The sequence below is a fragment of the Terrimonas ferruginea DSM 30193 genome, assembly GCF_000425585.1.
Taxonomy (GTDB): Bacteria; Bacteroidota; Bacteroidia; order Chitinophagales; family Chitinophagaceae; genus Terrimonas; species Terrimonas ferruginea.
In genome coordinates, this window is sequence record NZ_KE384401.1 from 230,686 (window position 1) to 276,050 (window position 45,365).

At 48.2% G+C, this 45,365-nt stretch carries 43 protein-coding genes (1 of these 43 running past the window's edge); 25 read left to right on the forward strand and 18 right to left on the reverse strand.

Annotated elements, in window-relative coordinates:
* Together H608_RS0118875 and H608_RS0118880 are read right to left on the reverse strand one after the other, a co-directional pair.
* Positions 1-1,929 carry the 5' portion of a glycoside hydrolase family 97 protein gene (locus H608_RS0118875; protein ID WP_051268488.1) on the reverse strand. 210 nt of this gene lie to the left of the window's left edge, so 1,929 of the gene's 2,139 nt are visible here — the first part of the coding sequence; its start codon is at positions 1,927-1,929; the stop codon falls past the left edge of the window.
* Positions 1,930-2,019: 90 nt separating this feature from the next.
* Positions 2,020-2,751, reverse strand: a complete 732-nt coding sequence (locus tag H608_RS0118880) for an LOG family protein (RefSeq protein ID WP_028789051.1) — start codon at positions 2,749-2,751, stop codon at positions 2,020-2,022.
* Between the two features lie 122 nt (positions 2,752-2,873).
* On the opposite strand from H608_RS0118880, the gene H608_RS0118890 reads away from it, so the two are divergent.
* The 4 genes from H608_RS0118890 (at position 2,874) to H608_RS24180 (ending at position 4,744) form a co-directional block, all read left to right on the forward strand.
* On the forward strand, positions 2,874-3,641 hold the full coding sequence (locus H608_RS0118890; RefSeq protein ID WP_028789052.1) for an exodeoxyribonuclease III: 768 nt from the start codon (positions 2,874-2,876) through the stop codon (positions 3,639-3,641).
* Between the two features lie 4 nt (positions 3,642-3,645).
* Positions 3,646-3,960, forward strand: a complete 315-nt coding sequence (locus tag H608_RS0118895; RefSeq protein WP_028789053.1) for a DUF4286 family protein — start codon at positions 3,646-3,648, stop codon at positions 3,958-3,960.
* Between the two features lie 296 nt (positions 3,961-4,256).
* On the forward strand, positions 4,257-4,526 hold the full coding sequence (locus H608_RS0118900; RefSeq protein ID WP_028789054.1) for an HU family DNA-binding protein: 270 nt from the start codon (positions 4,257-4,259) through the stop codon (positions 4,524-4,526).
* A gap of 92 nt (positions 4,527-4,618) precedes the next feature.
* The gene (locus H608_RS24180; protein ID WP_071836982.1) at positions 4,619-4,744 is read left to right on the forward strand and encodes a 30S ribosomal protein THX; all 126 of its coding nucleotides are present in this window, start codon (positions 4,619-4,621) and stop codon (positions 4,742-4,744) included.
* A gap of 78 nt (positions 4,745-4,822) precedes the next feature.
* Here the strand turns inward: H608_RS24180 and pdxH are convergent, their stop codons facing one another.
* The gene (pdxH, locus tag H608_RS0118910; RefSeq protein ID WP_028789055.1) at positions 4,823-5,473 is read right to left on the reverse strand and encodes a pyridoxamine 5'-phosphate oxidase; all 651 of its coding nucleotides are present in this window, start codon (positions 5,471-5,473) and stop codon (positions 4,823-4,825) included.
* 65 nt (positions 5,474-5,538) lie between these two features.
* Complete coding sequence (locus H608_RS0118915; RefSeq protein WP_028789056.1) at positions 5,539-6,600, reverse strand: coiled-coil domain-containing protein; 1,062 nt, start codon at positions 6,598-6,600, stop codon at positions 5,539-5,541.
* A gap of 121 nt (positions 6,601-6,721) precedes the next feature.
* Between H608_RS0118915 and H608_RS0118920 the strand changes: the two genes are divergently transcribed.
* On the forward strand, positions 6,722-7,816 hold the full coding sequence (locus tag H608_RS0118920) for a DUF3298 and DUF4163 domain-containing protein (protein ID WP_028789057.1): 1,095 nt from the start codon (positions 6,722-6,724) through the stop codon (positions 7,814-7,816).
* A gap of 167 nt (positions 7,817-7,983) precedes the next feature.
* On the opposite strand, the gene pyrH is transcribed toward H608_RS0118920, so the two are convergent.
* Positions 7,984-8,694, reverse strand: a complete 711-nt coding sequence (gene pyrH / locus H608_RS0118925; RefSeq protein ID WP_028789058.1) for a UMP kinase — start codon at positions 8,692-8,694, stop codon at positions 7,984-7,986.
* Between the two features lie 273 nt (positions 8,695-8,967).
* Between pyrH and H608_RS24475 the strand changes: the two genes are divergently transcribed.
* Both H608_RS24475 and H608_RS23895 read left to right on the forward strand, forming a co-directional pair.
* A complete protein-coding gene (locus H608_RS24475; RefSeq protein ID WP_038009119.1) occupies positions 8,968-10,794 on the forward strand; it encodes a hypothetical protein in 1,827 nt (608 codons plus the stop codon).
* A 3-nt stretch (positions 10,795-10,797) separates the two neighbouring features.
* A complete protein-coding gene (locus H608_RS23895; RefSeq protein ID WP_051268490.1) occupies positions 10,798-11,880 on the forward strand; it encodes a lytic transglycosylase domain-containing protein in 1,083 nt (360 codons plus the stop codon).
* Positions 11,881-12,046: 166 nt separating this feature from the next.
* Here H608_RS23895 and H608_RS0118940 read toward each other — a convergent pair whose 3' ends face one another.
* From H608_RS0118940 to tssD (H608_RS0118980), 9 genes are all read right to left on the reverse strand, one after another.
* A complete protein-coding gene (locus H608_RS0118940) occupies positions 12,047-13,429 on the reverse strand; it encodes a DUF5458 family protein (protein ID WP_028789059.1) in 1,383 nt (460 codons plus the stop codon).
* A 37-nt stretch (positions 13,430-13,466) separates the two neighbouring features.
* Complete coding sequence (gene tssD / locus H608_RS0118945) at positions 13,467-13,952, reverse strand: type VI secretion system tube protein TssD (RefSeq protein WP_155990257.1); 486 nt, start codon at positions 13,950-13,952, stop codon at positions 13,467-13,469.
* Positions 13,953-13,979: 27 nt separating this feature from the next.
* On the reverse strand, positions 13,980-14,432 hold the full coding sequence (locus tag H608_RS0118950; protein ID WP_038009122.1) for a hypothetical protein: 453 nt from the start codon (positions 14,430-14,432) through the stop codon (positions 13,980-13,982).
* Positions 14,433-14,527: 95 nt separating this feature from the next.
* Positions 14,528-17,008: an ATP-dependent Clp protease ATP-binding subunit gene (locus H608_RS0118955; protein ID WP_051268492.1), complete on the reverse strand. Its 2,481-nt coding sequence runs from the start codon at positions 17,006-17,008 to the stop codon at positions 14,528-14,530.
* A 42-nt stretch (positions 17,009-17,050) separates the two neighbouring features.
* Complete coding sequence (locus H608_RS0118960; RefSeq protein ID WP_028789063.1) at positions 17,051-18,988, reverse strand: hypothetical protein; 1,938 nt, start codon at positions 18,986-18,988, stop codon at positions 17,051-17,053.
* Between the two features lie 14 nt (positions 18,989-19,002).
* On the reverse strand, positions 19,003-19,629 hold the full coding sequence (locus tag H608_RS24195; RefSeq protein WP_081658955.1) for a PAAR domain-containing protein: 627 nt from the start codon (positions 19,627-19,629) through the stop codon (positions 19,003-19,005).
* Between the two features lie 26 nt (positions 19,630-19,655).
* Positions 19,656-20,246, reverse strand: coding sequence for a DUF4123 domain-containing protein (locus tag H608_RS0118970; RefSeq protein WP_028789064.1), 591 nt, complete (start codon positions 20,244-20,246; stop codon positions 19,656-19,658).
* 7 nt (positions 20,247-20,253) lie between these two features.
* The gene (locus H608_RS0118975) at positions 20,254-22,203 is read right to left on the reverse strand and encodes a type VI secretion system Vgr family protein (protein ID WP_028789065.1); all 1,950 of its coding nucleotides are present in this window, start codon (positions 22,201-22,203) and stop codon (positions 20,254-20,256) included.
* Positions 22,204-22,418: 215 nt separating this feature from the next.
* Positions 22,419-22,805, reverse strand: coding sequence for a type VI secretion system tube protein TssD (gene tssD / locus H608_RS0118980; protein WP_028789066.1), 387 nt, complete (start codon positions 22,803-22,805; stop codon positions 22,419-22,421).
* Positions 22,806-23,013: 208 nt separating this feature from the next.
* Between tssD (H608_RS0118980) and H608_RS0118985 the strand changes: the two genes are divergently transcribed.
* From H608_RS0118985 to H608_RS0119015, 7 genes are all read left to right on the forward strand, one after another.
* Positions 23,014-23,913, forward strand: coding sequence for a hypothetical protein (locus H608_RS0118985; protein WP_028789067.1), 900 nt, complete (start codon positions 23,014-23,016; stop codon positions 23,911-23,913).
* A 15-nt stretch (positions 23,914-23,928) separates the two neighbouring features.
* The gene (locus H608_RS23900) at positions 23,929-24,795 is read left to right on the forward strand and encodes a TssN family type VI secretion system protein (RefSeq protein ID WP_155990258.1); all 867 of its coding nucleotides are present in this window, start codon (positions 23,929-23,931) and stop codon (positions 24,793-24,795) included.
* Positions 24,796-24,833: 38 nt separating this feature from the next.
* Positions 24,834-25,976, forward strand: a complete 1,143-nt coding sequence (gene tssK, locus H608_RS0118995) for a type VI secretion system baseplate subunit TssK (RefSeq protein WP_028789068.1) — start codon at positions 24,834-24,836, stop codon at positions 25,974-25,976.
* A 21-nt stretch (positions 25,977-25,997) separates the two neighbouring features.
* Entirely contained in the window at positions 25,998-26,519 is a 522-nt protein-coding gene (gene tssO / locus H608_RS0119000; protein ID WP_155990259.1) for a type VI secretion system TssO, read from the forward strand.
* A 164-nt stretch (positions 26,520-26,683) separates the two neighbouring features.
* Complete coding sequence (locus tag H608_RS0119005) at positions 26,684-27,781, forward strand: PKD domain-containing protein (RefSeq protein WP_028789070.1); 1,098 nt, start codon at positions 26,684-26,686, stop codon at positions 27,779-27,781.
* A gap of 14 nt (positions 27,782-27,795) precedes the next feature.
* The gene (locus H608_RS0119010; protein ID WP_028789071.1) at positions 27,796-28,224 is read left to right on the forward strand and encodes a GPW/gp25 family protein; all 429 of its coding nucleotides are present in this window, start codon (positions 27,796-27,798) and stop codon (positions 28,222-28,224) included.
* Between the two features lie 193 nt (positions 28,225-28,417).
* The gene (locus H608_RS0119015) at positions 28,418-30,262 is read left to right on the forward strand and encodes a type VI secretion system baseplate subunit TssF (protein WP_028789072.1); all 1,845 of its coding nucleotides are present in this window, start codon (positions 28,418-28,420) and stop codon (positions 30,260-30,262) included.
* Here the strand turns inward: H608_RS0119015 and H608_RS0119020 are convergent.
* Positions 30,252-31,061, reverse strand: coding sequence for a class I SAM-dependent methyltransferase (locus H608_RS0119020; protein ID WP_028789073.1), 810 nt, complete (start codon positions 31,059-31,061; stop codon positions 30,252-30,254). The two genes, H608_RS0119015 and H608_RS0119020, sit on opposite strands and share 11 nt — an antisense overlap.
* A gap of 150 nt (positions 31,062-31,211) precedes the next feature.
* Between H608_RS0119020 and purH the strand changes: the two genes are divergently transcribed.
* Positions 31,212-32,723, forward strand: coding sequence for a bifunctional phosphoribosylaminoimidazolecarboxamide formyltransferase/IMP cyclohydrolase (purH, locus tag H608_RS0119025; RefSeq protein ID WP_028789074.1), 1,512 nt, complete (start codon positions 31,212-31,214; stop codon positions 32,721-32,723).
* On the opposite strand, the gene H608_RS0119030 is transcribed toward purH, so the two are convergent.
* The 3 genes from H608_RS0119030 to H608_RS0119040 form a co-directional block, all read right to left on the reverse strand.
* The gene (locus H608_RS0119030; protein WP_028789075.1) at positions 32,717-33,961 is read right to left on the reverse strand and encodes a DUF7033 domain-containing protein; all 1,245 of its coding nucleotides are present in this window, start codon (positions 33,959-33,961) and stop codon (positions 32,717-32,719) included. The genes purH and H608_RS0119030 overlap by 7 nt on opposite strands.
* Positions 33,962-34,028: 67 nt before the next feature.
* Positions 34,029-35,405 carry a LutB/LldF family L-lactate oxidation iron-sulfur protein gene (locus H608_RS0119035; RefSeq protein WP_028789076.1) on the reverse strand — a complete coding sequence of 459 codons (1,377 nt, stop codon included), beginning with the start codon at positions 35,403-35,405 and terminating at the stop codon, positions 34,029-34,031.
* 73 nt (positions 35,406-35,478) lie between these two features.
* Positions 35,479-36,090 (reverse strand): DUF3109 family protein, encoded by a 612-nt coding sequence (locus H608_RS0119040; RefSeq protein ID WP_028789077.1) that lies wholly within the window; start codon positions 36,088-36,090, stop codon positions 35,479-35,481.
* A gap of 320 nt (positions 36,091-36,410) precedes the next feature.
* Between H608_RS0119040 and rplM the strand changes: the two genes are divergently transcribed.
* The 10 genes from rplM to H608_RS0119090 all read left to right on the forward strand — a co-directional run bounded on the left by rplM (position 36,411) and on the right by H608_RS0119090 (position 45,251).
* Complete coding sequence (rplM, locus tag H608_RS0119045; protein WP_028789078.1) at positions 36,411-36,854, forward strand: 50S ribosomal protein L13; 444 nt, start codon at positions 36,411-36,413, stop codon at positions 36,852-36,854.
* A gap of 22 nt (positions 36,855-36,876) precedes the next feature.
* Positions 36,877-37,266 carry a 30S ribosomal protein S9 gene (rpsI, locus tag H608_RS0119050; RefSeq protein WP_028789079.1) on the forward strand — a complete coding sequence of 130 codons (390 nt, stop codon included), beginning with the start codon at positions 36,877-36,879 and terminating at the stop codon, positions 37,264-37,266.
* Positions 37,267-37,317: 51 nt separating this feature from the next.
* Positions 37,318-38,229 (forward strand): 30S ribosomal protein S2, encoded by a 912-nt coding sequence (rpsB, locus tag H608_RS0119055; RefSeq protein ID WP_028789080.1) that lies wholly within the window; start codon positions 37,318-37,320, stop codon positions 38,227-38,229.
* Between the two features lie 93 nt (positions 38,230-38,322).
* Complete coding sequence (gene tsf, locus H608_RS0119060; RefSeq protein WP_028789081.1) at positions 38,323-39,159, forward strand: translation elongation factor Ts; 837 nt, start codon at positions 38,323-38,325, stop codon at positions 39,157-39,159.
* Between the two features lie 503 nt (positions 39,160-39,662).
* Positions 39,663-41,195, forward strand: a complete 1,533-nt coding sequence (locus H608_RS0119065; RefSeq protein ID WP_028789082.1) for a hypothetical protein — start codon at positions 39,663-39,665, stop codon at positions 41,193-41,195.
* 42 nt (positions 41,196-41,237) lie between these two features.
* A complete protein-coding gene (locus tag H608_RS0119070; protein WP_028789083.1) occupies positions 41,238-41,708 on the forward strand; it encodes a DinB family protein in 471 nt (156 codons plus the stop codon).
* 82 nt (positions 41,709-41,790) lie between these two features.
* A complete protein-coding gene (locus tag H608_RS0119075; protein ID WP_051268496.1) occupies positions 41,791-42,321 on the forward strand; it encodes an RNA polymerase sigma-70 factor in 531 nt (176 codons plus the stop codon).
* 30 nt (positions 42,322-42,351) lie between these two features.
* A complete protein-coding gene (locus H608_RS0119080) occupies positions 42,352-43,320 on the forward strand; it encodes a FecR family protein (RefSeq protein WP_028789085.1) in 969 nt (322 codons plus the stop codon).
* 17 nt (positions 43,321-43,337) lie between these two features.
* Positions 43,338-44,420, forward strand: a complete 1,083-nt coding sequence (locus H608_RS0119085) for an STN domain-containing protein (RefSeq protein WP_028789086.1) — start codon at positions 43,338-43,340, stop codon at positions 44,418-44,420.
* Between the two features lie 54 nt (positions 44,421-44,474).
* Positions 44,475-45,251, forward strand: a complete 777-nt coding sequence (locus tag H608_RS0119090) for a class I SAM-dependent methyltransferase (protein WP_051268498.1) — start codon at positions 44,475-44,477, stop codon at positions 45,249-45,251.
* Positions 45,252-45,365: the final 114 nt, after the last annotated feature.

Below are 45,365 nucleotides of genomic sequence, written 5' to 3' on the forward strand. Positions count from 1 at the left end.
GAAATTCAACGGCGTGGTGAACTGACGCGCGTTTTCATCCGTGATAGCGCCGATGAACCAGCTATCCCTGCCGCGTGCTTTGCGTGCCGTGATGATGTAATCACCCGGCTCTGCGTCGAGAATGCGTGTTTCTTCCCAATCTGCCGCCACGTCTTTGATGAATTGGAAGGCAGGAAGATTGGCTTCATAGTTTTCCGGTAAGTCTGCCGCCATCTGCAAAGGGCTGTACATGGTTACATACAAAGCCAGTTGCTTGGTGAGCGTGGTATGTACCTGCTCTTTTTTTGTGGAGTCGTAGTAACTCATTTTTATTTTGAAAATGCCGGGCGTATAATCCATCGGACCACCCATCAGGCGGGTGAAAGGCAGAATGGTTTCATGTTCCGGAGGATTACCGGAACTCCAGGCATTGAATTCATTTCCTCTTGCTGCTTCACTGGCGATCCAGTTGGGGAAGGTGCGGTGTAAGCCGGTCAGACGAACAGACTCGTGCATGTTTACCATAATCTTATAACCGGCCGTCTTGCGTGCCACGCGTTCGAAATGACGGACCATCCATTGACCATCGTGGTGCTCGCCGCGCGGAATGATGCGGCCGACATAACCTGTTTTTACCGCATCATAATTATACCGTTTCATGAAACGGTAAGCCGTGTCCATCCAACGCTCGTAGTTGGTAACGGAACCGGATGTTTCGTGGTGCATAATGATTTTTACCTTCTTCGATTTAGCATAATCGGAGAGTTCCTGCACATTGAAATCGGGATAAGGCGTTACGAAGTCGAACACATCTTCTTTCCATTGTCCAAACCAATCTTCCCATCCGGTATTCCATCCTTCCACCAATACGCCGTCAAAACCGTGGCGTGCGGCGAAATCGATATAACGTTTCACGTTAGCAGTGTTGGCACCGTGCGGTACACGTGTGGCCTGTTGCGATCCTACCTGGCTGCCGCTGTAATCCCAACTGCTTTTGCCCACATGCATTTCCCACCAGATGCCGACATATTTCTGCGGATGAATCCAACTGCTGTCGCCGATTACGGAAGGATCGTTGAGGTTGAGGATGGTTCTGGATGAAAGAATATCAGGTGCCTTATCACTTACCAATACAGTGCGCCAGGGTGTTTTGGCCGGTGTTTGCAGATAAGCTTTATTACCTACCGCATCGGGCACCAGTTGTGTATGGAATTTAAGGGTTGCCTTGTCCAGCACCAGGTTCATTGCCGGATAATTCAGCAGTGCTGCTTCGTGAATATTAAGGTACAGGCCATCGGCTGATTTCATCATCAGCGGCGTTTGCACGGCATTTTTATCAAAGAAGGTTTTAGCATGAATCTCCTGCGCAGAGCCGCCACCCGATGCGTCGATCTTTGACAGCGGGCTCGTATAATACGCGTACTCGTTGGTATCGTAATCGCCGGGAATCCAGAAAGTCTTGTGATCGCCGGTCATGGCAAAGCCGGTGAGTTCGTCTGCTACCACGAAATGATGCAGGGCATCCTGCTGCGGAAATTCGTAGCGGAAGCCGACACCGTCATTGAATACACGAAACACGATCCGCAGTTTAACAGGTGTACCGCTTTTGTTTTGCAACAGGTAAGCAATCTCACGGTAATTATTGCGGATGCGGTGGTCTTCGCCCCAAACGGTTTCCCATGTTTCGTCTTTGCTGGTGGAGTCGATGCTTACGACGCTGAAACGATTGAGTTCGATCGCCGGCGTGGAAAGACGCAGGCCCAGGGATGAAAGGCCGACCGCTTCTTTGTTTTTAAATAACAACCGGTATTGCAGTTCTCCGGTATTGTTGAGAACCGTTTCCAGTTGTATGTAACCCGACGGGGAAAATGTTTTGAGGGATTGCTGGGCATAAAGCACAGCACTGGCAGTAAGGGCCAGCAGTAAAGCAAGCAATGTTTTCAGGCGCATCGTCAATAATTTGCGTGAAGATAATTAATATGTATAAAATACACATTAAAAAGCGGCAGATTGTTTATTGCCTCTCGGGAAGCTTGTCGCTCAGCGTTTTTCGAGGAAGATCCACTTACGTTTGCGTGGCTTCACTTTGTAGTTGGAGGTGATGTAGTGGCGGATATGGCTCATGGCCTCATCGTAATCGTCAGTGATGAGCACCAGGTCCATGTCCTCTTTGGAAATGGTACCCTTCTCGGCCATGTCTTCGATGGCAACCAGCAGATCTTTGTAATATTCTTTTCCAAACAACACAATCGGAAACTGCGTGATGGTTTTGGTTTGTACCAGGGTAAGTGTTTCGAAAAATTCATCCATGGTGCCGAATCCGCCGGGCATGATGATGAAAGCGTAGGAATATTTAATGAGCAATACTTTCCGGACAAAGAAATGTTCGAAGGTCACGGACTTGTGCAGGTAAGGGTTTTCGTGTTGCTCGAATGGCAATTGAATATTGCAGCCGATGGACTGTCCGCCATTTTCAAAAGCGCCCCGGTTGGCGGCTTCCATGATACCCGGGCCGCCGCCCGTCATGGTAGTAAATCCCAATTGTGCAATGCGTTTACCAAATTCACGTGCCTGCACATAATAGGGATGATCTTCTTTGAACCGCGCAGAACCGAATACGGTAATGCAGGGGCCGACAAAGTGCAGGGTCCTGAATCCTTTTATGAATTGTTTGAATACACGCCAGGCAAAACCCAGCTCATAACCGCGGCTCTTGGGTCCGTCGAGAAATACGTGTTCTTTGGCCGGTATGATACTTTCCTCATCACTCATGTACGGGTATTTTGAAATCGGTAAAACTAAGCAAAACTGTGCAGGACAAAAAGCTAAATCGCAGGAATACGTGCACTTGAAAAGCAAATTATCTGGTACATTTGGTGCCTAAATTCACGATCATGCGCATCATCAGTTATAATGTCAACGGTATCCGTGCGGCTATGAACAAAGGCCTCATGGACTGGCTGAAAACAGAACCCGCCGATATCATTTGTATACAGGAAACCAAAGCTCATCGTGACAATGTGAACTACCAGTTGTTTACGGACCTGGGATACGATGATTACTGGTTCAGCGCGCAGAAGAAAGGATACAGTGGCGTTGCCGTTTTTACCAAAATAAAACCCGATCATGTAGAGTACGGTACGGGTCACAAAGTGAGTGACGATGAAGGGCGCGTGATACAGCTCGATTTTGGCGATATCCGCCTGATCAATGCTTATTTTCCTTCGGGAACGAGTGGCGACGAACGGCAGACATTCAAATACGGATGGCTCAGTGAATTTCAGACCTATGTAGATAATCTGCGTAAGCAAAAACCAAAACTCATCCTTTGCGGTGATTACAATATTGCACACAACGAAATCGATATTCATGACCCGAAGGGCAATAAAAAATCATCCGGTTTTCTTCCCGAGGAGCGCGAATGGATGACGAAATTCCTGGAGTCGGGATGGGTGGATACTTTCCGTACATTTCACCAGGAGCCGCATCGGTACAGTTGGTGGAGTCAGCGTTTTCCGACTGTGCGGCTTAATAACAAAGGCTGGCGCATCGATTATATTTCGGTGACGGAAGCCCTGCGCGCCAATCTCGTGGCTGCGGATATTTATCCCGATGTGAAACACAGTGACCACTGCCCTGTTTACCTGGAATTAAAACCCTGATCCTATGGCTACGCAGATAATTTATAATGTAACCTCGCAGGTGAGTCATGCTATTGCCGATGCCTGGCTGCAATGGATGCGCAGCGAGCACATTCCCCGTATAGTGGCCACCGGTTGTTTTACGCATGCGGCCATTCTACGGCTGACGGAAGTAGACGACACGGAGGGGATCACTTATGCAGTGCAATATCATTCAGAGAGCAGGGAATTGTATAATCAATATGTGACCGTATTTGCCGTGGATCACCGGCAACTCGCAACAGATAAGTGGGGAGAAAGTTTTATCGCTTTCAATACGGTATTGCAGGTTGTGAATTGAGTGTGTAAAAGAATAAATCTTAATTTGGGTGAATGGAATTCGTTTGTATATTCCGCGGGAACCCTTGTCCAGTCTGCATTTGAACAGATTCCTCTGAAACCCGCTACCAGCAAGGCTTTCGTAGGCCAACGTTAAATCGGTGTTACATAATCTTTAACACTTCATCGGCTGGAATGCTTGCGGGGAGCGGGTTGTAGCCAATTTTACCAGGATAAAAAAAAGATATTTTTTTTTGATGGGTTAAAAAACGGGCTAATTTTGTCGCCGTTACTAATCATCTCAAAAAAATAAAGATCATGAACAAAGCTGAATTAATCGCCAAAATCTCGGATGACGCCGGTGTAACAAAGACCCAGGCTAATGCTGCCCTGGACTCTTTCATCGAAGCGGTTACCAAAACCCTGAAAGGTGGTGGTAAAGTTACCCTGGTTGGTTTTGGTACTTTCTCTGTTTCAAAGAGAGCTGCCCGTAATGGCCGTAACCCCCAGACTGGCGCTGTGATCAAGATCAAAGCTCGTAAAGTGGCTAAGTTCAAGGCTGGTAAAGAACTGTCTGCTAAAATCTAACGGATCCTACATCGCATTAAAAGCTCCTGTGCCGCTGTACCGGAGCTTTTTTCATTAACTTCGCACTTTAAACAAACTTTAAACAACACACAATGGGAAGAGGAGATAAAAAGACGGCAAAAGGAAAACGCTTCAAAGGTTCCTTTGGCAAAAGCCGCCCCGCCAATGCAACGAAGCCTGTAGCAGAGAAGAAAGCTGCAGAAAAGAAAAAAGACTAACCAATGATTTCCGCTTGATTAGTTGATAGGAAAATGCCTGTCAGCTAATCAACGGCGTGGTTCTATGGCTCCCGACTGTCAGGGAGCAAGCCGGTGAAGATCCCATTCACCGTTTTCTTTTAGTGTATATTCCAACCGGTCATGCAGGCGCGAGGGGCGTCCCTGCCAGAATTCCATCACTACCGGCCGCACCAGGTATCCGCCCCAGTGTGCAGGTCGTTCGATATTTTTAGCGGATTCGCTGACTTCTTTTTCCGCGGCAGCATATTTTTCCTCCAGCCATTCCCGGCTGCTGATCACCTTGCTTTGCGGCGATACCGCAGCGCCCAGCCTGCTTCCGGCCGGCCTTGATTGAAAATATTCCTCACTTTCTTCTTCACTTACCTTTTGCACCAATCCTGTTATGCGTACCTGCCGCTCCAGTTCTTTCCAGAAAAATACAAGACATGCTTTCGGATTTTCCGCAAGCTGTTTGCCCTTGAAACTTTCATAGTTGGTAAAGAACACAAATCCTTTCGGTGAAAAGCCTTTCAGTAATACGATACGGGCTGAAGGCACGCCATCGGCCGATGCCGTGGCCAGTGTCATCGCATTCACCTCCAGCAATTCCGATTGCCTGGCTTCCTGCCACCATTGGCCGAATTGTTCAAGGGGATCGGCCGCCACCTCGTTTTCGGAAAGCGAGCGGAGCGAATAGTTGATGCGGATATCTGCGATACGTTGATCCATGGCGGAGCATTTTTGATACCGCAAAGTTAAAGGCTGTAATGGATTTGAGGCTGATCGTTATCAGCTCATCCGTTTCTCCTGATCAGTTGATCGCGTTGTTCGGATACCATGTTGAGCATGCTTTCCAGCTCACCGATCCTGCGTAGTTGTGTTTCCAGTTTTTTATTGGCATCGGCTACCACCTGCAGGTCTTTATTGAGGTCTTCGAGGGAAGAAACTTTTTTCTGTAACTGCTGGCGTTGAAATTGCGCATCTTTCAGTTGCGCATCCATTTCCTGCAGTTCTTCCTGCAGGTGCTGGTAGTCGTTTTGCGCCACTCTCAGTTTGGTGCGGTGTTCTTCCAGTTCCTGCTGCGAACGCCGGTAGGCTTCCTGTAAATCTTCGTGATCCACATGTGCGGCACGTGAGGCGGAGAGTTGCGCTTCGAGATGGCTGAGTTTTTCCTGCAACAGGTTGAATTCGGAGTAAGCACTGTCGAGCATCGCTGTCATTTCCCTGGATAAATGCTCGCGTGTGCGGATGGAATTGATCTCGCTGTCTTTGTTGTCGAGTTCGGCCTTCAGTTCTTCCACTTCCATCGACAGGGCTTCGTTGCTGCGGAGTATTTCGCGTTGTTTTTCTTCCGTTTCCCGGATCACATCGATATTACCGAGGAGGCGGTTGATTTTTTCATTTTGTTCCAGCAGCCCGGCCTGCGCTTCTTGTAGTTGTGAGAGATAATCGGGAGGAGCAGCATTGGAAGGGCTGATGGGCGGCAAAGGATTTTTGCGCAGCAGCTCCAGTTCGGTAGTCAGTTGCTGGTTTTGCATCCGCAGCAATTCCACCTGTTGCTGTGCCTGTTTTTTCATCGACGATTGTTCCTCTGCTTCGATGGAATAGATGTTTACATTTTCTTCGGCTTCCGTTACCTGCTCGCGCAAACGCACCACTTCTTTTTCGCGCAGCGCCATATCATGCTCATAGCGGTGTTTCCATTCTTCGACAAGATGGTTCAGTTCATCCGACTGTTGCTCCTCCTGCGACACTTTCAGGCGTGCAGAAAGGAAATGATAAACTGTGGCACCCAATACAATGGCGCCAAACAGCAGAACAGCAATTTCCAGTAAACTCAACGATAACGTGCCCATAAACACCAATTTGCTTGTTTCTGAAACTATTAAAAATTAAGATAAAAACAGGGTAATAGTTTTTCACAGAGGGGCCAAGGCGCAAGATAATCCCTATTTTTAGTTTCTAAAAACCCTTTCTATGGGTAAAAAAATGAGTCTTCTTGCCCTTTCGGGTCTTTTTTGTCTCTATGCCTGCTCTCAGCAATACATTCGCCTGGAAGGTACGATCGGCAAATATCCTATCGCTATGCACCTGCATCAGCTTGCGAATGGTCAATATATCGGCTTTTACAACTATAAGTCTGCTGCCCAGCCGGTTTATTTGGCGGGTGTGGACAGTGTGAAGGGAGGGAATAAACAAATTCATCTTTATGGAATGATACCGGGTGATACGGCTGCCGAGCGATTTGTACTGAAGCGTAATGGCACAGATTATTCCGGCTCCTGGGAAAGCGGGCGCAAAGGCGTGGCAGGGTTGCCGGTAAAAACGATGGTGCGTAAACAGGAGATGTTTGCTACGCAAATGATCCACACGGCGAAAGAAGAGCCTTTGCACAAAGGAAAAGAAAACTCTCCGCGGGCGTCTTATGAAGTATTTGCCGTCAACCCCGTTGCAAAAACAATGCAACGGAAAGTATGTGCCTTGCTCGGCGACAGCACGGCAGGCGATATTGCCGCACTCGCAAAAGAGCAGCAGCAAACATTTTTCGCCAGCTACTATGCCGAAAACCAGGGTGTGGCAGACAGCGAGTGGATGGATCATCCGTATGCGTATAATAATGATGAAGTAACACAGGTGCTGGTGGCCTATGACGACGGGTATGTGGTGAACATGGCCACGACCTATTACGCGTACATGGGTGGCGCGCACGGAATGTATTCAACACGCTTTACGCCGGTGGATGTACATACCGGGAAAGAAATAAAACTGGACGAGGTATTGCTGCCGTCAGGAAAAGCAAAACTGAATAAGCTACTGGCGCGCCAGATAAGACTACAGGCGAAGCTGAAACCTAATGAACCTTTGACGGAAGCGGGTTTGTTTGAAGATAAAATAGAAGCGAACGATAATTTCTTCGTAACGGCAACAGGCATTGGATTTAACTATACGCCTTACGAAATAGCGCCCTACGCTGCGGGAGAGTTGCAGTATTTTATTTCTTTTAAAGACCTGGAGAAAGATCTTCAACCCATTTTTTTGAAAAAATGGGTTGAATTCAAAAATAAAAAGTAAAAATTCAAAAAACATTCCGGCTCCCGGAACGCGTGCAAACAAGCATGGTTCGTGTATACACGAACCATGGGAAAAATTTATAACCTATGCCCGAATTATCAGACGGCTGTTAACCTTACGCCTTCAGCCTTTCGCCTTTGAAATTTTCAAATCATCAAATTTTCAAACTATCTCACTAAGGTTCCCACCTTCTCACCTGTTACCACACGGCGCAAATTGCCTTCCTTATTCATATTGAATACGATGATCGGCAGGTTGTTTTCCATGCAAAGGGTAAAGGCGGTCATGTCCATCACACGCAGGTTGTTAGTCAGGCATTCCTGGAAGGTGATGGTATTGAATTTTGTAGCGGTAGGATCTTTTTCAGGATCGGCAGAATAAATGCCGTCAACGCGGGTGCCTTTGAGGATCACATCGGCGCTGATTTCGATAGCGCGGAGAGAACCTGCGGTATCGGTGGTGAAATAAGGGTTGCCGGTGCCGGCACCAAAAATAACCACACGTCCTTTTTCCACGTGACGGATAGCGCGGCGGCGGATATAGGGCTCAGCGATCTGTTCCATTTTAATGGCGCTCTGCAGACGGGTGTAAACGCCTACTTTTTCGAGGCCGGCCTGCAATGCCATGCCATTGATCACGGTGGCCAGCATTCCCATATAGTCGCCATGCGCACGTTCGATACCAGTTTCGGCTTCGTTCATTCCACGGTAAATATTACCGCCTCCGATCACGATGGCCACCTGCACACCCAGCTCTGTAATGGATTTTACGTCGCGGGCATATTGGGCAATCACATCGGAATCAAGGCCAAAGCTCTTGTCGCCCATCAGGGATTCACCGGATAATTTGAGAAGAATTCGCTTGTACTTTGGAAGCATACCGTGGATGATATTTAGGTTAACGAAATGAGGGCGAAGATAAGGTAAACAGCCGTTATAAGTTTTAAGTAATAAGTTTTAAGTTAAGTGAACAGCCCCCTGAAACTCAGGGGTGAATACGTCAAGATGTACCTCCGCTAGTTGAAGACGTGTTTTGAAAACTTACTACTTAAAACTTACTACTTATAACCGCTGTTTCTTTTCACCAGAATAAGTGAGGTTCATTTACTGGTCATTTTTGTACCTTTAGAATCAATTAACCATTGATCCATTATGTCATTTAGCAGGTCCGGGCCTTTTGGCTGGTTATTTTTTTTGCTGTTTGCCTCGCTGCCTGCGGCGGCACAGAACCTGAATGGTCAGCGCATAACCGTTGGCGCCGACGCTCCTGCCTTTCTTATTTTCAACGACGAAGTGGTCAATGCCGAATTCAGCACACCCGAAGGAACACGGCTCTACAGTTGCAAAGTGCGCAACAATAAGTCGATGTCGCTTACGTACAAGGGAGATGGAAAACAAGTGCCGGATAATATCGGCCTCACCGTGCAGGAAGGCAAACGCAACCACTATTTCATCATTTCCTTCAATAAAGATTACGATATCAATCGCGATCCTTCACTCTGGTACGATTACTCCAACCTGAAAGACTTAAAAAAGATCGCACAGAAATTAAGTACGACCAATAAAGACGATCTCGCCAAAATCGAAGAGGAAGAAAAAGAACAGGCGAAGAAAGAAGAAGAAAAACGCCAGTCGGATGTAGCCAAAGCTCAGCAAACGCGTGAACAGGAAGCCGAACGCATACGCAAGGAACTGAAGGAAATGGAGAAAAAAGATTCCAGGGCGCAACAGGAACTGGAAACGAAACTGACCAAAGCCAAAGAAGACGAACAGAAAAGAAACGAGGAAAAGAAAAAAGCGGCGGACGATGCCAAACAGAAAGAAGCCGAGCGGCTGAAAATAGAAGCATTGCTGAAACAGGAAACGGATCAGCATAAAAAAGACGATGAAACCGCCCGCAAGAAAGAGGAAGAAGAGCGCAGGAAAGCCGACCTGAAAGCAGCCGAAGAGAAAAAAGCCGCAGAACTGGCCGCGAAGAAAAAAGCAGAAGAGGATAAAAAACGTGCAGAAGAAATTGCGCGACTCAAAGAGGCGGACAGAATAAAAGCGGAAGCCGAACAAAAACGCCGGCAGGAAGAAGAACGCAAAAAAGCCGACCTGCAGGCACAGGCTGATGCCAAACGCAAAGCAGAGGAAGAGAAGAAACAACAGGAGATCGCCCGCAAGAAACAGGAAGAAGATACGCGCCGCGCACAGGCGGAAGCCAAGCGTAAAGAAGAAGAACGCATACTGCGGGAAGCCGCCGAGAAAGCAAAAGTGGAAGAAGAACGCCGCAAAAAAGAACACGAAGAAGCAGTGGCCCGCCTGAAAGCACTCGAAGAAGAAAAGGAACGCCAGCGCCAGGAGAAAGCCTACACACGCGCTGGTCTTTGGGAACGCTATGGCAGTAAAGGCATTAATATTTTCGATATACCTGACAAACAACCGCAATACGTCAATTCCGATTTTTACCTGACGGCGGATACACTGCGTAATTATCAATATTCCATGGAATTGCTGAAGGTGCCGGCCAACCTGGCTATCGCTTCGCAGGAAACCGTGAATGGCGGCGTATCGATGACACTGGAAAATATTGCCTTCAGCGGCCCCAATGCCTATTTTAAATTGAACATCAGCAACAAAAGCAAGGAAGACTTCCTGATGGGCGCCGCGTTGGTGCGCTGGTATAATGCCGATGAAACATACCGCAAACCTCTGCGTTGCAGCTACGTTACATTTATTCAAAGCTTCCCGATCGTCCGCCCCGGACAGGATACCCGTATTGTGGTAGTGATCCGCGATGCCAATATACAGGACGGCGATATGCTCAACATCAATATCGGCGAGCGCCGCGCAGACCGTAAAAACATGGACATTGTATTCGACGGAAAAGTATACAACAAGGAACGGATGAAGATTGAGAAGAAGCTGACACCCGATGATGCCGCTCCCGCAGCAACGGATTCCAAAGAAAAAAAAGGAAAGAAGAAGAAAAAGTGAGTTATGAAAAAACTGCGGCTGTCTTTTGTTTGCCTGCTGATTGCGTTTACACCGCTAACCGCCATAGCACAGGATCACAGCGTTTATTTTTGCGGCGAACGCATTCCGGTAGAGCGGAGTTTTGTAGCGGACAAACTGATGAACATCATCCGCAAACAGGTGCCGCTTGTGAACCTTCCCGCATTGCGCAAACGCGCACAACTCTATTTTCCCATTGCAGAAAAATACCTCCGCTTATTCGGCATTCCGGAAGACCTGAAATATTTACCGATCGTTGAGAGTGGTTTCATGGCCACGGTTCGTTCGGCGGCCGGCGCACATGGCTTCTGGCAGATCATGCCCGCCACCGCACGGCAGTACGGAATGGTGATGAATGAAGTGATAGATGAACGTGAAGACATCAACAAAGCAAGTGAAGTCGGATGCAAACTGCTGAAGTTTCATTATGACTTTTATAAAAAAAGGTACGGCGTGGCTTCGTGGACATTGTCCGCTGCTGCCTACAACAATGGCATCGGCAATATCGATAAAGCCATCCGCAAACAGGGCACCGATTATTTTTCCATGCAGCTCAACCCGGAAACGGCGGCTTATGTTTATAAGATCATTGCTGTAAAAGAGTTGTTTGAATACCCGGAGATTTACATGAAGAGTTTTGGGTACAATGTGTTCTCCACCACGGCTCCCAAGAAAATCAAAAAAGGTGGTGATGAAAATGATGAGGCGTTCAGGCAGATCGATCTGCAGGTGAGCAGCCAGGAGAATAAATCATTGGAGGAAAAGCCCAAGCCTCCGCGTTACGTGGTGGCGCATATTTCCGGTTCCCATAAAAAGTTCAAAGATGGTGATCTGATTAAGATCGTCGTGGATCAGGATATGACAACCAACCTCGGTTATTCCCGCAAAGGGTATACGTTCAGTGTTCCCGGCTGGATCATCGACGACCGCGTGTTCATGGACCTCGGCTACGGCCACAGCCTCACCTTATTCGACACCGATTTGAAGAAAGGCATAGCGCTCGAAGATCTGAAAAAGAAGAATGTGAATGTGATGCTGAAAAATACAGGATATCAGGAGGAGGAATAATTTGGTGATTTGAAAATTTGAAGATTAGGCAATGCTTATTGGTTCCCCATCAACCAATAAAAAACAGGCCCTTCTGAACGAAAGACCTGTACGAAAGTTTAATTATCAAATTTTCAAATCATCAAATTAAAAAAGCCCCTCGCCTCTGGCGGGGGCTTTTTTAAGATTATTTCTGCTGATCATACTCTGTTTCCCACTGCGTGCCGTCATCGCCTTTCTGACCATCCATTTTGATCATAAAGTTTTTGGCGGGGAAGTAAGGTTTCATGTGTATGTCCAGGTGAATGCGGTCTTTCTGAACAGGATCCTGCTCGAAGCGGCGGATCGTGAAGTCTTCGATGAGTTTGTCCGGACCGGTGATGCTGTCGAGGAAGCGCACGATCTGGCTCATGAGGTCTTTCCGTGTGTTGGCATTGAAGTTCTCAAATGCGCGACGGTTCAGGAAGTCCATCAATACTTTGGTTACGTAGTCGAATACGCGTACAACCGAATAGGTCTGCAGACCGAGGTTGTCGCCGTTGAAGAGAGTTTTGGCAGAGAAGGCCATTACTTTTCCGTATTCCTTAACCATGGGCACGAGTCCCATTTTTTCGAGGTTGGCGATCTCGCTTTTCTTGAGATCGAATTTAACACCGTCCACTTCGTTCATGCTGCCGAATTTCTTACCGGCAGTTACCTGGCTCATGAGTGTCTTGTAAATTTTACCAGCCAATGCACCGGAAGGCGGAACATAGAGGTCTTCGTCTTCACCCAGCTCTTCAAAGCGACCACGGCCCACGAGCCAGTTACAGGTCATCATCACGTTACTGCGGTACTTATCGCCGCCGGTGAGGTTGGCGATCTCGAACATTTCCATTACGTCATCGGGAGCGTCGAGGTGTTCGAAGTCGGTTACCAGCATTACTTTATTCTCATGCGCCATTTTAGCCCATTTTTCCACAACCTTATTGGAGCCGAGATAACCGGGAACGATGAGAATGCTGTAGTTGCTGCGCAGATCCAGGCGGTCGTAGTTCTGTTTCAGCTCTGCGTTGATGAAATCGATGAAACGGGTATTGTCGAGGTCCTTCAACTGATCGGGTTCACAGTTGATGAAGGAAACGTTTTTAAGTTTATCGCTTTCGGAGTTTTTGAAGAACAGCGCCACGTTGCGGTAGGACCGCTCGAGTTCGCGTGTTTCTTCTACCGCTTTGGCGAGGTTCTTCTCAAGCACTTTCTGGCATTGTTCGGCTTTCTCTTCGCTGAGGTTCACCATGTCAGAAATCTCGCTGTTGGACTCCAACACTTCTGCCCAGATGGAAAGGGCGCGTTTGAGTGCTTCGCGTTCGCTTTTCTTTTGATTTTCCGTCAGGAAGATATTCCGGCGTGCTTTACGGTCCGGGTTGAGGTTGGCGGCGCCCTCGATGGAAGATTCAATCAGATCAAACCCGCCGAATTTGGCCAGTTTTTCTGTACCGCGCTTCAAGAGTTCCAGCGGGTTTCCCACCGGCTGGCGTTCCTTTACCTGCTCTGGCTGGGGTGCCGACTGTTGTTGCAACTCTTCACTCATAGTATCGTGTTTTGTTTAATGTTGGGGATGGGGTTAGTTAGTCGGCAATAAAGCTGGCGATAGGCGCGTTGGCCGTCTCGGTGCTGCCGGATGATGATGATGATCCGGAACTTCCTCCTTTGCTGCCATTGGTATATACCGGTGTTTTAACTACATACTTGTCATTGATCTTTACACACATGGCTGATAACATGATCTTCAGCGTCATAGGTACTCCTTCGTTATCAGAATAATCAGTGTTGTATCCTATGCAGTAAGCATCTTCAAAAGCAATGGTTTTGCCGATGGCAGATGCATCACGCTTGAAGAAAGTAACCTGTCCGTTCTTTTTCATTTTCGGACTGGTTGCCCATTCTGATATCTCATCGTCTTTGCCAGATGACTCGATCACAATGCTCAGTACATCGCAGCTTACACGATCCCTGGGTACACCATACTGATCGGTTTGCTGATGAATGTTCATACTAAAGGACAACACATTGTATGAGTTGTTCCCAAGTACGAGTGTTGATTTAAATGACATGTCGCAGGTTTAATGATTAAGGGTCGGTTACTGGTGATTGTCCAGGTCGGCTACCATTCCATTGATCGCATCGAGCAGGGCCTGCTTTGCTTCAGGATCGGCCAATGCGGTTTTCAGGATCTTGTTCGATTTCAGTTGTTTGATGATCTTCAGGTATTCTTCTTTTTTGGCCGCATTGTCTTTCAGAAAAGCACTCTGCGCCGTAATACCTTTTGTACCGAAGTCGCCAAGCGTATTGAAAGAAAGTGATTCTTTCCTTGTCTGTCCGCTTGCATCTTCGAAGTCAACACCGATCTCCGGTTTGAAATGTTCGAATACCTGTTCAATGGTCTGGAGTCCATGCACCACTTCGGGTTTTACCGGAGCATCCTTGGTGAGTTTTTCTGCCATCAGTGTGCGGTTCTGCGGAATGTCCACAAACGCCTCACTGGCATCGGTTTTCACCTCGGTGCCGCCAATACCGTAGTTACTGTCCATCATGGTTGTTGCATTTAAGTTTTGATATTGAAAAATTACGATTTTTTCCCGGTAAGTTTCACTACTTCAAAATTCAGGCCTGCTTTATGTTTGCGACCTTATTTTACGCTCCATATCAGTTCTTTATGGCCATTTTTTTCTTCCACGTCCACCGTTACCTCGCTGCCTTTACTGATTTCTGCATTGATGATCATACGGCTGAGCGGTTTGCGCAGCCAGGTTCTGATCGCACCTTTCAACGGACGCACACCGTATTTAGGGGTAAACCCTAGATTAGCCAGGTGTTCTTCCGCTTCCGGCGTTACATGAAGGGCTATTCCCTGTTGCTCCAGTTGTTTGACCAGCGGTTTCAGGTGAATATTGAAGATGCGCACCACATTCTCTTTGCTCACGGGCGCAAAAGGAACGATCTCCGTCACCCGCGCGAGGAACTCCGGCCGGAAATAACGCGCCATGATCTCCAGCAGTTCGTCCGAGCGCGGGATCGTGCCTTCCCCGAATTGCTGAATGATGTGTTCCGCACCAATGTTGGAAGTAAAAAGGATAACCGCATTGGAGAAATCACCTTCCTTGCCTAACCGGTCGTGCATGCGGCCTTCGTCGAGTATTTGCAGGAAAATATCGAATACCGACGGATGCGCTTTTTCAATTTCATCGAACAATACGATCGCATAAGGTTGCTGCCGTATTTTATTTACCAGCATGCCGCCTTCTTCATAGCCCACATAACCCGGAGGGGCACCATATAACAAAGCGGCAGAATGCTCTTCTTTAAATTCCGACATGTCAAACCGGATGATCGAGTTTTCATCCTGGAAAAGGAATTCAGCCAGCGACTTGGCCAGTTCTGTTTTACCGGTACCTGTTGGTCCGAGGAAGAAGAACGAAGCGATAGGCTGGCCCGCTTTGTTCAGTCCCGATCTTGATTCAAGGATGGCATCGGAAACCGTTTTCAAAGCATGGTCCTGGCCGATCACACGCTGACGCAAATGATCTTCCATGCTTACGAGGCGCTGCTGTTCTTTTGTTTGTATTTTACCAATGGGAATACCGGTTACATTCGCTACCACCGCGCTGATATCCATCGCGTCGATGCTTTTTTTCTCTTCGGCGGCTACACCGGCAAGACTGGTAAACAGATCTTCGAGGTAGGCTTTCATTTCTGCCGGCTCGAGTATTTTCTTGAATTCTTTTTCTTCGTTATAACGCGCCAATAACACGGGACTCAATCCTGTTTGTGCTTCGTGATACAACCAGCGCAGGTCTTCCTCTTTGGCATCTTCAAATTCGGTCAGGCGTTTTTGCAATTGCTCCACATCCGAACGCGACGTGTCGGTCATCATGCGGGTAACGGCAAGCGTACGGTCGAGCAGATCGAGTGCGGAATCGGGCAGCTTGCGTTCCTTGATGAAACGCCGCGCCAGGCGAATGGCTTCTGCAAATACCGCATCTTCAATTTCGAGGCTGTGGTGTGTGGCAAAATGAGGGGCCTGGTTGCGCAACATTTTTTCAGCAATGGTACTGTCCGGCTCCTGCACTTTCACTACTTCAAAACGGCGGCTGAATGTTTCATCTTTTTCAATGCTCTTACGGTATTCATCGAGTGTGGTCGTGCCGATCACCGTCAGAAAACCTTTGGCAAGTTCTGCTTTTAAAATACTTGTGGCGCCGCCGTTGGGATTGTTGCGGTCGATCAGGGTATGAATTTCATCGATGAACAAAACGGGTTTTTCGAGTGATGATAATTCACGGATGATTTTGCGCAGGCGGTCTTCTATTTCGCCTTTGTAGGAGGCACCTGCGAGCAACGCGCCATTGTCCAGTTCATAAATAGAAATATTCCGGAGATGAAGCGGTACGTGTCCGTTAGCAACGGCCAGTGCAAAACCGTTGAGCAGTGCCGTTTTGCCCACGCCTGCTTCTCCGGTGATGATGACGTTTGATTTACTTTTGCGGCTGATGATCTCGCAGATCTGGCGGATTTCTTTATCGCGTCCGATCACTTCGTGCAGCGTGCCGCCTGCCGCTTCCGCCAGTTTATCGATACAATATTTTTCAATGGCATCTGTGCCGGCCTGCGGCATCGCCGGTGCATAACCATTTGCAGGCTTGCCGTTACCGGCAGCTTTGGGTGCTTTGGCCGTGCTTTCAAACCACTGAAGCACCTGCGCCGAACTTATCGGGAATGTTTTTAATTGTTCATACGCAAAAGCAACACCTGGTGTGGCGAGTGCAATGAAAAGACATTGTGGTTCCAATGCCGCGTAGCCCAATTTCGTTTGCAAATGGTCTGCTTCGGTGAACATGGGTCCCATGTCTTCATCAGCATCGGGTTCGTCAGACACACGGGAAGAGCGCGGGTATTCTTCGATGCGGATCTCGGCCCATTCCTCGATATAATACACATCCACGCCTTTTGATTCGAGGAACTTCAATAACGGGAGGTCTTTGTGCAATAAGGCTTTCAGTAAATGTCCGGCCGCATAATGGTCGTGCATGTTTTCGCGTGCGATGCGTGCCGCGATATGCAGGGCCTGTTGCGCCTGTGCAGAGAAACTGTATTGAGTAAGCAGGGACATACGCTGGGTTTAATTGATTGTATAGTTCATCTTATCCGGTGCTTATGCAGCGGCTGGTTCTTTTTCTTCTATAGGTTGTACAGCTTTTACATTTTCTTTTTCCTGTGCTGTTTTGCGCACCCAGTTGTTGTTGGCAACGTCAAATTCATAGCCGCGCCCCTGCATAAAAATATCCAGGCCGGTCTGCTGATCGATCAGTTGTCTTACGGTGGGGTGCATTTGTTTCAGCACCAGGTTATGACTGTTATAAATAAAATATAAACTGTTCAATGAATCGTCGATAGGAAACTGTTTGCTATCGAGGTATCCTTTTACTCTTGAAAAGGCTCCGTCAAATCTTGTGATAGCTGTGCCCAATCCGATTTTTTCGGGATCGGGGTCATCCGTTTTGTCGAAATCAAAACCTGCGCGCACATTGCTCATAAGCGATTTGAGCGGACCGGCGGCTTTTTCACCGGTGAGTGTTTCCAGAAATTTATTGGCGCCGGACAAGGGCAGATAACTCAGCAGCTTGGCGTACAGCGCTTTTTTCGTGGGCAGCATCGGCAATGTCATGGCACCGATGGCGCCGGCAAGTGCGGCTTTCGATTCGGCATCGAGCTGACCGATATCCTGCTGTTGTTTTTTTGTACCGGATTGAATTTGTTTGTGCGCATCACCGACCAGCACGGCGGCCTGTTCCGGTTTTTTCTCGGCGGCTTTCTGCTGAAGGATTTTTATATAATCTTCATCTACATCCAATGGTTGTACGGCCACACCGGCGGGTGCATATACTTTGGTAACGCCGGCTTTTTCCAACACCTGTTTGGACAAAGCTTCGGCTGCCGGTGTTTTTGGCTGGAACACATTCAGCGAATCGGTAAGTGCATTGAAAACGGGAACGATGCAATTGAAAAACTTTTCGATGGGGAGTTTGTCGGTACTGATGCCGAATCCGTCTTTCATTTTTTTCAAATCCTCCTTTACAAAACGGCTGATGCGGTCGGCTGCTTTACCGGGTACGGCGTCATAACCTTTTACCACATTGGCAAACTCGGGGATATCGTCGAGGCTGATCATTCCCGGTGCTTCGTCGATCAGTTTTTTAACGAGGCCGAGCATTTCTTCGATCATCGAAGTAATCTCATTCTTAGCGCTGTCGAATGCGTCCAATACTTTTTTATTGTCCTCACCGGTGCCCATTTTGTGATCTCCCAGTACAAAGGCGAGCGCTTTGATGAGGTGGAGCATAATGTTGCCGGTGAAATAAGAGAACAAATCGGCATTGCTGGTTTCGATGTATTTGCGGAGTTTATCGGCCGGTTCAAAATATTGAACGGCCTGCTGCGTAAGATCATAACGGCTGCCGTAGTTGACGCGTTTGGCGCCATCCGCCACAGCGGGATCGACAGTATGAATATCGCGGTACAAAGGTGTGCCGATATAGATGAGTGACCTGACGGTCCATTTTCCTTTTTTAAGATCGTCGGCATCTTTTAATAAGGATGCGGCTTCGTTGGCAATGTTGCCTCCTTGTCCGAGGCCTACAAAATGAAAAGCGGAACTATAACCGCTCCATCCGGCGATTTCGGAGTTTATCTTATTGTAAAGTTTTTGTCCTTCGCTCTTGCGCTTGTCGGCGGTGCTGTCGTCTTCATAGTCGTAGATGAGCACTTTGTTTTCTTCGTTCATCAGCGCCATGTCTTTGTCCATGGCGTCGAGGATTTTGTCCCAGCCTTTTCCGTATTCTTTGTAGTAGGTGTAATCTTTATCGGATTTTTTTTCCGCTCCTTTTTCTTCTTTGATGAAGCCGGGCACGTAGGAGGTAACGCTGTCAACGGCGGAAGAGGCTGCGGAGGCGGCTCCGGCTACGCCGCCAAGCATACTTTCGGCGCCGCCCATTCCGGCGGCATTGCCGGGTTTATAGCGCACGATCACCAGCAGTTGTCGCAGGTGAATATCCTGGAAGTCCTGGGAGGTATTTTTTTCGTTTCCTGCCATAGCCAGCGGCTTGCTTATTCATTAAAAAAGGTGGTGCTGCAATCGGCAACAGTATACCCGGAAAGTTGCTCAGTCTTGCCGGAGCTGTCGGTCTTGCCGGAATGTACTTGTCCGTCACTGGTTCTTATCTCGTATTTCTGTCCGGCTTTCGCCTTTCCGGCTTCGTCTACCAGCGAAAACTGGGCCGTAAAATCTTTTTTATCAGTTCTTTCGGCGGTGTCGTCGCCGTTTTTAGCGGCATTTTTCAGTGCATCGCTGTTGCTGATGTCGGTTGCCTGTCCCGCACCGGTGTTTTTGCCCGTACCATTTCCTCCTGCTCCGTTCGCTCCGCCGGACCCGCTGCCACTTTCGCCGATGAGTACGGTGGCAGCGCCTTTAGTGATAGTGCCTCCGTGTGCGGTCATGTCTCCCATGCGCGCTGCCGGCTGGCCGCCAATATAAACCCCCGAGCTGCCCATCATGATCGTATCGGGAGGGCCAGCACATTGGCATACCGTTCCCATCACTGCAGCGGGTACTCCTTCGATAAGCACGGTACTAATGGCGCCCAATGGCATTACGGGGCCACCCACATGTGGCTTTACGCCATCCACCATTGGACAGACATGAAGATCACCGACTCGTGCTGCGGGCTTACTCATTTTACAATTTTATTATATGACCGCACTTAATCCAGGAAAAACCTGCGGCGCGGCGTTTTTGTTGCTTCTGTTTGCTCTTCCTGCGGTGGCGGTTCTGTTGCGGGCTGTTCAGGATGCTGGTCCGGTTGCCCGTTAAATAATTCGGCGGCGGTAATTGTTTTGTTTACCGTGCGGTGCTGTTTATTAAGCGTCCGGCAGGTAAACGAAGTGGCATCATCGCCGGCAGTACAGATACTGGTCAGGCTATCGCCAAAAAGGCGGAAAAGTTCTTCGCCTGAGGCGTTGTTCAGGTAGCGGTTCATTACCCGGGCATCCCATATCCGGAAAAAATGTTCTTTGCCGTCGATGGTTTTGTAAATGAATGCCTGCAGGTGAGCGGCCAGCAATTCGGGTGGGTCCGGCGACTCGAGAAACAGGCAATGATCCAATGAGATCAGCGGCTGCTGCTGAAGACGTTGAAACGGGTTGTCGTTTATGACAAACAACCAAGGTGCGGCGTCCCACAATTTCTCATCTTTTGTTCCTTCCAATAAGAAGCGATGTACGGGGTAGGCCTGCTGCAATTGCAGCAGTGTGTACTCGTTATTAATGGCCGGATCAAAGCAGCAGTAGCGCATCCTGAAATTAATTTATTTTAACCAATCCGCCTTTTATTTCGGTGATGGCACCTGCTTCGAGACTGCCCTGCGCACCGGCTGTGAGTTTCAGGTTTTGACCGGCGGTAACGTTGGCGCTGCCACCTGCTGCAACGTCCAACCCGGAACCTGCGGTCACTGATGTTGCTGCACCGGATGAAACAGAAAGATCCTTGCTGAACGTCAGCGATCCGTTTTTCTGTGCAGTCATTTCAATATTTTCTCTGGCCGTCATTTTTATATTCTGTGCAGTCATATTAAGATCACCGTCTGCCTCGAGGTTGATCGTTCCTTTTGACTGAATGGTGATCTTTTTGCCATCTTTTGCCAATTCAATGCTGGCGATATTTTCACCACCGCTGAACAGCGACATTTTGATCTGTTCGCCATGCGTCAGTTGCAGGTACGACCAGTTGTCTTCATCCTGGTTGGATGACAATGACAGGTAGGGTTTTGAGTCGCCGCCGCCCGCCAATGCGATATCGTTGTGCGGGTCTTTTGTCTGTTCGAAATTGAACTCGTCTTTTTCAAAAACGTTGTCGACGATCAGCACCATTTTATTTTTATCATCGAAAATGATCCGTCGTCCGCTGCGGGTGCCGATAAACTTTACGTCGTTGCCGCCTTCGGGCACACCGGATTTATTTTTCTCCGTATAAACGGCACCCATGACGAAGGGACGTTCTGCATTGTTGTCGATAAAATTCACCAGCACTTCATCGTCCACTTCCGGGAGGAAGCGGAAACCCTTGCCATTGCCGGCGTGTGGTACCACCACATTGAGCCAGGGAGTGGAGTCGCCTTCTTTCTGCCAGGCCATTCTTACTTTGATGCGCGCCAGTCCGTCTTTGTCTTCATTATCGGTCACCAATGCGGGTTGTGGTTTGCTTACGGGAAAAAGATGCGGGTTAGTGTAAGGGGGAACGGCTGATTCTGCGGGTACGGCCACAAAATGGTTCTGGTAACTCACGGAATTGTCGCAATTGTGTTGTAACTCGGTAATAATATAATCACCGGCATTATTGCCTTTTTCGTCGATCACGCGGATGGTACCGCCGAGTTTCAGACCGCTGAGATAAGTACGCCCACTTATATAAATGGAAGAAGAAGCGCCCGACTGCTGGCTCAGCACACTTGCCGATTCGAGCAGTTCTTTTTTAACGGCATGCGTGAAGTGGGCGCTTTCGTAACTGCTGCCATAATATTGTTTCGATGCATCGACTGCTGCTGCGATCATGCCGCTGCCGCCGGGTTTATCGGCTTCTTTTGTGGACGCTATATGCTCGCCTTTGTACGTATCGAAACCGGCGATCTTGCTGGGCGATTGCTGGATGCGTGCGCTCAGGGCAAAATCATACACCTGTCCTTCTTCGAGTTTTAATTCGTAAGGCGTTTTATCCGGAGGGCCGAGCACCAGTTGTTCTCCGTCGTAATACAGCCATTCGCCGTGCCGGGCGGCCAGCATGCTGAGAAACGCAAACGTTGTCTGGTTATACTGTACGGTATAAAACAACTGTTCCGTATAAGCGGGGTTCAGTTTTGCCGCGAGGTCGCCTTTCAGGTCGTTGAAAATATCCTTGATCGTTTTTTTGATAAAAGACCGGCACTGTGGCACTTCGTCGAGCCGCATGAACAATCCTTTTCCGGTAACCTGGTATTCTACGTTGTGTGCAAACTGGTTGCAGCAGGTGATCAGTTGAATGATCCCTTTGAAAACCATGTTGTCGTTAACGGAAAAAGAGATTTCCTTACCGAGGTGTTTTTTGTAGAAGTCTACATGATCGGAAATGCTGACTTCTTCTTTTTCCACACGCCAGATAAAGGAAAAGGAATGCGTGTCGGCCAGGCGCTGATTGATGGTAAGTGCGGAGAACAGGACGGGGTCCTGCTCATCCTGCACCTGGATAGCCACTTCGGCCAACTCTGTTACTTCGGCCATATGTTACTGATTAAAGGTTGCGTCAATGGTGATCCCGAAGTCTCGGGAGTGAATCGTCAATCGTGAATAAGGGGTTGTCAGGCGTTTGAGCTTTGGCTATAACGTTGCTTTACGTGAAAGTGATTTTCTTTTCCACGCAGAGGCGAAAAGTATTACTTAAATCTTATAACCTATTACTTATTAACTAAGCCCTACGCCTTCAGCCTTATACCTTACTACACCCACTCATTTTTATGGGTGCCATTGCCCATGCTGATTTCTTTTGCGGAAATGCCAAACGTGATGATCATCGGCTGATCGTTGTCGGCCGCAAAACGTTCTTCAAAATTTACCACATAACCCTCTTTGAAGTTAAGCTCTTTCATGCGGGCATCGCTGTCTCTTTTGAAAAAAGTAATAGTGCCGTCCTTGCGTTCGAAATTGTTACACATCCATTCAAACAATTCGGTGCCGCTGTTGCTTTCAACCGTAACTGATATTTTACCGCCGCGGGTGATGGAGGAAGGGCGGCCGGTGGAATCGACTTCCTGGTGGAGAGAATACTGACAATTAAGTACAACGTAGTCCTTGCCGGCTACGGTGAGTTTCGCCTTGAAGCTCATGATTGTAGGTTTTTTGGTTTTAAAATGGTTGAGTCAAAGTTAATGAACCTGCGGTCAGACAACAATAACACGATTGTGGTACTTACAGGTTTTTTTCAATAAATAAAGTAACCAATAATTCACGGACTTAGAAATCACGCAATTGAGTGTTATTTTTAGTTGTTGAATTGTGTAAATTTGTTTTCCTTCGATTTCCGCGCTATTAACCATGAAACCCGGCACGGGAACATATAAACCTTCGCAGTACGCTTCCCTGCGTGCTGAAGCTTTTTGTGCAGCCCTGCTGGACAATGGTGGCTTTTTTGACGATATTACCGTAGAACACACCGGAGCTTTCCGCCGCAATTACCGCAACGATATAAACCAGGTTGATCAACTTAATAATGGCATAAATCTTCAGCTTAACCGCGACGGCCTCTATGATAAATTGCCGGAAGGCTTGTTTCATCAGTCGCTCGGATCGGGCCGTACGTCGGCGCTGCAGGACATGGTAAGCGAGCACCGCCGCTACCGGGAGGAAGAAAAAGCCGCCCGCCGGTTCTTTCAACCCGTGGAGCAGGAAATATTCCGCTATGCCGTGATGGCGGAGTCCGAAGAACGTGCACTTTTGTTCAGCACGCTCAACGGTGAAGTGTCGCCCGCGTTCTTTGGTTTCTGGGATATTGCTGCGGATTTGCCCAAAGCTGCCGCTGAAATGATGATCCGGCTGATGCCGCTGCAACGCCGCATCAAAGGAAAACCGGAGGTCACCGCCCATGCGCTGGCGCTTTTACTCGACCGGCCGGTTACCATCCGGGTTTCACATCCGTCCGGCCAACAGGCAGAAGCAGCAGCTTTTCGTCCGGGAGCAGATTGCCTGCTGGGCATCGATACCATTACGGGCAGCCGGTTTGCAGAAACCGCGGTTTGCTGGACGGCGCTGATTGAAAATGTGTCCCCGTCCGAATTGATGCAATTCACGCCGGAAGAACCGTTCGGACGTTTTCTTACCCGCTTTGCGGAAATATTCATTCCGCTCGATGTGGAATGGAAAACGGAACTTGTCCGGTCGGAAGCAAAGAAAGAAGAAGAACAGACCTATATCATGGGGTATGGATTTTATATATAATATGAATGGAACTGTATGGCTCTAAAGACTTTTATACTTTATTTCGCCCCCTTCCTTGCCGGAGCTATCGCTTTATTTGCGATGGTCAAGCAAATGGTCAGTGCCGTTGCCAACCAGGGCAAGCGCCCGTTTTGGTATGGATTGGTGACGTCCGTGGTTTCGTCAGGGGTAGCATTCCTGGCATCTTATATAGCCACTAATCTTTTTCAGCTTTTCTGGATACTCGCCGCACTTTACCTCTTATTCGGTATCGTGCATGTCTGGCTCACGCATCGCCGTTATTTCAACCATCCCCGTGAGTCGCGCAACAAACAACTGGCGGCAGAATTTTTATTTGCCTTGTCCATTGTTGCCTTCAGCGTGGCCGCATTTGCTGCGCTGCAATATTTCCTGCGGGATAAAGATTTTCTTTATTATCCGCTGCTGATGAGTTTGCTTTTCTTCTTCGTACCGTTGCTGGTTTATCATACATTCAAAGCCGTCTATGCTATTCCCTTGCCTGTTTATACGGTATGGAATTATCCCACGGAGGAAATTGAATTACCGGATGAGAAAGAGAATGAACGCTTATATGTGATCGGTTTCGAACTCACCAAAAAAGGAACGGACAGGGAAATGACTTACTTCCGGGCAAAGGCCCCGGCAGAAATGGTACTCGGAGAGCTGTTCTATCATTTCATCAATGATTACAACGAAGTGCAGAGCGAAACACCGATTGAGTTCCATTACAACCGCGAAGAACAGGATCAAACGCATGCGTGGTATTTCCGCACAAAACCAAAGTGGTATACTTTTTCGCGGATACTCGATCCGTTCCAGACAGTCGACAACAACAAAATCAAAGAAAACACAGTGATCATCTGCGAAAGAGCCGCGGTTTAACGATGGCCGCAGATCAGTAACTGTAAATTTTATACACCATGAGCAGGCTGCATTATTTCCCCGTCAACTGGGTTGACGGAATGAAAATAAACAAGGATCATTTTATAGCGCAGGACAAGGCCGCAGCGGATTTGCTGTACCAGTCAGTCCAGGGCAACCTTTCGCCGCTTCGCTATGGCGTGCTGGCGGACGATGCGGCAACCGATTCATTCCAGGTGTCACTGACCGCCGACAACCAGCACACACTCAAAGCAACGGTGCTGCAATGCAGAGCGCTTACACGCGGCGGCATTTATATTGAAATTCCTTCGCGCACGAGCGATACACTTTCTGCTACGTTCACTTTGTCGCCACAAACACGCACCTTGTTTTACCTAGTGCTTGTTGTCAATCCATTTGACCGCCAGCCCGCAGGTGATGCCGATCCGGAAGAAACGCCCCCCCGTTATCCGTTTACCCAGCCTTTGTATCAGATAGAACTTGCGGATGAAGCACGTTACCGCCAGTTTGCCGGCAATCCTTTCGCATTGACCATCGGACGCGTACAGGCAGAAGCGCATGGCATCACAGTCGATGAAGAATATATTCCGCCCTGTATGAGCCTGCATGCACATGCCGATTTGCTGCAACTGCACAGCGAACTGGACCAGTTTCTTGGCGGATTGGAATTGCGTTGTTCGCAAATCGTTCAGAAGATCTTCCGCAAGAGTCAGCAAAATGATTTGTCTGAACTCGCGCTTTTTCTTTGCGACCGCATCATGTTGCAGCTCGGACAGTCGCTCACCGAAATGCGCAGAACCATACTTTACGAATCACCCGCCGGGTTGTTTGTAACGATATCGTCGCTGGCACGCGTGATGAAGAATACCATTGATCTGCGTATCGGTTCGGGTAAAGATGAATTGATGAACTACCTGAGCGAATGGTGTGAACTGAACCAGGGAGAACTCGAAACATTGCTTACCTCCGTGGCCAATCTTCCTTACGATCACAACAATATCAATGACAGCATTGCACCGGTAATCCGGTTTGCGCGTGTGATATCGAGACTGTTTGAGACCCTGAGCAATCTTGAATTCATCGGTAAGCGCAAAGAGAGCGGCATATTCGTAAAAGAAGAAATCAAACAAACCGCTGTGGACACAACACCTGTTAAAACAAAAAGAAGATTTTTCGGATAAAACATTCCCAATCAAATGACCATGAAACCTCAGAATAACGCAGAAAGAAAAAAAGCCTTTATCCGGTTTCTGTTACTATATGTCGTAACAACCACTGTTGTCGTGCTGGCCTTGTTTTTCGGCTTACAGGTTCCCTTCCGGGAAAATGACCAGCTTCAGGGCCAACTGAATGCAGTGCAAAAGGAGCGTGATTTCAACACGCGCTTCACCGACCTGGTAAAACAAACCAAGCTGCTCATCGATACGGTCAACAGTGCCGGACCTAATACGGATGTGGTGGATAAGGAAATCGCCGATAAGATTGTGGAGATGAAAAAGATATTGTCTGAGGACAGTACTTCGGCCAAGCAACTGTATACGCAGGTGGTATTGGCGCTCACCGATGCCAAGAATGATAAAAAGGCCATACGGGCAGGCGACAAAACCGGCGTACTCGCCGAATACGAAAGAACCAAAGTTGATCTCGAAAAAAAGCTGACGGATTACGAAAGCCGCTACCGCGAGCTGAATATGTATTATCAGCAGTGTTGCGGCGCGAAGTGAGGCAATGGAATGTGTAAATGTGAAAATATGCAAATGTGTAAATGAAACAGCCATTCACTATTGACCATTCACTATTCACCATTCACCATTCACTCCCGAGACTTCGGGATTGAATTTTGACCCTTCGATAAACTCAGGGTAACACTTTTGAATTTTTAATTAAAATGGCATCCTATTCATTCTATAGCAGAAGTTTCCTCGGCCTCGACAAACGAGTGTGGTTTGCGATGGGCGGCACCCTGCTGGCGGCTTTATTGCTGCTGGCATTCAAAGTAGCTACGCACGTACGGTGCACCGGCGTAAATCTTTCTGCGAAAGGAACGGTGCCCCATAGCACCACGAATGTTTTTTATATCAATGAAAATGTAAAGTTCACCGCTTCGATGACGCATGCATCGGAGATCAACTGGAACTTCGGTGATCAGACGCCAGGTGCCATGGGGCCCACGGCAGAACATAAGTTTGCATCCGAGGGTACATTCCTGGTAACGGTTGAAGTAAATGGAAAATGCCGCGAGTCCATGCGCGTGCAGATCCGCAAGATGGCCGTAGAAACAACCGGCGAAACTGCCAACCCGATCAATGGCAATACCACCTTGTATGCCGGCACGCCCGAAGTGTTCAGTTCTGCTAAATCCGGGAAGGCTTATGTATGGTATATTGAAGAAGATGCATCGATGGGCCGCAAGACGGATAGCGCTGCTGCCTTTACATTTAACACAACAGGAGATTATACCCTGGTGCTGCAGTTAGACGGTGATTCGAATAAAATATTCCGCAAAACAATAACCGTGTTACAGCCAGGCTCGGTAACGGCAAAAACAGACGTATCAAAGTTTGAGCTGCCGGAATTGCCAACACCGCCTGTTCCGAAAAAACCACAACCCGATATGTCTTCCGGAAAAGACAATCCGCCGCCAACGCCGGGTCCCTCACCGGATCCGAAACCAGCGCCGCCATCTCCCGGAGGCAAAAAATATATCCGCGTGGGCGACGAAGCGCTCAAGATGATGCTCAATGAAGTGATCGATAAAAAACTGGATGCAAACGGATTTGACCAGATCCTTTGCAACGGCGCACAATCGCAGGTGATTGCCAATGGTAAGTTCACCACATTCACTGAATTGGTTAAATCATTACAGGTCCGCCGCGGATTACTGAAAAAAATAAAAGCGAAGATCCGCTCGGTTAAACAAGTACCGGATCCCGACAAAGAAAATAAATGCCTCCTGTCGATCAAGGTCGATTATGACTGGGATTAAATAAACAAGGTGTAATGCAGGACTATCTGAAATTGCCGCTTCGGTTCAGTGGTTTCTTTGAAAAAAAGAAAATGCCGGTCTGTACGATCCGGGATTCCATTGCGCGCAACCTGCACTTACTTATTACTACCGCCACCGACGAAAACAAGCTCGACGACAGATATGGGTCGCGCTTCTGGGAAAATGATTACGATATTCATTTATCCAACGACGGCCGCCGCGAATTGATCATCGACAGCCTTCAACAACAGATTACTTTATATGAAAAGCGGTTGATCAATGCCGTTGTAGAGGTAAATGTGAAACAGGCCACTCTCGGTGCAGGACAAAATCCGCAGTTGAGAAGACGTATCGAAATCCGCATCAGCGGCAACATAGCGAGGAGCAATGAACCCTTTCAGTTTCAGACAGGATTTTTTATCGGCCCGATGGCGTTTGACTGAGAGGGGATAGAATGTGAAAATGTGCAAATATGTAAATGAAGCCGGACGTGAGCCCAATAACTGCAGTCCCCGAGGCCGAAGTATCGGCCTTCCGAAGAAGGTCCCTGAGGTTCTCGAAGGGCCGGCCAAACTTCGGGCACCTAAGGCAGCCATTCACCTTTTTGATTTTTTACTTTTGAATTTTGACTTATTAATGATTCAGGCATATAACAAAGAACAAATAAAAGACCGGATGGTCAAAACTGCCGCCCGCCTGTGGGGTATGGCAGAAAGTGACATCGAAACCAACTTCGATCCGCTGATCATGCTCCTGCTGGACGCCAGCGCCTCCGAACTCGAACGCACCAACCAACAAATCAACGCCACCCAGTACCGTTTGCTGGAACGGTTGTCTGAAGTATTGCTGCCCGATTCCGTCATGAGCGTACAGCCGGCTTCCGCTGTTATTCAGGCTACTCCTTCCGAATCTGCATTGGAAATAACGGCTGCCACTTCGCTGTCACTCGTGCAAACGATTCATCCGACGGGCGGCAAACCTTATACTACCGATATCGCTTTTACGCCCACCGGCAGTTTTCGACTGTTCAATGTATCGGCCGAATACCTCTGGTGCGGAAGTGAGTTGTCGAAGATCGGGGCCAACGGACAACGCGAAAAATTTTACAGCGAGCCCGCGGTTAACAACAACCGGTTAGTCAATGAATGCTGGATCGCATTAAAAGCGGATAGCGGCGTGCAATCACTAAATGGCCTGCAATTGTTCTTCGATCTGCGCGGACATTCACATGCGGGTTTGTTTTATGATGGTTTGCGTACGATCAGTGGCTGGCTGAATGGTCAGCCTGTTGCATTGCAACAAGGGTATGCCGGCGCTGAACAATTTGAAATAGGCCTCGCCGACAGTCTGGGTGAAGAAGGCAATAATTATTCGCGCAAGATTTGCCGGAAGGTTGCGGGTATTTATCAGCGGCAGTTTCTGCACATCGCCGAAGATGTTACATTGAACGAATCCGGTCAGGTGCCCGCGGAATGGGCAACTGCCTTGCCTGCCGATCTGCTGCAGAAAATGGAATTGGGAAAAATGCATTTTCTCCGGATCCGTTTTGGCCGGCCAATGGAGCAGCATGTGCTGGATCGCCTGGTATGTGGTGTAAACGCGTTTCCCGCGATCAACAGAAAATTTCATTCGGTTCAATTGCGGGCCGACAGTCGTTTGAATATTATTCCGCTACCGGTGGAAGGAGAATTCTTCGACATCAGCTCCGTGTATGGTCCGGGTGGACAATCGTATAAACTACGTCCTTCTGCACTCGCTACCGATACCGAAGAAGGTGAAGCGATCGTGCGGACCGGTGGTGTGGGAAAAATGAGTTCGAGCGAACTGCGTGGGCTTATTACAGGTCTTATAGAAACCATCCGCGATGAGAGTGCTTACTTCAGCCGCATGAGCAATGAATTTGTGCTGACCCGTCTCAAAGAGATCAGCCGTATCCTGATCAGGCTGGAAGACCGCATGCAACTGGCGAAAGACAACAAAGAAACCCTGCATTATCTTTTGCTGAAGCCCAGACAACCCGAAGAAATCGTAACGGCAGAATACTGGACCATCAACAAACCGGAAGATATACAGACGATAAAAGCCGGAACGCGTTTCGCCGGTGCCAACCAGCCGGGGCTTGTTCCCTCGTCGGCCGTTACATTGACCAATGCAGTGGGTGCCAGAGCAGCGTTGAATGAAAAAGAAAGACAATATTTATTAAAACGCGGCATCGCCTCCGGTGAACAGATCGTGAGCGCCGAAGATGTGCGGCTGCTGTGTTTTCAACTATTGGGCGACAAACTGAAACAGGTAACGGTCAAAAGAGTGTCGCGTGCGGGAACTTCGCCCCGCGAAGGATTCTCCACCTGCCTGGAAGTAGGCGTGTCTCTTCATCCGGGAATTACCGCAGAGGAAACGGAGTTTATGCGCAGGCAACTGGAATACCAACTGACGCAAAAAGCATCGCCGGTGTACCCGTTCGCCGTGGTTATCCGTTAACAGGCTTGCCCGCTTTAATACTATATACCAGCGGAATTTTTCCTTCCAGCCCTTCGATCTGCCATTTCCCCTTGTCTACTTCCACTACTTTATTGAAGCAGGGATGAGGTGAGTACATCCATTCATTCAACGAGGTCAATTCCAACCCGGCTTCGATCAGGGCGTTAATCACTTCGCTGAGACTGTGATTCCACCCATATTCCTTTCCGCTGATTGGTGCCTCGCGGTCAGCATAGGTACCTGACAATTCCGTTTCAATAACGCCCTGGTCTTCGTATGCGTAAATGATCTTCTCAAAATTGTCGTCGAACATCCAAACCACGGGATGAAATTCGGCGAGATAGAAAAAGCCGCCGGGTTTGACTTTCGCGGCCACCAGTTGTGCCCATCTTTTCAGATCGGGCAACCAGCCGACGACACCATAGGAACAAAACACGATATCAAATGATTCGGTGATATGCTGATCGAGATCGTACACATTGGCGCACACGAAACGCGCGTCGGGTGAAAGTTCGGCCGCCAGGTTATTGGCTATGGCAATGGCATTCTCCGAGAAATCGAGTCCGGTTACTTTGGCGCCGCGGCGTGCCCAGTCGAGCGTATCCATTCCGAAATGACATTGCAGGTGTAATAAAGATTTGCCCGTTACATCGCCTACTTCATCGAGTTCGATCGAATTGAGCGCGGGCTTGCCCGCGCGAAAACCTTCCAGGTCATAGAAAGCAGAGTCTTTGTGAACGGCCGTACGTTTATTCCAGCCGGTTTTGTTGGCGGCGAAGAAATCGGAGTAGTTAGTCATAAGTCAAAAGTAAAAAATCAAAATTCAAAAACGTTAATGGTGATGGCTGTTTCATTTAGACACTTTCACATTTACACATTTTCACATTCCTTACGCCCTAAGCCTTCTACCTTTTTCCTATCTTCGCGGCGCTCCCCAATCCCCTTCAATATGAATAAAAAAGTTCAAACTGCACTAATCTCCGTTTTTTACAAAGACGGCCTGGAACCCATTGTACGCCAATTACATAAACTCGGAACCACCATTTATTCTACCGGTGGTACACAGACGTTCATCGAACAACTGGGCATACCCGTGGTGCCGGTGGAACAACTGACCAGCTACCCCTCCATTCTCGGTGGCCGTGTGAAAACATTGCACCCGCTCGTGTTTGGCGGCATACTCGGCAAACGTGATGATGAAACCCATCTGCAGGAAATGAAAGAGTACGGCATTCCCGAACTTGATCTCGTAATTGTGGACCTTTATCCTTTTGAAGAGACCGTAGCCTCCACCAGTGATGAAAAACAAATCATCGAAAAAATAGACATCGGTGGCCCCTCCATGATCCGCGCCGCAGCGAAGAACTTCCGCGATGTATTGGTCGTAGCAGCAAAGAAAGAATACGCGGAAATCGAAAAAATGCTGACAGAACAAAACGGGGAAACTTCCATTGAACAACGCAAGGCATTCGCCGCAAAAGCTTTTGAAGTAGTAGCACACTATGATGTGGCTATCGCAAAATATTTCAACCCGTCGGCTGAAAATTATTTCCTCGATTCCGTTCCCGGTTCAAGGATCATGCGCTACGGTGAGAATCCGCACCAGACCGGCGTATTCTACGGCGACCTCGATCAATTATTTACACAATTGAACGGTAAGGAACTTTCTTATAACAACCTGGTAGACGTAGACGCTGCCGTGCAACTGATTAAAGAATTTTCCGAAACAACATTCGCGATCATCAAGCATACCAATGTATGCGGCGTGGCCGCGCGCAATACGGTGAAAGAAAGCTGGGACACTGCGCTCGCCGGTGATCCGGAAAGCGCCTTCGGCGGTGTACTGGTCACAAATGGCACCATCGATAAAGCAACGGCAGAAGCCATCAATGAAATATTCTTCGAAGTGCTCATCGCACCTGCATTTGATGCAGATGCACTGGAGATCCTGCGTTCTAAAAAGAACCGCATCCTGTTGCAACTGAAACAACAACCTGCCGCACGCACACAGTACAAATCATTGTTGAATGGCGTACTGGCGCAGGGACAGGACGAAGGCAATTATGCAGAGTGGAAAGAAGTAGGCGGCCGCGAAACAACCGAGGCCGAGCGCGCCGATCTGGACTTTGCGAATCTGGTTTGCAAACACCTGAAGAGTAACGCCATCGCATTGGTGAAAAATAAACAACTGGTAGGCAAAGGTTGCGGACAAACCAGTCGCATCGACTCGCTGCGTCAGGCTGTTGAAAAAGCAAAACAATTCAAGTTTGACCTGAACGGTGCGGTGCTGGCAAGTGATGCCTTTTTCCCGTTCAATGACTGTGTGCAACTGGGTCATGAAGCCGGTATCCAGGCATTCATTCAACCCGGCGGCTCGATCCGCGACAAAGATTCAATTGAATACGCCGTGACACATCAATTGGCGATGGTGATCACCGGCATGCGTCATTTCCGTCATTGACGGTCAGCGACGGTCTCACGTATAAAAATTTCATAGACCTCTCTCCATCCTTTGTAGAGCGGATCTGTACCGAGAAAGGTGTTGTGCCAGATCATACTGCACACACCTTTTTCTTTTTTCGTAACAGCAAACAAACGCTGCATTTCATTCAGGGCTGTTGCGGCATCGTCGCGTTGTTCGTAAAAAGAATTAGCATCCATAAAGCAAAAAGGGAACAACATCAGCTCCGTACTTTCTTCGCGTGACAAATCATACCAATTATAAGGCGTGCAGACCGAAGCGCGGAAACCATTAATGGTGCCATAGCCCATCGAGAAATCAAAACGGATTCCGTTTTCTATCAACAGGCGGAAGGTTTCCGGCAATGAAAACCGGATATAATGCTGACGGGATGCCTGTACGGACTGACCGGTTATATCATGCAAATAATGTATCTCTTTTCCCAATAAAGAAATCGTATCACCGCTTTGCCAGGAAGGATGAATACCTACGGGATAACGGATGGCATGATCCGCAACCAATGCTTTCAAGGCCGTACTATCCGGAGAAATATTCTTATCCAGCTTTCCCGTTTTTTCTGCTAAAAGAAAAAAATAATAAGGGCGTAAATGATGTTGTTCATGCAGCCCGTTGAGCCAGCCGTAACAAGCAAAGGGGTCTTGTCTTTTTCCCCGTAAAACTGCCAGCCGTTCACTGATGCGGCCGAACTGGCCTTTAAGCAAATCGCGGATCAGTCCCCCGGTGTTTCTTTTCCATCCTTTATGCTGGTACGACCAGGCAATATCGATATCATAAGTCGGGAGAAAGGTGAAATGCCTGTTGTTGGTGACATTCAAACGTACACGCCATGCACTGAACCATTCATTGACAAGCGGACGATGGAGAAAATGTTGGTTGAAAGCCAGTGAAGCTTTGTGGTCGAAGCGGCCGTATACATCTTTGGGATGCGGTAAATATTCTTCGTAGCGGCTTACTAAATAAAACGAAGCTGCGAGTATGTCAAACGCATGATCGCCATCTGTCGGAAAAAAGAAAGGCAATTCACCGTCGATAAAATTTATTTCCTGTGGTTTGATATCCCGCTCCAGCAACAACGCATGCGGACGGATCTGATAAATACCCGGAAAAAGTTCATCGCTGTAGTTGATTCGAAGGCCTTGTGCAGCGGTCAGTTCCTGCTTATCCGTTGTGATGCGGAAGGGCTGGCCGCACAATTCCTTCCCCGCAAAATCTGCCATGTATTGCAGCCGGGGTGTAATATGCGTGGAATAAATAAGCAAGCGGTAGATGCAGGAATTACACGGCTTACCCGTGCTTTTCCTTCCATTGCTGGTTGAATGATTTTTTGGGGAAATCGAGTTTACCACGATGACGTGTCCATGATTTGCCGATTGAATTGATCAGCCGGCCTTTCACGTTACCATTGGCCATGTTCATCATACCGCGGCGGAGCATGGCCACTTTCCAGAGTTTCCAGGCTACTTTTTCTGCGAACGGTGCATAACCATCTTCCTGTGCTTCGTGTCTGTTCTCCAATAACAATTCATGGAGATTGATCTTTACCGCACAAACTTCGGTGCAGTTACCGCAAAGCGAGGAGGCGTGACTAAGGTGTTTCCATTCTTCCAGGCCTTTCAGGTGTGGCGTGATCACCGCACCGATCGGACCACTGTAAGCAGAAGCATAAGTATGCCCGCCGATATTTTTATAAACAGGACAAGCGTTGAGACAGGCGCCGCAACGGATGCAATAAAGACTTTCCCGTGCTTTCTCGTTGGCCAGGATATTGGTGCGGCCGTTGTCGAGCAGTATCACGTACATTTCATCAGGTCCATCGGTCTCACCTTCCTGTCGCGGACCGGTAACGATGGTATTATACGATGTAATGCGCTGACCGGTGCCGAAAGTGGCGAGCAGTGGCCAGAACAAAGCCAGGTCGGTCATGGAGGGAATAACTTTTTCGATACCTACCACAACGATATGTGTTTTCGGCATCGAGCAACTGAGGCGGCCATTGCCTTCATTTTCGGTAACGGCAATACCGCCGATGTCCGGAATAATAAAATTGGCGCCGGTAACGCCTACTTCAGCTTCGGCATACTTGGCTCTTAAAATATCGCGGGCAACAAGCGTTAACTGTTCGGGCGTAAGCGAAGGGTCGGTGCCGAGTTTTTCTGCAAACAGACGCGCGATATCTTCCTTGCTTTTGTGCATAGCGGGCGTAACGATGTGATAGGGCGCTTCGCCTGCCAGTTGTTGGATGTATTCACCGAGGTCGGTTTCGATGCTCTCGATACCTTTCTCTTCGAGATAGGCATTGAGGTGAATTTCTTCGGTCACCATGCTCTTGCTCTTCACGAGCGTCTTGCAATTTTTTTCAGCGCAGATATTGCCGATTTCGCGGAGTGCTTCGCTGGCATCTTCGGCCCAGATTACTTTGGCACCGCGGCGCGATATGTTGCGTTCAAAATTCTCCAGTTGTGCATCGAGTGTTTCGATGGCTTTCCACTTGAGATTTTTGGCTCTTTCGCGGGCGAGGTGCAATTCGGCAAACTGCTGCTTTCCGAGCGGAACGGCAGCATTGTATTTGCCCATATTAAAATTAATAGTGCGTCTGTGACTTCTGTCGGCAGCTTTGATTGTGCTTTTGGCTATAAAATCGGCAGCTGTTTCGTGGGACATATCGTAGTGTTAGCTGAAATGTTTGGGTTAATTCGTACTAAGTTAGCATATACGGTGCAATTGGCATCCTGCGCTATGAGGCAGCTTCGTTGTCATCCGTATCGTGGTGTTGTCCGCGGGCGATGGTATCGAGCGCTTCATAAAATTCCTCACCGTACTTACGGGTGAGGGGTTCTTTCAGAAATTTATAAACGGGCACTTTCAATTGTTCGCCGAGCGAGCAGGCGGCGCGGCAGAGATCTTCGCGAGGCTGGTAATTAAGGCGGTCATAATTTCCTTTTTTCCCTTTGCGGGCGATGATGGGGAACAGGTGACAGCTTATTGGTTTTTTCCAATCGATCTTACCGTCGTAATAAGCCTGTTCAAAAGCACATTTAATGAGGCCGTTGGGTTCGCGGTAGGCATAAACGCAGATCTCGTTGTCGCTGGGCAGCGTGGGGGTGACCCAGCCGAATTCAGTATCGTACTGGTAAAAACCTTTCTTTTCTATCTCGGCCACGGCGGCGGCGGGGAGATAGGGCTTGATGGTCTCGAAATGTTTGGTCACCATTTCGAGTTCGGAGGCATCGAGGGGCGCGCCGGCGTCGCCTTCTTCGCAGCAGCCGCCTTTGCAGCGGCTGAGGTCGCAAACGAAGCGGGCTTCGATGATCTCATCACTAACCAGCACATTATCAATTACTATCACAGTTTTTTCGTTGAATTGTTGCAAAGGTACACCTAATTAAAATTTGACAATTTGAAGATTTGGTCCCGGAGTTCCGGCATTAGAAATGGGAGTAGTGAAAAAATAATGTAAAATTTTCATTGAAAATCATCCTGTTGCAAAGGTGCTTGTAAAAATAACTGTCTGAAAATGGCTGAATATTGTTGTTGGTCGCCTATCTTTGCAGCCCCAAAGCGGCTTTTGCCGTGCGGGTAGCAATGGGGGATAGCCTGTTGCGATCATTATTCATCTGTTGGCGGCGAATTAACATTGCCCGTTGTCAACTCAAAGTTTTTCTGAAAATGAGCAAATTACATTTCACTACTAAACATGCGAACGAGGCTACCGTGCAACGTACCTGGTATGTTGTAGATGGTACTAATCAAACCGTGGGTCGCATGTGTGCCAAGATCGCAGCAGTACTGCGTGGCAAGAACAAGGCCTACTACACTCCCCACGTAGACACGGGTGATTACGTAATCGTGATCAACTGCGACAAGGTTGTATTTACCGGCAACAAGCTGGAGCAGAAAATTTATGACCACTATACAGGATATCCTGGTGGCCGTAAAGAAGAAACTGCTGCCAACCTGCAGCGTCGTCGTCCTGAAGTGGTAATCGAGCGCGCCGTAAAAGGTATGCTGCCGAAAAACCGCCTGGGCCGCAAAATGTACAAGAAACTGTTTGTGTATGCCGGTGCCGAGCATCCTCATACCGCACAGCAACCCAAAGACCTCAAATTCTAAAATTTTCAAATTAATTATATAAATGGAAAAGCAAACTAATGGTGTTGGTCGTCGTAAGGAAGCTGTGACACGTGTATTCGTTTCCAAAGGAAGCGGCGCTATCACTGTAAACGACAAAGACTATAAAGACTACTTTCAACTGGTATACCTGCAAAACCAGGTTGAGCGTCCGCTCAAAACAGTTGATGCGGTAGGTAAGTTTGATATTAAAATCAATGCTTCCGGCGGTGGTGCCAAAGGTCAGGCTGAAGCAGCTATGCTGGGTATTTCCCGCGTACTGGTTGAGCTGAACCCCGAGTTCCGTCCCGCACTGAAAGCGGCTGGTCTGCTGAAACGCGACCCCCGTTCTGTGGAACGCAAGAAGTTTGGTCACAAAAAAGCACGCCGCAGCTACCAGTTCTCCAAACGTTAACAGGAGCAGGCATTTATTCATTTTTATATCATCATACTTCAAATACGATAAATGGAAAACAATACATCTTTACAACAGCAGCTTCTGGAAGCGGGTGTTCATTTCGGTCACCTGAAAAAGAAGTGGAATCCCAAGATGTTGCCTTACATCTTTGCTGAAAAGAAAGGTATTCACATCATCGACCTCAACAAAACTGTTGAGGCCCTGCAGGAAACTGCTGCTGCCATGAAGCAGATCGCCCGCAGCGGTAAGAAAATCCTGTTTGTTGGTACCAAAAAACAAGCAAAAGATATCATCAACGAATGCGCTCAGCGTGTGAACATGCCTTTCGTTACAGAACGTTGGCTGGGTGGTATGCTTACCAACTTCAACACTGTTCGTAAGAGCGTGAAGAAGATGCAGAGCATCGAGAAAATGCTCGGCGACGGTTCTTTCGACAGCATTACCAAGAAAGAGCGTCTGACCCTGACCCGCGATAAAGACAAGATGGAGAAAGTACTCGGTGGTATCGCGCAACTGGGTCGTGTACCTGCTGCTTTGTTCATCGTGGACATCGGACACGAGCACATCGCACTGGCTGAAGCCAAGCGCCTGGGCATCACTACCTTCGGCGTAGTAGATACCAACTGTGATCCTAACAAAGTTGACTTCGCCGTTCCTGCGAACGACGATGCTACCAAGTCTATCGCTATCGTTGCCAACTACCTCACTGCGGCTATCGCAGAAGGTCTGGCTGAGCGTCAGGCTGCTAAAGATGAAGATGTAGAAGATACTGCAAACGACGATAACGAGAAGAGAGCTGCACGCCTGGAAGCTGAAGCACAAGCTGAAGCCGGCCGCGGTGGTCGCGGTGGCCGTGGCAACAGCACCGGCGGTGGTGGTAACACAGGCGCCGGCGGTGGTCAGCGTCGCCGTACTCCCGGTGGAGCAGGTGGCGGACAGCGTGGCGGTGGCCGCAGATAAGTAATTGAATCAGTCCCGGGATGGCAACATCCCGGACCCTGATCCAACACTAACTGCTAATTTTCAAATTATCAAATTTTCAAATTATCACTCATGAGCACCGTAACTATTAGTGCACAGGACATAAACAAACTTCGTCAGGCTACAGGCGCCGGTATGATGGACTGCCGCAAAGCCCTGACTGAAACGAACGGCGATTTCGAAGCTGCTATCGACTGGCTGCGTAAGCATGGTCAGAAAGTAGCCGCTAAAAGAAGCGACCGCGAAGCAAAAGAAGGTGTGGTAATCGCACAAACTACTCCGGACAATAAAACCGGTATCGTTGTATGTGTAAGCTGCGAAACAGACTTCGTTTCCAAAAACACCGACTTCGTTGCTTTCGTACAAAGCATCGCCGACGCTGCTATCAATAATAACGTAAACACCATCGACGAACTGAACGCAGTTGAAATCAACGGCGCCAAAGTAATCGACCTGGTTAACGATAAACTCGCTTCTATCGGCGAGAAGATCGGTATCACCAAATTCGAACGTGTAGATGCTCCTTATGTAGCTTCTTACATTCACGGTGCTTACCGCATCGGTGTACTGGTTGGCCTCGACAAAGAAGCTGCTGAAGCCGGTAAAGACGTAGCAATGCAAATTGCTGCCCTGAACCCTGTAGCGATCGATGAAAGCTCAGTGCCCGCCGACGTTGTTGCCCGCGAAAAAGCAATCATCGTTGACGTAATGAAGCAGGATCCTAAAATGGCCGGCAAACCTGATGAAATGATCGCCAAGATCGCAGAAGGTAAACTCGGTGCATTCTTCAAAGAACAAACCCTCACCGCTCAGGCTTTCGTTAAAGATGCCGGCAAGTCTGTTGCCGAGTACCTGAAGTCTGCAGGTGATGTGAAAGTGTTAGAATTCAAGCGCGTTGCCTTGGGTTAATGCGATTGGTCTATAAAGTTTAAAAATGGCTCCTTTGGGAGCCATTTTTAGTAATAAGTCAATAGATAATTCCATTTCCCTTTGCGCCTTTGCTCCTTACGCCACTTTGCGTGAAACTGACGCTCTTTTCACGCCAAAGCGGCTGTTCATTGACGATTGACGATTCACCATTGACATAAAAAAACCACCTGGTAAATTCTGCCGGTCATGCAGATTCCACAGATGGTAAGTTTAAAGGTTAAGGGTTGCCCTTGGGCGCAACATGGTTTCTGATTGGTGCCCAGTCTGGTTAAGACGTTGTAAAACTATCACTACAACAGGCCGGCTGCTTTTCTTTTTTTCGATCATTTTAGGTTCATTCCTACCCGTTTCTTTCTGAAAAATTAAGTTAATGTATTATATGCCAATAAATTAGATATTTTCTAATTCTCCGTTAATTTGGCTTATTGGTATGTATTAGCTGTATTTTTGAATTACGCCGGCTAACACCAAACAGCTCGTTTATGAAAAATTCCTCCCGTTCACTCTGGCAGTTCATCCAGGCGATGAGCAAAAATGAAAAGGTATTTTTCAAACGCAATTTCGTGGATACCGGCAACGATGAACCACCTCTCTACCTGCAACTCTTCGATGCCATCGAACAGCAAAAAGAATACGATGAAGATGCTATCGTCGAAAAGCTGGCTCCGGTGCTTACACGTAAAAATCTCTCTTACCAGAAACACTATCTCTATCAGCAACTTTGCGAAGCACTGATCAGCTACGAAGGACGCGATCTGCCCGAGCAGCAAGTGTACGACCAGATACGGCTGATCCGCATACTACGGAAGAAAGGATTGCTGGACGAAGCTCATATTGTTTGGAAAAAGGCGGTAGTGAAAGCAAGGGAAGCAGAGGCATTCTCCCTGCTGGGCATTCTGAAAAAGGAATTTGAAAAAATGATCCTCTGGAGCAGTGTGCATACGCCCTATGATGAACTCCACACATTGGCACGCGGCAACATCATCAACTATGATGACTATGCCGAAATGATCACACTCCGCGACATCTATACAGAGATTTTACTGCTCAAACGAAAATGGCATTTTGATATCGACGACAACAGCATTCACGAACTTAAACTATTACTGACACGCGTAACGCAGAGCAGTTTTTCCGATACAACCGCCTCCTTCTGGTTCCGGCATTACTACCGCATGTGCCGGGTAACGCTGCAATATTTGCTGAATAAAAATATACCTGAAGCATTTTCACTCCTGCGCGAAACGGTAAGCGACTGGCAACAACACCCCGAGCATATCCATACCGATACGGAAAACTTCATCGAAGTATTGAACATGGTCAATTACCTCGGTATACAGGCCGGCGAATTCGACTTCATCGAAGCCTGCTTTCAGCATCCGGTAAATGACCTGATCCGCGACGAAGCCTATCGCGCCAACTTCGAAGCCGTGAAGTACTTGTCGTTAAACAAAGTATATAATAAAACAGCACGTTACAACGAAGTAGAAAAGCTGGTGCGGCAGATGAAAGTGGAATACGGCAAATGGGAGCCATTCATCAATACCGAAACCAACCGCACCGTCAATCTCTCGCTGGGTATTGCGTGTTTTGTACTGGAAGAGTATGCAGATGCCCTGTATTTTTTCAGACGTGGCAGTTATGTAAAAGACGGCACACGGGAAGAACACATACGCATCGCACATATACTGCTGTTGCTGGCGGCCTATAATTTAAACAACGACCGCATTTTCGATGCACAATACCGCGCTACCTACCAATATTTTTATAAAAGAAAAAAACAACATCCCTTCGAATCGGAGCTCATCCGTTGCCTCAACCGCACCTTTTACATGAAGAGCTATCGCGATAAAGTGGCGGAATACGAAAAGACATTAGCCAAATTGGAAACGGATGATGAAGTGCAGCAAAAAGCCTTTGCCATATTCAACTATCCCGGATGGCTGCGCAGCCGCATCGAGCGGATCAGCTACCGCGAATATGTAACGCGGCGGGTAAAGAACGCCGCGGCCTGAACTGGCCCCGGATTTGCGTGAAGAGAAGATAAATATCCACGCATGAATCAGCAAATACGTCAATATATCCAACGCCTGGAGCAAACGCTGCAAGGCGATCCCTGGTATGGGAAATCCATTTATAAATTATTGGGAGAAGTGCCGGAGGAAATAGCTTTTGTGCAACCAGGCGGCCGTTCGCACAGCGCAGTGGAAATACTGTACCACATGCTGACCTGGGCAGAGTTCACCCTGAACCGCGTACAGAAAAAGCCGATAGACGACCTCGACGCCTTCGAAAAACTGGATTGGCGCGTGATAGAGCCCGCACAGCACGGTTGGGAGGAAGGCATGGCCGCACTGACGGCCACGCACCAGGAACTGATCGCTACCCTGGAAATGGCAGATGACAGCCTGCTGGACGAAAAAGTCGACTACCGCGATTATAATTTCCGGACATTATTAGATGGACTGCTGACTCACAATATCTACCATGTGGGACAGATCGCGGTAGTGCATAAATTACTTTCCTGAAAAAAAACGGCAAGGAGAATAAGGGTAAAATGAATTCCGCGTGTATTATATCTTTATGATGTACGAATAACGCGATTATCCGTTGATCTCCAAAGACTCCGACAAGCTCCGGCAAACGGTCCGGCAGCCATTTGAACACTATTTCAATCTTCACTTCGAAGGATTGCACCGTTATGCCTATACCTTACTGAACGAAAATGAAAAGGCGCGCGATGTGGTGCAGAACGTATTCCTGAAACTCTGGGAAAAGCAGCAGGAACTCGACGAAGAGCGTTCTGTGCGATCATACCTGTACACGGCCGTTTACCATGATTGCCTCAACCTTATCCGGCATGAAAAGATAAAGCGACGACATGCGGCCGAACCACAGCAACTGAGCACATCCGGCGATCCCGTCATTCACCGGGAATTGCAACAACAAATACGCGAAACCGTAGAACAACTACCACCACAATGCCGGTTGATTTTTCTGAAAAGCAGATCCGAACAAAAGAAATATGCCGAGATAGCAGCTGAACTGGATCTTTCTGTAAAGACCGTGGAAGCACAGATAGGGAAAGCGTTGAGGATATTGAAAGAAAAGCTGTCAGGATTAATCAGCCTGCTAATGTAAAACCTAACACCTTGTACCTATAACCTCTTTATGAACGATGAACTAATTGGAAAATACCTGGCCGGTGAAGCAATGCCGGAAGAAGCGACAGCCCTCGAAGAGTGGCTGGAGCAATCGCCTGATAACCGTGAATATTTTCAACGGTTGTCTGAACTGTGGTATACTTCTGCGGGAAGCAAGGGACATGTATTGCCGGATAAACAAAAGGTATTCGGAGAAATAAGCCGCCAAACACCCGCCAGGCCTGGCGCTCCTCCAAAGAAAAAGCAACCGCTCCCGCGAGGACTTATCATCGCCGCATCCGTGGTAGTAGTCACAGTCAGTCTTTTACTTGGTTTAAGAAAACACAGCACGGAGATGCCGGCTACTGTTATACCCGCGTCGGTTACAACCAATGAGGATATTTACCGCGACACACTGGCGGGCGGCGCCATCCTCGTATTAAATAGTCACTCATCCGTTCGGCTGACAAGCGACCATGAACGCGAACTGCTGGATGGGCAACTATTTATTACCGCACCAGCCCGGGATTCATTTGCGGTAAAAACCGGTGATGTTATTATAAAGGCAATGGACGCTGCTTTCAGCGTAAGTAACTCAACAAAAAGCGGCGATATAATAATATGGGGCCGTAAAGGCACGGTAACTGTGTACACGCCAAAAGGTCTGCAGACCGTAGCGGCCGGATCAAGACTGCATTATCATTTTGCCAGCGGCACATGGAATCGCGATACGATCTATGCGGCCAATGAAATTGCCTTTGCCACGCGCATATTTGATTTCCAGGATGAACGATTGGAAGATATCATGCAGCAAATAGGCAAAGCCTACGAGGTAAAGTTTCTCTTTCAGAACCCGCAACTGAAAGACTGCCGCATGAGTGGAAGTTTTGAAGACCAGTCGTTGAAATACGTAATGGATATCATTGCCGCCACGCTCAGCGTGGAATACAAAATACAGGGTGATACGGTAATCATAAACGGTAAAGCATGCGAGTGAGGATATTTTGCTGTTGTTTGTTTTTTATCCTTTCTGTAAATGCAGGAGCACAGCACACCGTGCAACTGTCCGGAGGCATGATGCGGTTAGATACTTTGCTCAATCGTGTCAGCCGTCAGACCCACCAGCATTTTTCCCTGAATACAAAAAAAGTAATGCCTGCCACAACGGTCAACTGGAAAGCGGGAAAATATACACTGGACCAATTCCTTCAGAAGCTATGTGCCACTTATGCGATAACCTACAGTCGCTCCGGACAGCACATTATCCTGCGTGAATTGCCCAAAAAGCCAGCGGTGACCGTAGCGGCAAAAAAACCGGCAACGCCGAAGCCAGTTGCTAAAAAAACGGTCACTGTTAAACCAAAAGCGGCACCACCACCAGTGAGTAGTAATAAACCGGAAGAACCGGTAGCGGATATAAAGAAAGATACCGTCATCGCGGCCATACCCGATACATCTGCGGTAAAAGTTGAACCAGAAAAAACGGGCATCACTTTTTTGCCTGTAAAAAAAATCACTGACAGCGTAGCGCCGGTTACCGTTAAGAAAATAAAACCCGCAGCAGCCTGGGGATCGAAATGGTGGCATCCGTTTGTACAAACGGGAATAGCGGCAGACGACCTGTTTTATGTAGCGCCAACGTTAAAAGGCGGATTCAAATTTGCCTATGGCATTTTATCCTGGAACAGCAACTTCAGGATAGCGGGCTTCCGGTATGGCGGAGGAACCTCCATGCGGATAAATGATAACATGCGGCTGCATGCCGATATCACCTTTGGCAAATTGGCCAGGGACTACGATACAGCCGGACAAGAAAGGACGGTAAAAACAAGACTCTCGCGTGTGCAGGTCTTGTTGGAAAACAGGATAGCCGGAAAATTTTACCTGCAATATGGCGCGGTGCTTAACTTGCTGAAAACGGAATATTACCTGGCTGGTATATCTCGGCCACTGTATAGGACGGAAGAAGAGGCAGACAGGAAATATCATTACCTCAAACCCATTTATACGCTGCGCAATACGTACGCAGACAATGCACCATCGAATCGCAAAACATGGATCGGTGCACAAATAGGAATATACTACCGGTTTAAATAAGGGTGAAAGCATGTTGAAGTGTATTAGCACTATTACACTCAACAGAATTTGTATATGCTGGCATTGCTCAGGACCGGAGAACGCACGTCGAGTGCGTATTATAGCAACAACTATGTATTTCAGCGGCACGTGTTTGCTTATCAATCGGTGATCCAGCGAAGGCTGGCGACCGGCGATGTGCTGGAAATTGGCAGCGGCAGCGGTTATGGTATGCAGATGGTATCGCCCTATGTGCGTTCATATACGGCGGTAGATAAAAAGAAACCGCGGGAGGAATATATTGAAAGCAATTGCCGCTTCTACTATGAGCAACTGCCGTACCTGCGGAACATAGAAGATGAAAGTGTGGACACGGTGATCTGTTTCCAGGTGATAGAGCATATTAAAGACGATCATGGCCTGATGAAAGAAATCCGCCGTGTACTGCGGCCGGGTGGTTGCGTGGTAATGACCACACCGAATAAACGGATGTCGTTAACCCGCAATCCTTTTCATGTGCGGGAGTATACGCCGCGCGAGATGCAGGCGTTGGTACAGGCACATTTCCCGGGAGCGGACGTGCAGGGTATTTATGGAAATGAAAAAGTGATGGCCTATTACGGACAGAACAAGCGCAGCGTGGCCAAAATAACAAGATATGATGTGCTGAATCTGCAACATCGCTTACCGGCGTGGATGCTCCGCATGCCCTATAGTGTGCTGAATAATGTGAACCGTTATCAATTGCTGCAGAAAATAAAGGATACGACATTGGAGATCGATTATACGGATTTTTACACGGGTGAGTTGGATGAAGGCTGCCTGGATTATTTTGTGGTAAGTAGTAAGTGATAAGTTTCACCAGACACCCCGGTTCATCTATTGACGAACCGGAATAAGTTTGTGGAATGCGAGATATAGCCTACCACTTTTAATACACCCATCTGTTCCTGGTTCGGTTTCCCA

Excerpts from the sequence above, each read along its gene's own strand:
- H608_RS0119015 (WP_028789072.1), top strand. The coding sequence starts at position 28,418 with ATGATTCAGGCATATAACAAAGAACAAATAAAAGACCGGATGGTCAAA.
- H608_RS0118900 (WP_028789054.1), top strand. The coding sequence starts at position 4,257 with ATGAACAAAGCTGAATTAATCGCCAAAATCTCGGATGACGCCGGTGTA.
- H608_RS0118955 (WP_051268492.1), bottom strand. The coding sequence starts at position 17,008 with ATGTCCCTGCTTACTCAATACAGTTTCTCTGCACAGGCGCAACAGGCC.
- pdxH (WP_028789055.1), bottom strand. The coding sequence starts at position 5,473 with ATGGATCAACGTATCGCAGATATCCGCATCAACTATTCGCTCCGCTCG.
- tssO (WP_155990259.1), top strand. The coding sequence starts at position 25,998 with ATGAAACCTCAGAATAACGCAGAAAGAAAAAAAGCCTTTATCCGGTTT.
- H608_RS0118920 (WP_028789057.1), top strand. The coding sequence starts at position 6,722 with ATGGGTAAAAAAATGAGTCTTCTTGCCCTTTCGGGTCTTTTTTGTCTC.
- H608_RS24180 (WP_071836982.1), top strand. The coding sequence starts at position 4,619 with ATGGGAAGAGGAGATAAAAAGACGGCAAAAGGAAAACGCTTCAAAGGT.
- H608_RS0119065 (WP_028789082.1), top strand. The coding sequence starts at position 39,663 with ATGAAAAATTCCTCCCGTTCACTCTGGCAGTTCATCCAGGCGATGAGC.
- tssD (WP_155990257.1), bottom strand. The coding sequence starts at position 13,952 with ATGTCATTTAAATCAACACTCGTACTTGGGAACAACTCATACAATGTG.
- rpsI (WP_028789079.1), top strand. The coding sequence starts at position 36,877 with ATGGAAAAGCAAACTAATGGTGTTGGTCGTCGTAAGGAAGCTGTGACA.
- H608_RS0119005 (WP_028789070.1), top strand. The coding sequence starts at position 26,684 with ATGGCATCCTATTCATTCTATAGCAGAAGTTTCCTCGGCCTCGACAAA.
- H608_RS0119080 (WP_028789085.1), top strand. The coding sequence starts at position 42,352 with ATGAACGATGAACTAATTGGAAAATACCTGGCCGGTGAAGCAATGCCG.
- tsf (WP_028789081.1), top strand. The coding sequence starts at position 38,323 with ATGAGCACCGTAACTATTAGTGCACAGGACATAAACAAACTTCGTCAG.
- H608_RS0119020 (WP_028789073.1), bottom strand. The coding sequence starts at position 31,061 with ATGACTAACTACTCCGATTTCTTCGCCGCCAACAAAACCGGCTGGAAT.
- H608_RS0118940 (WP_028789059.1), bottom strand. The coding sequence starts at position 13,429 with ATGAGTGAAGAGTTGCAACAACAGTCGGCACCCCAGCCAGAGCAGGTA.
- H608_RS24475 (WP_038009119.1), top strand. The coding sequence starts at position 8,968 with ATGTCATTTAGCAGGTCCGGGCCTTTTGGCTGGTTATTTTTTTTGCTG.
- H608_RS0118985 (WP_028789067.1), top strand. The coding sequence starts at position 23,014 with ATGAAACCCGGCACGGGAACATATAAACCTTCGCAGTACGCTTCCCTG.
- pyrH (WP_028789058.1), bottom strand. The coding sequence starts at position 8,694 with ATGCTTCCAAAGTACAAGCGAATTCTTCTCAAATTATCCGGTGAATCC.
- H608_RS0119090 (WP_051268498.1), top strand. The coding sequence starts at position 44,475 with ATGCTGGCATTGCTCAGGACCGGAGAACGCACGTCGAGTGCGTATTAT.
- rpsB (WP_028789080.1), top strand. The coding sequence starts at position 37,318 with ATGGAAAACAATACATCTTTACAACAGCAGCTTCTGGAAGCGGGTGTT.
- H608_RS0119030 (WP_028789075.1), bottom strand. The coding sequence starts at position 33,961 with ATGGCAGATTTTGCGGGGAAGGAATTGTGCGGCCAGCCCTTCCGCATC.
- tssK (WP_028789068.1), top strand. The coding sequence starts at position 24,834 with ATGAGCAGGCTGCATTATTTCCCCGTCAACTGGGTTGACGGAATGAAA.
- tssD (WP_028789066.1), bottom strand. The coding sequence starts at position 22,805 with ATGAGCTTCAAGGCGAAACTCACCGTAGCCGGCAAGGACTACGTTGTA.
- H608_RS0118975 (WP_028789065.1), bottom strand. The coding sequence starts at position 22,203 with ATGGCCGAAGTAACAGAGTTGGCCGAAGTGGCTATCCAGGTGCAGGAT.
- H608_RS0118880 (WP_028789051.1), bottom strand. The coding sequence starts at position 2,751 with ATGAGTGATGAGGAAAGTATCATACCGGCCAAAGAACACGTATTTCTC.
- H608_RS0119035 (WP_028789076.1), bottom strand. The coding sequence starts at position 35,405 with ATGTCCCACGAAACAGCTGCCGATTTTATAGCCAAAAGCACAATCAAA.
- H608_RS0119070 (WP_028789083.1), top strand. The coding sequence starts at position 41,238 with ATGAATCAGCAAATACGTCAATATATCCAACGCCTGGAGCAAACGCTG.
- H608_RS0119010 (WP_028789071.1), top strand. The coding sequence starts at position 27,796 with ATGCAGGACTATCTGAAATTGCCGCTTCGGTTCAGTGGTTTCTTTGAA.
- H608_RS0118915 (WP_028789056.1), bottom strand. The coding sequence starts at position 6,600 with ATGGGCACGTTATCGTTGAGTTTACTGGAAATTGCTGTTCTGCTGTTT.
- H608_RS0118895 (WP_028789053.1), top strand. The coding sequence starts at position 3,646 with ATGGCTACGCAGATAATTTATAATGTAACCTCGCAGGTGAGTCATGCT.
- H608_RS23900 (WP_155990258.1), top strand. The coding sequence starts at position 23,929 with ATGGCTCTAAAGACTTTTATACTTTATTTCGCCCCCTTCCTTGCCGGA.
- H608_RS23895 (WP_051268490.1), top strand. The coding sequence starts at position 10,798 with ATGAAAAAACTGCGGCTGTCTTTTGTTTGCCTGCTGATTGCGTTTACA.
- purH (WP_028789074.1), top strand. The coding sequence starts at position 31,212 with ATGAATAAAAAAGTTCAAACTGCACTAATCTCCGTTTTTTACAAAGAC.
- H608_RS0118960 (WP_028789063.1), bottom strand. The coding sequence starts at position 18,988 with ATGGCAGGAAACGAAAAAAATACCTCCCAGGACTTCCAGGATATTCAC.
- H608_RS0118970 (WP_028789064.1), bottom strand. The coding sequence starts at position 20,246 with ATGCGCTACTGCTGCTTTGATCCGGCCATTAATAACGAGTACACACTG.
- H608_RS0118950 (WP_038009122.1), bottom strand. The coding sequence starts at position 14,432 with ATGATGGACAGTAACTACGGTATTGGCGGCACCGAGGTGAAAACCGAT.
- H608_RS0118890 (WP_028789052.1), top strand. The coding sequence starts at position 2,874 with ATGCGCATCATCAGTTATAATGTCAACGGTATCCGTGCGGCTATGAAC.
- H608_RS24195 (WP_081658955.1), bottom strand. The coding sequence starts at position 19,629 with ATGAGTAAGCCCGCAGCACGAGTCGGTGATCTTCATGTCTGTCCAATG.
- rplM (WP_028789078.1), top strand. The coding sequence starts at position 36,411 with ATGAGCAAATTACATTTCACTACTAAACATGCGAACGAGGCTACCGTG.